The following is a 57671-nucleotide window of genomic DNA, read 5'->3' as shown; positions in this document are numbered from 1 at the left end:
GGCCCGCACCCGGTGCCGGAACGGGGTCAGCGGGTGTGCAGGGACGTGTCGACCAGGCCGGTACCGGAGCGGAAGAGCGATCCGGGTCCCTGGCCGGTGTCGGTGACCCCGGCCAGCCGCAGACCCTCCCACACACTCACCTGGTTGGCGGTGAGCACGGTCTTGCCGAGGAGGGTCTCCAACGTGTCGACCAGTGCGGCGCTGTGCAGGGCGGTGTCGGGCACCAGGACGGCCTGCGCCTCGGCGTGGTCGTTGCGGAGGACGAAGTCGACGACCTCGTCCGGGTCGAGCACACCGACCTCGGCGGCGGTGGGTACCCCGTGGCTGGCCAGCGACACCACGTTCACCCCGGCCGCGCCCAGGAACTCCACGAACTTCGCGGAGACGTCGTCGGGGTAGGTCGCGGCGATCGCCACGGTCTGCACGCGCAGTTGGCGCAGGGCGTGCACGAACGCGAACGAGGTGCTGGAGGCCGGCGCCCTCGCGTGCGCGCCCACCCCTGCGACCTGGTCGCGGGCACCGTCCCAACCGAACACGAAACTGCCGCTGGTGCAGGCCCACACCGCTGCGTCCACGTCCATGCGGGCGAGTTCACCGGCGCCCTCGGCGAGGACGTCGGGGCCGCCGACGTCCAGGAGTGCGTCCACCCGGTGGGCGTCCTCACGCATGAGGGTGTGCACCACCGGGAGCTCGACACCGCTGCCGAGCAGTTCGGCGAAGGCCTTGTAGTCGTCCTGGGCGCTGTGGCCCGGGTAGAGGAATCCGACGCGGGTCACTCGTTCTCCTTCGGGTCGGGACCGTTCACACTCGGCTCGGCGCGGTCGCGTCCACCAGGCTCTGCTCGTGGGCGACCGCCTGGCGGTCGGCGTCGGCCAACAGGGCCCACATGGTCACCTGGTTGGCGGCCAGGACGGGTTTGCCGAGCTCGCGTTCGAGCGGCGCGATGATGTCGTAGGTGAGCACGTTGGTGCAGCTGATGTAGACCGCCTCGGCGTCGGGGTGGTCCACGGCGTGCACGGCGTGCGAGACCTCGGAGTAGGTGACCTGCCAGATGTGGCTGAGCAGGCCGAGGCCGATGCTGGAGGTCACCTCGACGTCGTGTTCGCCGAGGTAGGCCAGGAGCCGGTCGGTGACGCTGTCCACGTAGGGGGTCACCACCGCGATCCGGCCGAGGTCCATGGCGTCCAGGGCCCTGACCAGTGCCCCGGAGGTGGTGACGGCGTGCGGTGCGCCCGCTTCGATCATCGTGTGGTGCAGGGCGTTCTCGCCCTCGGCCCCGTGCACGAAACTGCCCGAGGCGCAGGCATAGCCGATGGCGCGCGGTTCCGGGGCGAGCAGGGCACGGACCGCCGGGTCCACCTGCTCCGCCCGGTTCAGGGCCGCGGCCTGGTCGACCGTCACCGGTACGTGGACGTAGGGCAGCCGCGTGATGTGCAGTGAGACGTCGTCGGGCGTCCACCGCCACAGCTCGCGGTCCAGGGCGAAGTCGTAGGGGGCGATGACACCCACGCCTGCCTGCCAAGGCGTCGTCCGGCTCGCTGCCAGCTCGACGACCTGCGCTTCGGCGCTGGTGTCCGTTTCGTTTCGATCGATCCGCATTGGTCACTCACCTCCCGGAGCATGTCGTGTGTGTAGTGCGTGTGCGGCCCGGTGAGGTTCGTGTCCCGGCCGGAATTCGTGGATCACCGGTCGAGGCGCTCGTAGAGCAGGCGCTCGCCGACGCTGCCGGAGCGCCAGACGTCGTTGCAGGCCTCGGCCATGGCGGGCAGGTTCTCGACGACGGTCGCGAAGACGTTGCCGGGCACCCAGCCCACGTCGCCGTTGATGAGCAGGTTGTTGCGTCCGTAGAAGAGAGCCAGATCGATCACCCCTGGCAGATGGTCGATGTTCTTGTCCTCCTTGAACGAGCGGTCGAGCATGCCGCCGTCGAAGCAGAAGTAGACGATGTCGCCGGGGATGGGCGTGATGGTCGGGTTCTCCTGGCCCGGCTCGGTCTCCGCGAAGCGCGGGACCATCGTGTAGACCTCGTTGCGCGCGTACTTGGCGTGCTGCACCGCCTCACCCTGGGGCAGCGCGTTCCAGACGGCCTCACACGTGCGCGGGGCGTCCTCGTCGAGCAGCTCGGCCACGCAGGAGACCCCCCGCTTCTCGAGGGTGATCGTCATGTATCGGGGCAACGTCGGGCGTCCCTTCGGATCGGGTGTTTTGTAGCGTTTGTGCTGTTGGGAGCGGGTGCGAAGCATATATGACACTTATTGTCAACAATCTTACGATCGCTGCCCGGAGCGCGGCAATAGAGGGCCGGATGCACGGGTATGGCCTCGCCGAGAGCAGGCTCGAAGAGCCCGGTTTCCCCTGGAAAAGCCCTTTTGTGGATTGTTGACAATCCGTTGGTGGCTCCCTAGCGTTCATCGTGCAGGGCGACCGATCTCACCCGCAGGCCGTATCAGTCACGACCGGAGTGCACGCCCGTGAACAGTTTCGCCCCGTCCGCCCCGAACCATCCCCGGCTTCTCGTGCTCACCGGTGAGGAACCCCCGCCCCGACGCGAACGCATCGACGGCGAACCGCGCCTGGGCGAGGTGGTCTACGCGACCGCAGACGACCTCGAGGCCAAACTCCCCGGCGCGGACGCGCTGCTGGTATGGGACCTGTTCTCCGAGGCGCTGGCCTCGGCCTTCGGCAAGGCCGACTCCTTGCGCTGGGTGCACGCTGCGACAACAGGTGTCGACAACCTGATGTTCCCCGCCCTCGTCGAGAGCGACGTGGTGGTGACCAACTCCCGCGGGATCTTCGACGAACCCATCGCCGAGTACGTGCTCGGGCAGGTCATCGCCTTCGCCAAGGGGTTCCACCACACCTGGGACCTTCAACACGAGCACCTCTGGAAACACCGCGAGACCGAACGGGTGAGCGGCAAGCGCGCCCTCGTCGTGGGTACCGGCCCCATCGGCCGCCACATCGGACGCAAGCTCGCCGCCGTCGGTATGCAGGTGCACGCCTCGGGCAGCCACGCCCGCGAAGGGGACCCCGACTTCGGGACCGTCGCCGAGTCCACCCTCGACGAGCGCGGCCGCGACGGCGGCCCCACCCTGCACCGGGAACTTCCCGAGGCCGACTACGTCGTCATCGCCGCGCCGCTCACCGACTCCACCCACGGCCTCGTCGACCGGCGTTTCCTCGACCTCATGAGACCCACCGCGCGCCTCATCAACGTGGCACGCGGCCCCATCGTCGTCCAGAGCGACCTCGTCGCGGCGCTCGAGAGCGGCGCCATCGCCGGATCCGCCCTGGACGTGTTCGAACGCGAGCCCCTCAAGGCGATCAACCCCCTGTGGGGCTTGCCGGGCTCCGTCGTCTCGCCGCACATGTCGGGTGACGTGGTCGGCTGGCGCGACGAACTCGTCGACCTCTTCCTGGACAATCTCGCCCGCTACCTGGACGGGCGCGAACTGCTCCATGTCGTCGACAAGGACCGGGGCTACGTCCCCGGCTGATCTGCGAACCGCGGTGTGACACTGGGAGGCTGAAGTGACGATCCGTTCCGACCGGGCCGGGACCGGGACCGAGACCGCGGGCGTCGGCCCGGACGACGGCGCCGCGGGCCGGGCGGGTGTCCCCCGAGCGCGCGATGCGCACAGCGGCGCTCCGGCCGATCTCTCCGCCGAGCAACTGCTGCACGGCTACGCCACCGGGGCGCTCTCCCCGGTGGAGGCCGCCGNGGGGCGCCCCGCGCCTCCGCCGAACGCTGGCGGCGCGGCGCCCCCGAGGGGCTGCTCGACGGGGTGCCGACCGCGGTCAAGGACATCCACCTGACCAAGGGCTGGCCCACCCTGAAGGGGTCGCTCAACACCCCGCAGGACGGACCGTGGGAGGAGGACTCCCCGGTCACGGCGCGGCTGCGCGAGCACGGGGCGGTCTTCGTCGGCAAGACCACCACCCCCGAGATCGCGTGGAAGGGTGTCACCGACAGCCCGCTCACCGGTGTGACCCGGAACCCGTGGGACCTGTCGACCACCCCGGGCGGGTCCAGCGGGGGAGCGGCCGCCGCGGTCGCCGCCGGTATGGGGCCGCTGGCCACCGGTACCGACGGCGGCGGGTCGATCCGTATCCCCGCGAGCTTCACCGGCGTCTGCGGGATCAAGCCCACGTGGGGGCTGGTTCCGCACTACCCGGCCAGCCCCTTCGGTTCCCTCGCGCACACCGGTCCGATGACCCGCACGGTCGGTGACCTGGCCCTGATGCTGGAGGCCGTCACCGGGTTCGACCCGCGCGACTGGATGGCCATGCCCACCCCGGCGCCCGGCCTGGGCGACGTGCGGCTGCACCGTGATCCCGAGGCACTGGTGCGCGGCATGCGCATCGCCTACAGCCCCACACTCGGCGGCAACTCCGTGGACCCGGAGGTGGCGCGTGTGGTGGCCGACGCCGTCACCGTGTTCGAGGCGTTGGGCGCGCACGTGGAGGAGGCCGAGCCGGGCCTGCCCGAGTGCCGCCGCGACTTCGAGGTCCTGTGGAACAGTGGCGCCGCCAAGGCCACCGAACATCTCGACGGCCGGCAGCGGGACCTGCTCGACCCGGGACTGCGGGAGATCGTCGAGGAGGGCCTGTCCTTCTCGGCGCAGGACTACCTCACTGCGATGGCCACCCGTATGGACATGGGCAAGCGCATGGGCCTGTTCCACACCACCTATGACCTGCTGCTCACCCCGGCGATGCCGATGACCGCCTTCGAGGCCGGGGTGGAGTCCCCGCCGCGGTTGGCCGGGCAGCGCTGGACCTCCTGGGCGGGGTTCAGCTACCCGTTCAACATGACCCAGCAGCCGGCCGCGAGTGTGCCGTGCGGGTTCAGCGAGGCCGGGCTGCCGATCGGCCTGCAGGTGGTCGGTCCGCGCCACTCCGACGGCCGGGTCCTGGCGGCCTGCCGGGCCTTCGAGCTCGCGCGCCCCTGGGCCGACCGCCGTCCGTGAGGGCGCTGACGGACGTGCGTGGACAGGTCACGGCCTCATCACGTTCCTGAGTGTCCTGATGCGGGCATGACTGTTGTTTCGTGTGCGTAATGCCCGCATCCAGGACTTTCGACCGGGACCGGAACGTCCTTCGGGCCCGCACACCGGGCACTTCACGTATTACCGTTCTCCTGGGCGCGGTGTGCGCCACGCGCAGTCCCCGGGGTTAAGGATGGTCCGATGACGGGCGGTGCTGGGAAGCAGATCAGGGTCTTCCTCGTGGACGATCACGAGGTCGTGCGCCGAGGCGTGGCGGCCCTGCTGGAGACCGAGGACGACATGACGGTCGTGGGCGAGGCCGGGACCGCCGAACAGGCCCTGTCGCGTATCCCCGTCGTGGTGCCCGACGTGGCCGTCCTCGACGTGCGCCTGCCCGGCGGGTCCGGTGTGCAGGTCTGCCGTGACATCCGTTCCGGCCATCCCGAGATCGCCTGCCTCATGCTCACCTCGTTCGCCGACGAGGACGCCCTCTACGACGCCGTCATGGCAGGCGCCGCCGGATACGTGCTCAAGCAGATCCACGGCGCCGACCTCGTCGGGGCCGTGCGTACCGTCGCCTCCGGGGGTTCGCTGCTCGACTCCGGCAGCACCGGGGCGATGATGGAGCGTTTGCGCGGCGGGCAGGCCGGGCCCGATCCGCTGGCCGAGCTCACCCCGCAGGAGCGGCAGATCCTCGACCTCATCGGCGAGGGCATGACCAACCGCCAGATCGGCGAACGCCTGTATCTGGCGGAGAAGACCGTGAAGAACTACGTGTCGGCGCTGTTGTCCAAGCTCGACCTCAAGCGGCGAACCCAGGCGGCCGTGCTCGTCGCCGAACTGCGGGGACGCCGCTACTGAGTCCTTCCGGACGTGCCCCGGCCCTGCCTCAGAAACCCTCGGTGTGGTCTCTGCCGTCGTCGGGGACCGGAACCCGCCACACCAGGATCGTGCCGCCCTGCTCCCCGCGCTGGGCGGAGAAGTCCCCGCCCAGCGAGCGGGCCCGTTCGTCGAGGTTGCGCAGACCGCTGCGGCGCCCGCCCTCGCTCAGGCCGATGCCGTCGTCGGTGACGGTGAGCGTCAGGGTGGTGGGCCGGCTCGGGACGCCGGGTTCCTCCACGCCCACCGACACGTGCACCTCGGTGGCGCGTGCGTGCCTGGCCACGTTGGTGAGGCTCTCGCCCAGCACCGCGAGCAGTTGCTCGCCGGTCTCGTCGGGCACGGAGGCATCGATGGGCCCGTCCAGGCTGACCCCGGGATGGCACCCCAGGCTGTTGGCGGTGTTCTCCGACAGCTCGAGGATGCGCCCGCGCAGCGAGGTGTCCTTGCGGTTCGGCGGGTTCTGCAGCGCGAAGATCGTGGAACGGATCTCGCGGATCGTGCCGTCCAGCTCGTCTATGGTGCGCTGCATCCGCTCCTCGGCCTCGGGCGAGGTGGTGAGCCGCATCGTGCTCATGAGGGTCATCGCCGACGCGAACAGGCGTTGGATGACGACGTCGTGCAGGTCCTTGGCGATGCGGTCGCGCTCCTCCAGGACCACGAGGCGTTCGGTGTCGCGGCGTGCCTCGGCCAGCTCCAGTGCCACCCCCGCCTGCACGGAGAAGGAATGCATCATCCGGCTGGTGGTGGAGGTGAAGGGTGCATGGTCGGAGAGCTTGCCGAGCAGGAGTACACCCCTGGTGTTGCCGGGGGTGCCGAGCGGGATCATCAGCCCCGGCCCGTAGCCCCGGTGGGCGAGCATCGGGCAGTTGGCCTCGCGCAGGTCGGGGATCGTGCGCGCCTCGCCGTTCTCGTACACCCACCCGCACAGGGACTGCTGGATCTCCACGGGGGTACCGAGGATCTCCTGGGCCACGGGGCCGTCGGCGATCTCGGCGAACAGGTGGCCGCGGGCGTGGCGGTCCGGAAGCAGGACCACGACGGTGTCGGCGCCGCCGATCTCCCGGCTCTGCGCCGCCATGAACTCGAGGACCTCTTTGCTGTCGGCCCCCGACAGGAGCCGGGTGGTGATCTCGGTGGAGGCGGCCAGCCAGCGCTCGCGCAGCCGTGTCTCCTCGTACAGGCGGGCGTTCTCGATCGCGACACCGGCGGCGGTGGCCAGCGCCGTGACCATCGACTCGTCCTCGGCGTCGAACTCCTCACCGTCGGTCTTGTCGGTGAGGTAGAGGTTGCCGAAGACCTCGTCCCGGACCTGGATGGGCACGCCGAGGAAGCTGATCATGTGCGGGTGGCCGGTCGGGAACCCGCCGAAATCGGGGTGGTCGCGCAGGTCGGACAGGCGCAGCGGGAGCTGGTCGCGCTGGGGCCTGCCGAGGACGCCGTTGCCGTGCGGGAAACGGTTGATCAGCTCGGCCCGTTGTTCGGACACGCCCACGGGGATGAACTCGCTGAACGCGCCGTTCTCGTCGAGCACGCCGAGACCGGCGTAGCGTGCGCCGGTGAGCCCGGCGGCGGCCTCGGTGAGGCGGCGCAGAACGGTGGCCAGATCGAGGTCGGCCCCGATGGTCAGGACCGCCTGCAACAGGGAGTGGACACGCCCTTCGGGGGTGATGTCGGTGGCCAGCTGCGAGTGGACCCCGGTGAGCAGATCACCCAGATCGGTGGAGGGCTGGGGTCCGGAAAGGCCGGTGTGGCTCTCGGGGAGTTCGGGCATGTGTCGGTCAACCTCCGCAGAGCCGGTGGCCGGGACTCTGTTGGCAGGGTGTGTTTCCCTTGGGCGCGGTGATCGAAGCTATCGGCTCTCGAGCCCATCCGGCCAGTGCCCCCGTCACTCTTGGCATGACGTGTGCCGGAATGGTCGTGCTCTGCTGGGTATTGCATGCTGACGCCGCTTCGTGCGGGCGATATGGGTATCGGCCGAATCGGGTTGTCGGCGCGGCCCCCCATGTGGTGATCCGGTGTCGTGTGCGGCTTCGGGCGGTCGGTCGTGCGATCGATGGCCGAGGTGCCGGAGGACGAGTCTACGCCGCTCTACGGGGTCGACGGTGCGGTCACCGTAGGCACGTGGCCGGAGGCGGTGGGTGCTGGGGCATCGATGGGTTGAATTTCGATCTTTCGGATGATTTGGCTTCTCTGTCCTGATCAGGGGAAACGGCCGATGGTGGCGCGCGGATTTCCGCCGCCGAATTCTCGGGAAAAGGGAAAGGCGGCGGAGGGGCCGTGCTAACGTCGGCGTGGATCGACAGCAGAGAGTGATTTACTTCTCGCTTCAAGTGTCGGTGCGCCGGTGTACCGCGCATCCGACCTCTCCCCGAAAGGACGTTTCCGGTGATCGGACACCACGGCATCCCCGGCGCACCCCGCGCCGGCGCCGCCGTGTTCTCCGACCCGGTCCGGCGGGCCCTGGTGCTCGGCGGTCTCCTCCTGACCGCCCTGGCCGCCGTGTGGCTGGCCGCAGCACCGGCACAGGCCGAGGAACGTCCCGCAGGCGGCCCCGACATCCTGACCGGAGTCGGCGAGGGGCTGCAGCAGCAGGTCTCCGTCGACGTGCCCGAGTTGCAGGAGCCCCTCGCCGGCACCGTCACCGACGTCGGCGAGCGCGCCACACAGGTCGTGGAGGAGACCTCCGGCCACCTGCCCGCGGACACCGGTGCACCGGAGGTCCCCGCCTTGGACGAGGTCACCCAGTACGTGCACGACGACGTGCACACGGTGGTCGAGAACGTGTCCGAGGCCCAGGGCGGCCCCGCACGCCAGGACGGGGCCGCGGTCGAGGAGGAGACCGGGCAGGAGGGGGACGGGAGCACGCCCCGGACCCGTGAGGCCGCTCCCGCCGAGAGCCCGTCCCCGGTCGGGGAGACCGTCACCGCGCCCGAGCGCGCCCCGGCCGCTGCCGGGGCCGAATCCGTCGCCGAATCCGTCGCCGAATCCGTCGACGAGGGCACCGACACCGGCGACGCCACACCCGCCGCCGGTTCCGGCAACGGCGGCGGCACCCTGCCTTCCCCGTCCGCCCCCACCGCACCCGCGCACGGGGCAGCACCCGGTTACCTCTCCGCGGCCGGTGCACCCGCGCCCGCCCCGGGCGAGCTCCAGGCCGCCTGGCACGTGTTGCGTTCCGTGCCCGCCGTTCTCGCGGACGAGGCCACCTTCTCGCCCGACTAGCGCGCCCTTCCGATCTCCGCGCAGTCCTTTTCGGGCCTCTTCTCCCAGCCTCCGGGCCTTCGTGCCCGCACCCTCTGGGGACTGTCGTGAGCCTCGCCGGACCACCACCGGCCGACGGGGTTCACGTCGGTCCGAGGTGCGACCGACCCAGGACCGAACGCACAGAGCGCACATCCCTACTTCGATCGGAAGGACCCCTATGTTCCACACCGCCCGGACCCTGCTGCTGACCGCCGGAACCGCGGGCTTCGTCGCCCTCGGTGCGAGCGTCGCCGGGGCCGACACCCTCGAGAACACCGCGCCCCTGAACGAGCTGGGCGGTGTGACCTCGGCGCTGGACGGCGTCCTCGACGTCGACCCGGGCGAGGTCGCCGCCGACCCCGGGTTGCAGCACCAGTCCGGTTCCGGCAACGGTCCCGCCCTGGACAACATCTCCGCGGGCACCCCCGTGGACACCGGAACCGACAACTCCACCTCCGTCGGCCCGTTGGAGCTGGACGAGCAGACCCTGCCGCTGGCCGACGGCGGCGCCGACGGCGGTGCCGCGGGGACCGTCGACCACGTCGCCGACATCGCCGGCGACACCGCAGCCGACCTGGGGCACATCGCCGGTGTCCAGAGCGTGCCGATGAGTGACGGGGACGGCCCCGTCAGCATCGACCCCGGCGAGAACGCCGACCTGACCGGTGGGGTCGCACCTCTCCTCGGTATCGAGGAGAGCCTCCCGATGGCCGACCAGACACAGACCAACGAGGACCTCGTCGGACTGGACGGGCTGCCCGAGCTGGGCGAGCCCACCTTCGACACCGAGACACTGCCCATGTCCGGCCTGGGGGACCTGACCGGCACCGGGCTGAACACCGACCCGGTCACCGACATGCTGCCGGTCGACCTGGCCTGAGCCATCCCGGAACGTGTGCCCGCAGGTCGTGGCGGGCGCACCCGCGTCCGGGCGGTGCGCGGGGCCCACTGTCGAGGTGGCACCGGTCGAACTGTGGGGGTTCCCGGTGCGGACGACGGCGGGTGAGCAGATCCCCGCCGCCCGGGCGTGAAAGCGGGGGCGGGCCCAGCGCGGGCCCGCCCCCGTCGCTGTGCCCGTCCCCGGGCACGCGTTATCCGCTCTCCTCCGCGGTGCCGAGACCGAGGCCGTCCTCGCACGGGTCGGAGGTGGCGTCCCGGCCCTCGCCGGGGAGAGCGGACGGCGAATCCGAGGGCTCCACCGAAGGGTCCGGAGAGGCCGCCTCGCTCGGTTCGGTGCCCGGCGGCTCCTGCGGGACCGAGGCGTCGTCGGCCGCCATGAGCTCCGGCAACGGCTTGCCCTCACGCACCGCGGTGAAGAGCTTCTCGGCCTCTTCCTCGTTCCAGACGACCCGGTTGGGGTCGTACGGCGCCTGGAACCAGGGGACGGTGTGGAACTCGATGTCGGACAGGTCGACATCGGAGAGGGTGAACGCGATCGAGACCATGCGGTCGAGGGTGAGTTCCTGGTCGGTGGCGCTGTGTTCGGCGATCGCGCCGGCCAGCCCGTTCATCTTCCGCGGGCTCGTGAGCACCTCGTTGCTCACCACCTGTTCGGCGAGCGCGGCCAGGAACATCTGTTGCCGGTCGATGCGTCCGATGTCGCCGCCGTCGCCGATCTCGTAACGCGCGCGCACGAACGACAGGGCCGTCTCCCCGTCCAGGACCTGTTCGCCTTCGTCGATGTCCAGCCCGGACCGTTCGTCCTCCATCGGTTCGGGGATGCACATCTCCACGCCCCCGATGGCGTCGACGACGTCGCGGAAACTCGCGAAGCTCAGGTGCGCGAAGTGGTCGATGCGGATCCCGGTCAGCGTCTCGATCGAGTGCACCACACACGGCGGTCCGCCGTGGTACATCGCCGCGTTGAGCATGCCGCGGTACGAGGACGTGCCTTCGGTCTCGCCGTAGGGCTCGCACTCCGGGAGCTGGACCAGTGAGTCGCGCGGGAAGCTCACCACCGAAGCGCGGCCGTCGGGGGAGATGTGCGCCAGCATCAACGAGTCGGAGCGTTCGCCCTCGAATTCCGAGGAGTAGGCGGGGCTGTCCTCCTCGTAGCCGTCGGAGCCGATGAAGAGGACGTTGACGGTGTCGTCGAGCTTGTCGGGGCGATCCTCCTCGACCAGGACCGAGTCGATGTCGTGCTGGTCCATGTCGGAACGGAGCGACTGGTAGTAGGCATAGGCGCCGCCGACGAAGGCGACCATGGCCAGGACGAGTGAGGCGGCGGTCCACAGGAGCACCTTTCGCCACCGGCGCCGCTTCGGTTTCTTGCCCGAGCCGTCCTTCGCGGTGGCTTCGGGGGTGTCCTCCGTGGCGGGAGCGTCTTCTGTGGCGGGGGTGGCTTCGGTGTCGGGTGGGGTGGAGTCGGCGCCGCCTTCCGCGGTGGCTTCGGGGGTGTCCTCCGTGGCGGGAGCGTCCTCCGCGGCGGGAGCACCTTCGGAGTGGGGCGGTGCGGGAGAGGAATGGTCGTGGTGTCCGGACGGGCCGTGGTCTGTCTCGCCGTCCGGGCCGGGGTCATTGATGGGGGTGTCGTCAGCGGCCATCGTGCAATCTCGGTGGTCCCGGACGACGGGCGGGTCGAGGACCGCGTCGCCGCCCGGCAGGGTCAGGGGCCGTGCGGGGGAGAGCGGGGGATGGGCGGGGTGAGCGACCTGGAACAGAGCGGGGGATCGAGGGCGGAACCAGGACGAGGATGCCGACACCCACGCGTGGTGATCCTAGGCGAAGTCGTCGTCGACCGCGTCCTCGGGTGGGCACCGACCGCGATTGCCCCGCCCACGATCCCTCGGCCGCTCGGACGCTTACCGACCTACGTATGCCCGATTTTTCGTCCATCAAGCGACATGCTGCCGCTCGGGGCCACAAAAATCCTCGGAGGAGGGCGGCTGAGGTGCGGGTCGGCCAGGGACTACTCGTCGTCGTCCCAGAAGGCGCTCTTCTCCGTCCGGGACTCGGCGGCGGGGGCCTTGGCCGAGGTCTTGGCGGAGCTCTTCCCGGAGGTCTTGGCGGAGTTCTTGCGGCGCGGGACCGTGCCCGTGTCGCTGCTCTTGCCGCCGGTGTGGCGGGGCCGCGCGGTGACGGAGCTCTTGTTGAGGGGCTCGCTCGGGTCGGAGGCCTCACCCGAGCGCATGCGCAGAGCCTCCTCCTCGGTGGAGAGCATCTTCTGCACGGTCGAGGACACCTCCGGCAGACGCTCGTTACGCAGGTGTGCGCCGAGCACCTCCAGGGCGTGGTCGCACAACAGGCGCCGGGCACGGTCGGAATCGACGCCGCTGAGCTCCTCGACCTCGGGCAGGGAGCGTTCGCGCAGGAGCCGGATGAGGTCGCGCAGCCGGTCGCGGGTCTTGCGGTCGGTCATCGCCATGACCGTCATCTCGGCCTCGCTGAGGAAATTCTCGCCCTGACTGTCGGAATCACGTTCGGCGATGAAGGAGCTCATGAGGCTGCGCGCGGACGTGCGTGAGACGGCCCGGGTGTCGGTGCGCCGGATCTGGCGTGACTGGAGTGCGGTGACGACCACGCTGGTGACCAGGGCGATCCCGGCGCCCACGAGCAGGGCGGTGAGAACGGCGGTGTCGAGCACGAGGAGACCTTTCCGGGCGGAGAACCGCGCGGCGCGTGGGGTGGGGATCGGTGGGGGCGCGCGGTGATCGGCGACTATCCGCCACCCGGGGGAGGGTTGTCAAGTGCCCTGGGAGGAAGCGCCGGCGAGGAAAGCGTTGACCGCTTCCGGCGACAGGATCTCCTCCGCCACCATCGCCGCGCATCCGCGCACACCGCCCTCGTCCCACAGCGAGCTCGCGAGAACCCGGAGCTGTCGCGTGGCCAGCGCGGTGCACTGTTGGAAGACGACCTCGCGTACCCCGGCGACGAGGTGGTCGTAGGCCTCCGACAGATCGCCGCCCAGCACGATGGTCTCGGGGTTGAGCAGGTTCACCGCCCCGGCCAGCGCCTCACCCAGGCGCCGCCCGGCGCCTCGTACGAGTGTGACGGACACCGGGTCCCCGTCCAGGGCCAGGGACGCCAGTTCCTTGAGCCCCTCCACCTCCTTGCCCCGCGCCGCGGCCTCGTTCAGCAGCGCGCGCCCGCCGGCGACGGCCTCCAGACAGTCGGTGTTGCCGCAGCGGCAGGGGAGCCCGCCACCTTCGCGCACGGGGATGTGGCCGATCTCGCCGGCCGCTCCGAGGGATCCGCGCAGCAGCCGTCCGCCGGAGACCAGGCCCGCGCCGATCCCGGTCGAGACCTTCACGAACACCATGTCGTCGGGCCTGCCGTGCCCGCCGTACAGGAGTTCACCGACCGCCATGACGTTGACGTCGTTGTCCACGGTCACGGGCACAGGGAAGTGCTCGGCGATCAGCGGCTCCAAAGCCACCCCCGCCCACGTGCCGAGGAAGGGCCGGTCGGCCGCGCGTCCGGTGTGGTACTCCACGGTCCCCGGGAGCCCGACACCGATTCCGCGCACGTCCTCGGTGCCGCGTCCCAGCGAGGCGAGCTGTTCGTTCCAGGTCTCCAGCAGCCACGGCAGCGTGCGGTCCGGGCCGCCCTCCATGTCGGGGGAGCCGGGGGTGCGTACGAGTACTTCCCCGTTGAGGTCGCACACGGCTGCCTGGCTGCGGACCATCCCCAGGGCGCTGGTGAGGATCAGCCCGGACACGGCGTCGAACTCCAGGAGCGTGGGTGGGCGGCCGCCGCCGGAGGGAGCGCCGTTGCGCTCGACGACGAGGCCGCCGTCGACGAGTTCGGCCACGCGCAGGGCCACCGAGGGGCGCGAGAGACCGGTGGTACGGGCGATCTCCGAGCGGTTGGTGGCCGTGCCGGTGCGGATGAGCTCCAGGATGTGGCCGCTCGTGACGGTCGATGACAGGCGTCCCGGGGTTCTGGGCATGCCACATTGAATCATCCTCGGCACCTCCCGCGCCCGCGCGCGAAAAAAGGTGCGTAGTTCTGTAAAAAATTGTTCAGAAGTGTGCTTGGTTTTTGTTCATAGTCGGCTCTATGGTCGAAGCAGGGCACCCCGGCCACCTCTGCCCAGGCCGAACCCCCGCGCCCCCACCGCGCCCTCCTCCTGACGGAAGAGCCCGACATGCCTCAGTCACCCGCGTCCGGACCCACCGACCTCGTGGTCTTCGGCGGCACCGGGGACCTGTCCATGCGCAAACTCCTGCCGTCCCTGTATCTGCTCGACCGCGACGGCCACCTCGACGCCGGAACCCGCGTCGTCGCCGTCTCCCGCGACGGGCTCACCGACGCCGACCTGCGCGACAAGGCGGACGCCGCCGTCCGCGCCCACCACGAGGCCGACGGCAACGAGGACCTGGACCGCTTCCTCGGCCGTCTCTCCCACGTCACCGTCGACGTCGGCGGCGACCCCCGGGGCTGGGAGGACCTCGCCCGAGCCCTCACCCCCGGGCGCGACCGCGTCTTCCACCTCGCCGTTCCGCCCATACTCTCCGGCTCCATCTGCCGAGGCCTGAGCGACGCCGGCCTGGTCGGTCCCGGCTCCCGTGTCGTCCTCGAGAAACCCCTGGGCAGCGATCTCGCCTCCGCGCGCGAGGTCAACGCCGAGGTCGCCGAGGTCTTCCCGGAGTCGGCCACTTACCGGATCGACCACTACCTCGGCAAGGAGACGGTCCAGAACCTGCTCGTGCTGCGGTTCGCCAACGTCTTCCTCGAACCCCTGTGGAACTCGCACTGGATCGACCACGTGCAGATCACCGCAGCCGAGACGGTCGGGGTCGGCGGCCGACGCGGTTACTACGACTCCGCCGGGGCCATGCGCGACATGGTGCAGAACCACCTGCTCCAACTGCTGTGCCTGACCGCGATGGAGGCGCCCTCCAGCTACGACCGCGACGCCGTGCGCGACGAGAAACTCAAGGTCCTGCAGGCGCTCACTCCGCTCACCGGCGACCGTGTCGAGACCGACACCGTCCGCGGACAGTACGGCCCCGGAACCGTCGACGGTGAGGAGGTCGTCGGTTACCTGGACGAGGCCGGCGGTCCCTCCACCGGAGACACCGAGACCTTCGTGGCCCTGCGCGCCGAGATCGCCAATTGGCGCTGGGCCGGGGTGCCCTTCTACCTGCGCACCGGAAAACGCATGGAGCACACGCGCTCGGAGATCGTGGTGCGTTTCCGCGATGTGCCGCACACCATCTTCCCCGGGGCCGACGGCCTTGCCGGGGCCGGAGAGCTCGTCATCCGCCTCCAACCCGACGAAGGCATCCACCTGACGGTGTCGGCCAAGGAACCCGGGGCAGGCGTCCCGCGACTGCGCCCCGTCCCCCTGCGGCTCAGCTTCGCCGACACCTTCCCCACCCGCTCGCCCGAGGCCTACGAGCGGCTGCTGGCGGACGTCCTGGCCGGGGACCCCACCCTGTTCGTGCGCCGTGACGAGGTCGAGGCGGCCTGGCGCTGGGTGGATCCCGTGATCGAGGCCTGGGCGGACCGGAACACTCCACCAGAGATCTACCCGTCCGGGAGCGCCGGCCCCGCAGGCGCCCACCGGCTCGTCGGCCGCAACGGCCGGACTTGGTACGAACAGGAGCAGCCACGATGACCGCGCACAGCGAAGTCCACCCCGTCGTCGCCGAAGTGACCCGGCGCCTCGCCGAACGCAGCGCCGAGTCCCGCACCGCCTACCTGGAACGCATCCGCGCCGCCGCGAGCGAAGGACCGGCCCGCACCTCGCTGGGGTGCGCCAACCTCGCGCACGGGGCCGCTGCCTGCGGGGTCTCCGACAAACTCAAGCTCGCGGGCGAGGTGACCCCGAACCTGGCGATCGTGTCGGCCTACAACGACATGCTCTCCGCCCACCAGCCGCTCAAGGACTACCCCGACCGCATCAAGCGGGCGGTGTCGGAGTCCGGCGGTGTCGCCCAGTTCGCCGGCGGTGTGCCCGCGATGTGCGACGGCATCACCCAGGGGCGGGCCGGCATGGAGCTGTCCCTGTTCAGCCGGGACCTCATCGCCATGGCCTCGGCCGTGGCGCTGTCCCACGACATGTTCGACGGCGCCCTCATGCTCGGTGTGTGCGACAAGATCGTGCCGGGCCTGCTCATCGGCGCGCTGTCCTTCGGGCACCTGCCCGTGGCCTTCGTCCCGGCCGGCCCGATGCCCTCCGGCCTGCCCAACCGCGACAAGGCGAAGGTGCGACAGCAGCACGCGGAGGGGCAGGTGGGCCGTCGCGAGCTGCTGCAGGCCGAGTCCGCCGCCTACCACGCGCCCGGTACCTGCACCTTCTACGGCACCGCCAACTCCAACCAGATGCTCATGGAGGTCATGGGCCTGCACCTGGCCGGCGCGAGCTTCGAACCCCCGGGCACCGACCTGCGCGATGCCCTGACCGACGAGGCCGGGCGCCGCGTATTGGGCCACACCGCGGTGGGCGGGCACCACGTCCCGGTCGGTGAGCAGATCGACGAGCGCGCCGTCGTCAACGCCGTCGTCGCGCTGCTGGCCACGGGCGGGTCCAGCAACCACACCCTGCACCTGGTCGCGATGGCCCGCGCCGCCGGCATCGAACTCACCTGGGACGACTTCGCCGCTCTGTCGGAGGTCGTGCCGCTGCTGACGCGCATGTACCCCAACGGTGCCGCGGACGTGAACCAGTTCCACCAGGCCGGGGGCATGGCCCACCTCATCGGCTCCCTCATCGACGCGGGCCTGCTGCACGAGGACGTGGAGACCGTCATGGGCCGCGGGCTGTCCCAGTACCGCAAGGTCCCGCAGTTGACCGAGGACGGGACCCTGACGTGGGTGGAGGGACCGACCGAGAGCGGCGACAAGGACGTGCTGCGCAGCGCCGAGGACCCCTTCGCCACCGACGGCGGGTTGCGCATGCTCGAGGGCAACCTGGGGCGCGCGGTCATCAAGGTCTCCGCGGTGGCCGACGAGCGGCACGTCGTCGAGGCGCCCGCGCGGGTCTTCGACGACCAGGCCCAGATCCAGGAGGCCTTCGCCGCCGGTGAGCTGACCGGGGACTTCGTGGCCGTGGTCCGGTTCCAGGGGCCCAGTGCCAACGGCATGCCGGAGCTGCACAAGCTCACGCCCTCGCTCGGAGTGCTCCAGGACCGCGGCCAGAAGGTCGCCCTGGTCACCGACGGACGGATGTCGGGCGCCTCGGGCAAGGTGCCCGCCGCCATCCACGTCTCCCCGGAGGCAGCCCACGGAGGTCCCCTCGCCCACGTGCGCGACGGCGACCCTGTGCGTCTGGACGCGGTGAAGGGGACACTGGACGTGCTCGCCGACCTGTCCGGCCGTGAGGCGGCCCGCCCGAGCGTGGACTCCTCCGTCGGCACCGGCCGGGAGCTGTTCGCGGCTCTGCGCGGCGCAGTCGGACCGGCCGAGACCGGCGCCGGGGTCCTGTGACCCGTCCTCAGCCACCCACTTCGCACACACGGGAGACGACACCCATGACGACGACACCCCGCTCGGGATCCGAGCTGATGGACCTGGCACCGGTCATGCCGGTGGTCGTGGTCGAGGATCCGGAGAAGGCCGTTCCGCTGGCCCGCGCGCTGGTGTCCGGCGGGCTGCCCGGCGTGGAGATCACCCTGCGCACCTCCGGTGCCATGGCGGCGATCGAGCGGGTCGCCGCCGAGGTGCCCGAGGCCGTGGTGGGCGCCGGCACGGTGACGACGCCGGAGAAGGCCGACGCCGCGGCACGGGCCGGGGCGAATTTCCTGGTCAGCCCCGGATGCAGCCCGCGCCTGAGCGAGGCGATGGCCGACACGGGACTGCCTTTCCTGCCGGGGGTGTCCACGGTCTCGGAGGCCATGGCGCTGCTGGAGCAGGGTGTGCACGAGATGAAGTTCTTCCCGGCGGAGCCGGCGGGTGGCGCGGCCTTCCTGAAGGCGCTGTCCTCCCCGCTTCCTCAGGCGCGCTTCTGCCCCACCGGCGGGATCACGGTCGATTCCGCACCCGCCTACCTGGCGTTGCCCAATGTCGGGTGCGTGGGCGGCAGCTGGCTCACGCCCGCCTCGCTGGTGGAGGCCGGCCGCTGGGACGAGATCACCGGCCTGGCCCGGGCCGCCGCCCAGCTCTGACCCGTTCCGGGGCCGGACCGATGCCGTTGGACTTGTGGGCAGGGGCCTGTGGGCCTGGTGATTCGGTGCGGGTGGGAGAACCCCGTTGGGGTGATTGAGGCGGGGTGGAGCCTGCGGTGCGGATAGTGGGTGGGGGGTTGGTGTGGGTGGTTCGACGACCCGGCGAACCACCCCGCCCAGGCACCACAAGAAATCCCACAATCCCGAACCCCCGCCACCCGGAGTCACAAGAAAACCTGTCTCCAGCCACAACGAACAACCCCTCGGTCCCGGTCACAACAACCAGAACCACCTCTCTTCCTCCCACCTCCCGCGGCTCGGAGCCCCAAATTCCGAAGCCAGTCCTTGCCTCACTGGCCCCCATGCGTCCCATCAGAAACAAATCGAACAAAAAACCCCAAAGAACGCATAATTCGCCAGGTTCACATAACGCCTGACTAACGAAATGTGTATATCCTTTTATTGGTGCCGCCTGTGCGCATTATTAATCGATGGGCAGGCCGCAGTCGACAAAGGGGGAGGACCGTGTGGCGGAGTCACACGTGGAGAGTCCGATCGGACGCAGGGAGGGCGCGCGCCGCTTCGTCGCGCTGGCCTCTCCCGGCGGCGACGGCTCCGAACCGCGGCCGGTCATGGTCGTGGAGGGCGGCCACGGGACGGGCAAGACACATTTCCTCAGCTGGGCCGCCACCACCCTCTACGATGCCGGCGTCCCCTACGCCTACGTCGACCTCGCCAAGGACCGCTTCACCGACGTCACGAGCGTGCTCAGTTTCGTGGCCTCGGTCAACGCCAGCGCCCTCGGCCACACTCGCGACGATTTCGGCCGCCTGGAGTTCCCGCGCTTGTGGATGGCGCTCCTGGCGATCTGCGCCGACCTGGAGTTCGAACCGCTCGGCGAACACACTCTTCCCGAGGGCGAACGCGAACGCCTGAAGTGGATGCTCGGCAAGGTCCGTACCCGCGGCCGCGGGGTCCTGCGCAAGCTCGGCGACCAACTCGAACGCGCCGGCCGGATCATCTCGCTCGAGGAACTCCTCACCGGCTTCGGTGCCGTCGAGCTCATCCGCGCCGGCCTCGGCCTGTCCGGCCTCGCGGTCAACACGATCGACGAGGTCCTGGGCTGGTTCAGCACCGGCAGCGCCGAACCCGTCGACGAACTCATCGCCCTGCGTCACCAGGTCCAGGACCCCGACCACTACAACGCCGTCCTGGGCCGCAGCAACCGCGAGCTCGCCGCACAGTCACTGTGCAAGGCCCTGCGAGCCGACCTGCGTGATCTCAGCCGTGCCCAACGGCGCGTCCCCACACCCGCCCTCATGCTCGACAACGTCGATCGCGGCCCCGGACCCGAGCTCGTCTCCGCGCTCGTGGGATCGGCCAAGGAGGGCGGCGACCATCTCAGCGTCGTCGCGGCCACCGGGGGCGGGCGCACCGGTGTGGTCAACGTGCTGCCCCTGGCCATGGAGGGCACCCTGTGGTCGCGCTACCGGTTGCAACCCTTCACCACCGCCGAGGTCAGCGAGCTGCTCGTCGAGGCCAGCGGGCAGGGATGGCACTCCGACGACGTCGTCGACCACCTGTGGGGGTTCACCGGGGGACACCCGGGGGCCAGCGCCGCGCTGGTCGAGGCCTGGGTCCGGTGCGAGGGCTCCGGGGTGGCCCACGCGCTCCGGGACCGGCCACCGTCACCGGGCATGGAGGCCTTGCCCACCACAGAGAACCTCATGCTCACCAGCGTGCTCGGTGAATCCCCCAACAAACTCAACACCGACCTGCTCGCGGCCCTGACCACATGCTCGGCCGCCCGCGACGTCGAATCCGGGCTCTGGCTGTACCGGGAACAGAGCGGCCCCAGCCACGAGGTCGGTGAGCCGGTCCTGCTCGAGCGACCCCTGTGGGAGGAGGACCGCCCCACGGTGCTGCGCCGCCTGCTGCAGCGGGTCCTGGCCCGGCGTGAACCGATCGGCACCTACCCCGATTGGGGCACCGTGCACCGCAGCCTCGTGCACCACTACCGCACGGTGCGGCCCGACCCGGTGCGCAAGGCCTACCACCTGCTGTGCGCGGGCGAGTTCCTGCTGGTGGCGGAGTTCCTGGTCGAACGGCTCATCGATCCCGAGATCGACGGCGACGAATGGGTGTGGACGCTGCAGGACATCGCCGCCGCCCCGACCCGGAGCACGTTCGAGCGGCCCTACTTCGACGTGCTGCTGACGCTGCTGGGCGAGCAGACCCGTACCGCGGACCCCTCGCCCCTGGTGCGCACCACCCTCAAACTGCTGGTCGCCCGCCACTTGGCGAGCGACCCCGACATGTTCCGCACGGCCGAGCTGCATGCCGCCGCCCAACAGACCCTCTCCGACCTGGCCGCCGACTTCGCGGGCGAGGGCTCCAACCGGCTGCTGGCCGAGGCGGCGCAGCACCTGTCGTTGTGGGACCGGTTCAAGTGAGCGACGCCGCGGGAAGCGAGAAGTGACGATGCTGGAGGACACGAAGAAGGACCGACGGATAACCGGCTTCGGTTGGGGCGCCAGGAGACCGTGGTGGAAACGCCATTGGAGGCCTCTGACCGCGGGAGTGCTCGTCCTCGTGCTCCTCGCCGCGGGCCTGCGGTACTGGGACGAGTTCATCTGCGGGGGGCCGGGCAACGGGGTCCGCTCCGTCGACGGCCAGTGCGTGGGCATCACCGACGCCGGACACGTCTTCCACGACGATTTCGCCGACATCCAGCAGCGCATTGCCGAGGAGAACGCCCAGGTCGCCGAAGAGAGCGGCGGACAGGCGGTCAAGATCGTCCATCTCGGAACCTTCACTTTCGGCAAAGTCAGCCCCATGGACCCCGGGCGCATGCTGCGTGCCATCGAGGGCGCACACACCGCGCAGATGGTCGCCAACCGTATGCCGCGGTTCGGGGACACCACCCCGCAGATCCAGTTGGAGCTGGCCAACGTCGGCGGCCAGCAGCGCCAGTGGGGACCGGTCGTGGACGACCTCGTGGAGATGACCGAGGACGAGGTCCCCCTCGTCGCGGTCACCGGGATGGGGGTCAGTATCGACTCCACCCGCGACATCGCCCAGCGCCTGAGCAATGAGAACATTCCCATGGTCTCCTCGGCGGTCACCGCGGACGGTCTGGAGCACGGCGAGATCCCGGGCCTGGTGCGTGCGGCCCCCAGCAATACCGAGTACGTGCTGGCCCTGCGGTCCTATCTGGAGGAGCTCGAGGAGGAACCCGACGCGACCCTGGTCTACGACAAGAACGATCCGGATCTGTTCGTCACGTCCCTGCGTGAGGCCTACGAAGAGCACCTCACCGACTTCACCGACGGCCATGCCCAGGAGTACGAGGGCACCACCGTCGGAGACCCGCAGGGCTCCGGCCTGTACACGACGATGGCTCTCAACGTGTGCTGGGCCCGCAGTGACACGCTGTTCTTCGCCGGTCGCGCCCCCGACCTCAAGGACTTCCTGTCCTCGCTGGCGATCCGCCAGTGCAACGACCGGCATCTGCGTGTGGCGTTCGCCGTCACCGGCCTGAGCGTGCTGCAGGACGAGGAGGTCATGAGCTCCCTCGAGGAGGGCAACATGAGCCTGCTCTACGCCTCGGCCACCGACCCCCGGTGGGACGGTGCCGTGCCAGGCGTCGAGGCGCCCCAGAACTACGGGGGCTTCGCCAACGCCTACCGCGAGTACGTCAGCGAGGAGGAGGGCGCCCTGGACAACGGGTACGCGCTGGTCAACCACGACGCCGTGGCGGTCGCGGCGAGCGCGGTACGCATCTCCAACCAGAGCGAGAGCGAGAAGTTGCCCACCGCGACCCAGGTGTTCTCGCACCTGATGTTGCTCAACAGCGCTCACGAGGTCTCGGCCGGCGGTGGGACACTCAGCTACAGCGACCGGATGGCCGGAGAGTCGGCTGGACGGTTCGTGCCGATCGTGGAGGTTCCTCTGGACGGCGACGACCCTCTGGAGGATCCCTACCGCACCGGCGACTGAGCCGCTGTCCATGGGACGTATGGGGAATCGATACCCCAATGTGCCTTTGTGTGCCCCCATGGTGGGGATGAGGTTCTTGGTGCCTGCTTTACTTGGGGGCGCGAACACGACGCGAACGGTGTGCCGCGCCCCGCGTCGGACCTCGACCAAGCGCCCGCGCATCCGTGCCCCAGGAGACGGGCCAGGAAGGAGACCCGCACGTTTGAGTCCCGACAGGCCCGCCGGCACGTCCTCCGCCAAGTGTCCGATGGCAGCCGCCCGTGAGGCGGCCGTCCCCCTCTACGGGCAGACCGAGGCGCCCGTCCCCGAAACCATGGAGGACCTCCGCCGCCGTTTCGGCGACCTCGCCCCCGTCGAGGTCGCCCCGGGCGTCCTCGCCTGGGTGCTTCTGAGCTATGAGCTCAACCGCACCGTCCTGCAGGACGCCCGTACCTTCCCCCGTGACCCCCGCCGCTGGACCGAGGCCAAGGAGGGACGAGCCACCCCCGACAAGGTCCCCGGCCCCTTCTGGTACTTCCGCAACGCCCTGTCGAGCGACCAGCCCGACCACGGCCGCTACCGGGAAGTCATCGAGGACGCCCTGAGCGTTCTCACGGCCGCACGTACCTACGGCGTCGTCGACGAGTTCGTCCGGGACCTCATGGCCGAACCGGCGAGCCGCGGCCGCGCCGACCTCGTCTCCGACCTGGCCTTCCGCCTGCCCCTGCTCCTGCTCAACGACGCCTTCGGCCTCGACAGCGACCAGGGCGCGCAGCTCGTCGGTCTCATGCGCAAGGTGTGGGACGGGGGCGAGGAGGCCGAAGCCGCTATGGGCGGGCTCTTCGGGTACGCCCAGTCGGTCACCCTCCAGCGGCGCGAGGACCCCGGCAGCGACGTGGTCTCCCGGATGATCACGCACCCCAACGGCCTCGACGACGAAGAGGTCGCCCACCAGCTCATCCTCATCATCTCGGCCGCGCACGATCCCCTGATGAACCTCATCGCCAACACGTTCCACGCGCTGCTCTCCGACCGCGGTTCCCGCGCCGACATCATGAGCGGCAACGCGCGGATCGAGGAGCTCGTCGACATCGTGCTGTGGAAGGCGCCCCCGATCTACCTCATGCCGGGCCGCTACCCCGCCCAGCAGATGGACCTCGACGGCTGGACCGTCGGTGAGGGCGACTGCCTGATCATGGGGTACGGCCCCGCCCACTCCGACCCCCATGTGGTCGAGCACCTCGACCTCACCGCACCCTCGGGTACCCGCGCCCACCTGGCGTTCGGCACCGGCCCCCACCAGTGCCCGGCCCGGAACCTGGCCCGACAGATCGGCGTCGACGCGGTCGGCACGGTCTTTCGGATGCTGCCGGACATGGCGCTCTCCGTGCCCCCGAGTGACCTGACCTGGAGGCGTTCCCCCTTCGCGCACGGTCTGGAGGCCCTGCCTGTGACCTTCGATCCCGTGCGGACCTCCCCCCGGACCCCGCAGAAGACCCCGAGTTCTGGAGGCCAGTCATGTCCGCACACCCCCGACCCGTCGTCCTCGAACCAGGAGACCAGCGAGGGCTCGCACGCACGCTCCGGGACGCCGGGCCCGTTGCGCGCGTTGTGGTCGCGGGTCTCGAAGTCTGGGCGCTGACCGGAGACGAGGCCCTGCGTTCGGCCCTCAACGACTCCCGCTTCCGCCGCAACTGGCGGTCCTGGAGGGCGCTCGGTGAGGGCGAGGTGCCCGAGAACCACCCGGTCCGGGCGATGGTGCACCTCGACAACATGCTCACCTCCGACGGCGCCGAACACCGCCGTCTGCGGGGGCTGATCTCGCGCGCTTTCACCCCGCGCCGGATCGAGGCGCTGCGCCCGACCGTGGAGAAGACCGCGCGAGAGCTGATCGAGGCCTTGGCGGAACGGCCGGCCGACGAACCGGTCGACGTCAAGGAGGAGCTGGCCTACCCGCTGTCCGTCGCGGTCTTCGCCGCGTTGTTCGGGTTCGAGGCCTCCCACCACGACCGCATGCGCGCGATGGTGGCCACCGCCTTCTCCCAGGGGAGCCCGGAGGAGGTCGCCGCGTTGCGCGCCGACGTCGACGCCTTCGTCGACGAGCTCGTGGCCGCCAAACGGGCCGAGCCGGGGGAGGACATGACGTCGGTACTGGTGACCGCGAACGAGGACGGGGACCGCCTCAGTGACGTCGAGTTGCGCGACACCCTGTGGCTCATGATCACCGCCGGGTTCGAGACCACCGCGTCGGCCGTCGCCAACGGTGTCCGGGTGCTGCTGTCCAACCCCGACCAGCTGGCCCTGCTGCGGGAGGGGGAGGCCGAGTGGGCGACGGCGGTGGAGGAGGTCCTGCGCCACTCCACGAGTGTGGCCGCGCTGCCGTTCCTCTTCGCGGGCGAGGACGTGGAGATCGGCGGTGTGACCGTCGCGGAGGGTGAGCCCCTGTTGCTGGGCTACCTGGCGGCCAACCTCGACGAGGAGCGTTACGGCGACAACGCCGAGCGTTTCGACCTGACCGAGGACCGTCCCCGCAACCTGGGCCTGGGACACGGTCCGCACACGTGCCTGGGCTCCTCGTTGGCGCGTATGGAGCTGGAGACGGCCCTGCAGGGCCTGTTCACCCGGTTCCCGCAGGTCGCGGCGGCCGGTGACGAGCCGGCCGAGATGCCGTCGGTCTTCATCAATTCCCCGCTCACCCTCCCGGTGCGCTTGGGGACCCCGGCCCCTTGATCCGGGAACACCAGAGGGGTCCCGCGCACCGCGCGGGACCCCTCTGGTGTGTGATGCCGGTGGGTCAGGCGACCGGGGCGCCCGGGCCGAGCGGGATGCCCAGCGCGTACCAACCGAGGAAGAACAGCGTCCACACGATCAGGATCATCACCGTGAAGGGCAGTGTCAGCGAGATCAGGGTGCCGATACCGGCGTCCTTGCGGTAGCGCTGCATGAAGCCCAGCACGAGCACGAAGTACGGGCTCATGGGCGTGACGATGTTGGTCGAGGCGTCCGCGATCCGGTACATCGCCTGCGTCGTCTCCGGGTTGATGTCGAGCAGCATCAGCATCGGAACGAACACCGGGGCGATGAGCGCCCACTGGGCCGAACCGCTGGTGATGAACATGTTCATGAGTGCCGCGAGGAGGATGAAGCCGATGAACAGGAACGCCATCGGCACGTCCAGACTGCCCAGCCATTCGGCGCCGCGGACCGCCAGGACCTCGGCCATCCCCGACCACTGGAAGTAGGCCAGGAACTGCGAGGCGGCGAAGAACAGCACCAGGGCCGGTGCGAGATCCTTGATGCCCTTGCCCATGAAGGTGGGGATGTCCGCTGCCTTCTGGACCGTGCCCGCCACGAGTCCGTAAGCGACACCCACCGCGAGGAAAGCCGCGGCGAGGACCACGGCGATACCGCTGATCAGCGGGGACTCGATGACGGTACCGTCCTCGCCGCGGAACCAGGAGTTCTCCGGCACCAGGGCGGCCACGAACAGGACCGCCATGACCAGCAGGGTCAGGCCCGCGGCCCACAGCCCCTTGCGCTCCTCGGCCCTCAGCTCGAAATCGCCGAGCGCGTCGCCGCCGGTGGTCACGTCGTCCAGGCCCTCGGTGCGCTTGCGCAGCACCAGCTCGGTGACGAGGGTGATGAGGAGCGCGAGGAGGACGGCGCTGGTCGCGTTGAAGAAGTAGTTGGCGAGCGGCGTGACGGTGACGTTCGGGTCGATGACCCCCGCTGCCTCGGTGGTGATGCCGCCGAGGAGGGCATCGGTGGGGGCCACGACGAAGGTGGCGTTCCAGCCGGCCGAGACTGCGGCGAAGGCGACCACGATACCGAGCGTGGGGCTGCGGCCCACGGCCTGGAACACGACAGCGGCCAGCGGGATCAGGATGACGTAGGCGGCGTCGCTGGCGATGCTGCCGCAGATCCCGACCAGGGCCACCACGAAGGTCATGTACTTGGCCGGGACCCGGGTGATACTGCTACGCAGAACCGCGTTGATCAGGCCGGTCTGCTCGGCCACCACCACACCGAGCATCATCACGACGACCAGGCCCAGAGGCGGGAAGTTCACGTAGTTGGTGACGGCCTCCCCGAAGATGACCTGGAAGCCCTCCGGCGACAGGAGGCTCCGCACATCGATGCGCTCCCCGTCCATGGGAGAGACCGCGTGCGCGCCCGCCCAGCTCAGCACGGCGCTGAGCAGGATCACGAAGCCTCCGAGGACCGCGAAGATCCAGAAGGGGTGGGGGAGCTTGTTGCCCGCCTTCTCGATCCCCCGCAGGGATCCCAAGAGCATGGACATGGCTCGGCCGGGGGGTTTCTCCGTTGTCTCGGCCACGGCAGCCCTCCTTAACAAGCTGTGGCGGGTGCGGGGTTGGTGCACCACGACACTGAGGTGGAACCTGTTGGGTCAGCGTCCATTCTGGGGTCACCTGGGTGATGCGTGTAACCGCGTCACGTTCATCCAGCGCAGGTGTTTCGTAACCGTTAGTCATACTTAAGGCCCCGAACCACGAGGAACCCGGTCCCTCGGGCGGTTTTTCGAGGCCCGGCCGGAGGCGGGCGGGAGCACCGGTGGGCCGGACAACGTTCCCGTAACGCGTTCCCTTGGGACAGAATCCTGTAGAACGGCACGACCGTCCTACAACGAGGAGCAACCACCCGTGACCGAGAACCCGTTGCTGCGACCCAGTGACCTCCCCTACGGCCTCCCCGACTTCGCGGCCGTCCGCGAGGAGCACATCGTGCCCGCCTTCGAACAGGGCACGGCCGAACACCTGGCCGAGGTCGCCGCGATCGTCGCCGACCCCGAACCCCCCACCTTCGACAACACCGTCGCGGCGCTGGAACGCTCGGGCCGAACCCTGAACAGGGTGGAGACCGTCGCCCTGCACACCCTCGCGGCCTCCGACGCCACGGACGGGATCCAGGAGATCGAACGCGAACTCGCGCCCCGCTCGGCCGGCCACCGGGACGCGGTCTTCCTCGACCGGGGCCTCTGGCAGCGCATCAAACAGGTCACCACCGACGATCCGGAGGAGAGTCGACTCCTGGAGCGCTACCGCACCGACTTCGTCAAGGCCGGCGCCGACCTCGACGAGGAGCAGCAGGAGCGGCTGCGTGCCATCAACGCCGAACTCGCCGAGCTGGCCTCCGACTTCGGCCAGAACCTGATCCGCGCGAGCGCCGACTCCGCGCTGGTCACCGACGACCCGGCCGACCTCCACGGCCTCGGCGAGGAACGCATCGCCGCCCTGGAGCAGGACGGGCGCTACGTCCTGCCCCTGCTCAACACCTCCGTGCAGCCGGCCCTCGCCCAGCTCGACGACCGGGCGACCCGCGAGAAGCTGTACCGGCTCAGCACCGAACGCGCCCCCGGCAACCTCGCCATCGCGGCTCGGGCGGCCGAACTGCGTGCCGAGCACGCCGGGCTCCTGGGATACGCCGACCACGCCGCCTACAAGGTCGCCGACCAGACCGCCAAGACCGTCGAAGCCGTCGAGGAGCGCCTGGGCCGCCTCGTCGAACCGGCCCGCCGCAACGTCGAACGCGAGGCCGCCGTCCTGGCCGAACAGGCCGGCCACGAGATCGAGCCGTGGGACTGGGCCTACTACGCCGAGCAGGTGCGCAAGGAACGCTACGACTTCGACGAGGAGGCCCTGCGCCCCTACCTCGAGCTCGACCGGGTCATCGAGCAGGGGGTCCTGCACGCCGCCCACCTGCTGTACGGGATCACCTTCACCGAACGTCCCGACCTGCACGGATACCACCCGGACGTGCGCGTGTGGGAGGTCTTCGACACCGACGGCACCGGCCTGGGCCTGTACCTGCTCGACCCCTACGCACGCCCTGCCAAGGAGGGCGGCGCGTGGATGCACAACCTCGTCGGCCAGTCCTTCCTGCTCGACGACCGCCCCGTGGTCGTCAACAACCTCAACATCACCAGACCTGCCTCCGGGCCCACCCTGCTCACCTGGGACGAGGTCGAGACCGCCTTCCACGAGTTCGGCCACGCCCTGCACGGGCTGCTGTCGGCGGTGCGGTTCCCCCTGGTGGAGGGCACGAGCGTGCCCCGCGACTTCGTGGAGTACCCCTCGCAGGTCAACGAGGTGTGGGCGACCGACCCGACGGTCCTGGCCTGCTACGCGCGCCACCACGAGAGCGGGGAGCCCGTGCCCGCCGAGCTCGTGTCGGCGCTGGAGCGCGCCAACCGGTTCAACCAGGGGTTCTCCACCTTCGAGTACCTGGCCGCGGCACTGCTCGACTGGTCCTGGCACCGGCTCGCACCGGGGGAGAAGATCGAGGACCCTGCAGGCTTCGAGGCCCGTGCACTGGAGCGCGCCGGTGTCGCGCACCCTCTCGTGTCTCCCCGGTACCGCAGCACGTACTTCCTGCACATCTTCGCCGGGGACTACAGCGCCGGTTACTACTCCTACGTGTGGAGCGAGGTGCTGGACGCCGACAGCGTCGAGTGGCTGCGCGAGCACGGCGGGCTGCGGCGGGAGAACGGCGACCGGTTCCGCGAGAAGGTGCTGGCCGTGGGCGGGAGCGTCGACCCGATGGAGGCGGTGCGGGACTTCCTCGGGCGTGAGCCGCGCCTGGAGCCGCTGCTGGCCCGTCGCGGACTGGAACCGTGACACACGGGGGCCGAGGCGTCAGGGGATGGCGACACCGCTCCGGTAGGCCCAGACGACGGTCTGCAGCCGGTCGCGGACCCCGATCTTGGTCATCACACGACCCAGGTGTGACTTGACGGTGCTCGCCTCGATGATGAGCTTGTCGGCGATCTCCACGTTGGACATGCCTTGCGCGAGCAGCCGGACGATCTCGAGCTCGCGTTCGGTGAGGAGGTCGCGGGAGCCGTTGTCCTCCCCGCGCACGGACCGCCGCTTGGCGAACTCGGCCATGACCCGGCGGGTGACGGCCTGGTCGACCAGCCCGTACCCGTCGGCGAGCCGACGTACGGCCTCGACCAGGTCGTCGGGCGCGGTGTCCTTCAGGACGAATCCGCTCGCGCCGGCCTCGAGCGCCCCGAAGACGTACTCGTCCAGGTCGAAGGTGGTCACCACCAGGATCGCCGGGGGAGCACCGGACACACGGGAGAGGATCTCCCGGGTCGCCGTCAGCCCGTCCCCGCGCGGCATGCGCACGTCCATACAGACGACGTCGGGCCGTACCTCTTCTACGAGCTCGACGGCGGAGCGGCCGTCACCGCACTCCCCGACCACCTCGATGTCGTCGGCGATCTCCAGCATCACCCGGAAACCCGCCCGGACGACGAACTGGTCGTCAACCAGGGCCACCCTGATCATGGAGTTTGCCTTTCTTCGCAGCGTCATCGGGGCTGCAGGAGGCGCCAGGTGTGGCTTCCGGGAGGTCGGGAGGTCCGGTGGCCGAAGGGGCCTGGCCACTCTGCACACGGAAGTCTAGGGCCTGTTCGGTGAGTGCGGTCCGTCGCGAGCGGAGAACGCAAAACGGGCCCGGCGGAACTTCCGCCGGGCCCGTCCTTGGATCGGGGTTGGTCAGTGGAGGGGCGGCCGATCGACGGGCAGGGCGAGCCGGACGCGCCATCCGCCCGAGTCCGTCGTCCCCGTCTCCAGTTCCGCACCGATGAGGTCGGCGCGTTCCTTCATCCCGAGCAGGCCCAGCCCGCGGGATCCCTTCGGTGACTCATCACGCTCCGAACCGGGACCGTTGTCGACCTGCAGCACGGTCTCGCTCTCACGGTGGTGCAGCTCCACATGGACCCGTGCCCCCCACGCGTGGTCGCGCGCGTTGGCCAACGCCTCTTGGGTCACCCGGTAGAAGGTGACGTCGGCGGCCGGCGGGAGCTCGTGGGCGGTGCCGGTGCGCTCCAGGGTGACCTCGCTGCCCTGCGCGCGTTCCCCCGCCACCAGGCGGTCGAGCACGGCGATCCCCGGGACGGGCGCCCCGTCCGCAGACGGTTCGCCCTCGGCCTCCCCGCGCGGTTGCTCCCCGGCCTCGCGCAGCGCGCCGACCACCAGCCGCATGTTCTCCAGGGTCTCCTTGCCCTGGACCCGGATCCAGCTGATCGTCTCCGCGACGGCCGGGGAGTCCCGTCCCGCGAGTTTCTCGGCCGCGCCCGCCTGCACCACCATCCCGGAGAGGTGGTGTGCGGCGACGTCGTGCAGTTCCCGTGCCACACGCGTGCGTTCGTCCCTGATGGCGCGCTCGGTCCGTTCCTTCTCCGCCTCGATCACCCTGAGCCGCTCCAGCTGGGTGTAACGCCGCCGCATGGCCACGTCGTTGCCGACGAGAGCCGGCACACCGAAGGTGAGCACGCTGGACAGCGCACGCCCTGTACCGGCCAGGACGGGAGCCGATACCCCCGTGAGGGATGAGGGCGGCGCGAACGGCGGCGAGGCGAACACGAACCCGAACAGGCCCAGGACGGCCGCGACCGTCACGAACACCGGGATCAGCTGCCGCAACGGGAGCACGGTGCCGCAGGTGTAGGCCACGAAGAACGACGCCAACCCCTGGAAGGCCGCATCGGGCGGAAGGAGGGTGATGAGCGCGACCTGGGTCGCCACCACGGCGGACAGGCACAGCAGCGGTGCGCTCCTGCGCACGCACACCACCACGGACTGCACGACCGTGAGGACGGTGAGCGCCGCCACGGCGTTCGGCGTGAACGGGCCTCCCTCCGCCCGTGCCAGGACCACGATCGCGGAGAGAAGGGCGAGCGAGCCCAGGGTGACGAACACGCCCAGGAGGAGGTCGCGGCCGAACGGCCCGTGGAGGCCCAGACGGGTGAGCCCTTGGTCGAGCAGTACCAGCGGCCGGAGAACCGGCCTGCTGAACGCGTCCTGTCCGGCGTCGGCCACGACCGGGCCCGCCGAGTTCTCACGGCTCATCGATTCCGCCCTGCTCGTGGGTGGGGGGGGAGGGGAAACAGCGCGGGCGGAGGTGGCCCGCCCGCGCCGGTGGAGTACCGCAGAGGTTACTCAGAAGGTGACGCTTCCGGCGACCATCCCGAACACGGTGGCGATCCATCCGGTGCCCAGCAGGGCCAGCAGGACGAGAGAGCTGCCGACGTAGCGGCCCCAGCCTTCCCTGCGGCGGATGTTGTCGTAGAGGACGTAGGCCGCCGGGAGGATACCGAGCACGCCCAGGCCCTGGACGACCTGGAAGGCCCGCAGCATCCCGAAGGAGACCGGCTCGAAACTCAAGGCGATGCTGAGGGCGAAGCCCCAGCCGGCGAACCCGAGCAGGGTGGTGACCATGGCGGCCCGGGTCAGGACCCGTGCCCACCGGCCGGCCTTGTCGCGCTTGGGCAGCGACATCTTCCAGCGGACGAAGACCGCCACGGGCCACGAGAGGACGGCGATCACGATCACCGCGACCGAGCCGATGAGGACCGGCAGGACCACCGAGGCCCGGGTCTCCCCACCGGCGGGCAGGAGGGTGAAGGCCGTGGTCCCGATCGCCCGGACCTCGTTGTCGACCACGTCCGCGGCCAGCGTGCGGTGCCCGTCGATCTCGCGCCACACCCAGGGCTCGACCTCGATGTACTCCGTCGGCTTCCCGGTCTCGGGGCTGTTCAGGACGATCGTGCCGTCCTCCGTCGCCACGATCTGTGTTTCCTCCATGGCGTAGATGAGAGCGGCGAAGTTGCTGTTGATCGACCGGGAGGGCGTGTAGTTGCCCTCCAACATCGCGGCGTGCTCCGACGCGGTGGGCTCGGCCTCCCCGCCGTCGGCCTGTTCGCCGGGGAAGTAGCGGTCGGCGAAACCCTCCACCAGGGCGAGGCGCAGGCTGTGGGAGACGAGCGCACCGTTCCCGGAGCTGTTCAGGGTGATGAAGATCCCCGCGTTCTCCTCGGGGTAGATCTGCATCTCGGAGTGGAACACGTCGGTGTCCCCTCCGTGGCTGACGACCCGGTTCCCGTTGTTCTCCCCCTGGAAGAAGCCGAGCCCCATCTGTCCGCCGCCGGCGAGGCCGCCGAGGCTCTCCTCGCCCAGCGCCGGCTCGTGCATCCGGGTGATCGTCCCGGGCTCCAACACACCGGCGCCCTCGGACGCCTCCATGTGCACGCGCATGAACTCGGCCATGTCGGTCACCGGCGCCGTCAGTGCCCCCGCCGGGGAGTCGGAGACGGTCTCGAACCGGTCGGTCGGAGGTCCCTCGTCGGTGGTGTAGCCCTCGGAGAGCCGGGACTCCAGCTCTTCCGGCAGCGGCTGCTCCATGGTGGAGGAGTCCATCCCGGCGGGGGCGAGCACGTTCTCCTCGACGTACTCGTTGTAGGGGACCCCGCTGACGTTCTCGACGATGTAGCCGGCGAGCGCGATGCCGTAGTTGGAGTAGGCCGGTGTCGTTCCCGGTTCGTAGCTCTGCTCCGGCGGATCCTCGGACACGACGGCGCGCAGGTCCACCTCCTCGTCGCCGGCGAGCATCGCGTTGGCGACACGCTCCTCGAACCCGCCCGTGTGCGACAGCAGGTGGCGGAGGGTGAGGTCCTCGTCGTAGGACTTGTCCACCTCGAAGTCGAGGTACTCGTCCACGTCGGTGTCCAGGTCGAGCTGTCCGTCCTCGACCAGCTGCATCACGGCGGTCGCGGTGAACGGCTTCGACACCGAACCCACACGGAACAGTGTCTCCTCGGGGTCGACCGGCTCCTGGGCCTCGACATCGGAGTAGCCGTACCCGCGCGCGGTGATCAGCTCGCCGTCGGAGACCACGCTCACGCCCGCGCCGGCGATCTGGGCCTGATCCAGGTAGGCGGGCAGAACCCCGTCGAGCCAGGCGTTGACGTCTTGTTCGGTGAGTTCCGCGTCGGCGGCCTCCGGGTTGGGGACGTTCGGCGACGGTGCGGGGCTCGCCCCGGTGGCGCCGGCGCAACTGGTCGCGAGGACCGCGATGGCGCCGGCTGCGGCGAGTGCGGCGAGAGGGCGGCGACCGTGCCGTGGGCGGTGGGCCCGGGGGGTTGGCCTGCTCGGGAACACGAGCTACTCCTGGGGATCGAAGAATCGGGGACGGCGCTGTGGGAAGCACCCGTTGTGTATGTCTCCAGAATCGCGAAGACGGGTGGTTCCGGTCTTCTGCCCCGAGCAGGAACTTGCCTTGCGACCTTTGGTGGAGGAGCCCTCGTCCGGACGTCGGTCGGCCCCGGGACGCGCTGCGGCCCTCTGGCCGGTGTCGGCCCTTATCGACAGGACCTGGCGGTCCTCTGCTCCCGGCGGAAGAATCGAGGGGCCGGCGGCCCCGTCGGCGGTCGCCCCGTACCCCCTGTTCCCGAAAGGAAGAAGTGACCATGGCTCACCCCCTCACACCGGCCACCGAACGCGAGGGCCGCGCCGCCGGCACCCTGCTGGCCGCCGCCTGCGGCGACGCCCTCGGGGTCCCCTACGAATTCGCGCCCCGCCTCGGTGAGGACCGCATCCCCGAGATGATCGGCGGCGGCCTCGGCCCCTACGCGCCCGGGGAGTACTCCGACGACACCCAGATGGCCGTGTGCATCGCTTGGGCCCTCGCCGGGGCCGACGGTCTTCCCCTCCGGGACGCACGTGTGCTCGACACCGTCGCCGACCACTTCCTCCGCTGGCGCCGTTCCGGGGCCACCGACATCGGCAACCAGACCCGGGCCGTGCTCGACTCCGTCCAGGACACCGCCCGCACCCACGGGACGTCGGAGGCGCTGCTGCGTACCTCGCGCGACCTCCACCGGAACGGGGGGCGCACCGCCGGAAACGGGTCGCTCATGCGTACCGGGCCCGTCGCCCTCCACACAGCGGACGACGCCGAGGCCACGGCCGATGCCGCGCGCCTGGTCAGCGACCTCACCCACGCCGATCCCCTCGCCGGTGACGCCTGCGTGATCTGGTGCGAGGGCATCCGGCACGCCGTCGTCCACGGAACCTTCGACGGGGTGCGTGCGGGGGTGGAGCTCCTGCCCCCGGAACGGCGCGCGGACTGGAACACCCGTCTGGACGAGGCCGAGTCCGCCGATCCCCACACCTTCGGCAGTAACGGGTTCGTCGTCACCGCGCTCCAGGCCGCGTGGTCGGCGATCACCCGCACCCCGGTCCCGGACGGCGGCACCGGCCACCTGCGGGCCGCACTGGAGGCGGCCGTGCGCGCGGGGGACGACACCGACACCGTCGCCGCCATCGCCGGTGCCCTCCTCGGCGCGCGCTGGGGCGCCTCGGCCGTGCCCGACCAGTGGCACGAGGCCGTCCACGGTTGGGAGAAGATCACTGCGGACGGCCTCGTGGACCTGGCCCTGCGGATCGGTCGCTGACCCGCCGGACACCGCATCCCGCGCACCGTCACGCAGGCGGTCGCGGACCCGCGGTCAGGGCAGGACCGGTCCGCCGTGTACGCCACCACACCACGGCCGTGAACAGCAGGAGCAGGACGCAGGGCAACAGCATCACCGGCGAACCCGCGCCCACCGACCGGTCCATGCCCTCGGCCAGGTCGGTGCGGGTGATGAGCACGAGGAGGAAGGCGATCGTGTTGTTGACCGCGTGGATGACGACGGCGAGCTCGATTCCGCCCGTGCGCCACGTGAGCAGCGCCAGCGTCGCCCCGAGCACGAAGTAGTACAGGTTGAGCCAGGGGTCCAGCGCGAGATGGACCACCATGAACAGCAGACTGGAGACGACCACACCGAGGAAGAGCGCGGTGCGCGGGCCCTGTCCCCAGCTCGCGGCGACCCGGAACGCGAGCCCGCGGAACCCGTACTCCTCGCCCGCCGACTGCAGCGGCGTCAGGATGATGACGACCATGAACGTGGCGAACAGGTCGAAGGTGCTCCAGGACCCCTCCTCGTACGGCAGGAGCAGGTTGAAGACGGCCATGTACACCGTCCAGACCGGCAGGACGACGAGGAGTGACCGTCCCATCAGGTCGAACCGGAAGAGCGACCGGACCGAGTGCAGCGAAACGCCTTCGACCTTGTAGAGCCACCGTTGGATCAGCATGCTCCACGGCAGGAGCAGTGCGAGCGCGAACAACGCCGCGGCCTGGGAGACCGGGGTGATCTCGATGTCGTCGGAGGCCGGGTCGGTGAGGCCGAGCGCCGACTCGGCGAAGAGCCCGACGGCCCCGAAACCCAGCGAGAAGGCGAACAGGCCGATGAGCAGGAGCAGGAGCGCTGCGATGCCCCGCCAGATCTGCCGCTTCTCCGTCGCGAGCACGCGGTGGTACGGCATGCCCGGCGGTGCCGGCCGCGGCCCGCGCCGCTGCGGCGGCGGGGCCGGGCCCACGGGGCTCGACCCGGCGGGAGGGGGTGCGGGGTGGGTGGAGGAAGGATGCTCGTTGTCCATGCCTCGAACCTAGAACGCCCGGCCCCTCGCGTGGCAGTGCCGAGCATCACCGCTCGCCACTGCGTTTCGCACGCTCCGGGCCATGACACCCGTCATCCGGCCCTGCCCGCGCACGTCCCCTGCCAGTGAAAAGGCCGCACACGCCGCGCGGCCGGCAGCGCAGCTCAGGGCGCGGCCGACCGCGGTCGTCGGGAGCGGGGCAGCTCAGGAGGCGGCCCGGTCCGTGACACTCAGGACGGCGTCGACGGCGACATCGGGCTGGTCGACGTGGATGTGGTGGGCGCTCTCCTCAGCGGTGCTGAGCCGGCTGTCGCCGGAGACCTCGAGCCACTGCTCCTGGCCCTCGGACCACACGCGCTCCAGCTCGTCGCCGTACTCGGCGATCTCACCGAGGTACTCGACGCCGTGCTGGACGACCTCCGTGGGGATGTCCCCCGCGGACCGGATCTCCGCGTCGCTCTCGACGGTGATGTTCTCGGGGTTCTCCCCCTCGAACACCGCGATGTTCTGTGCACGCACCTCGGCGCCCTCACCGGTGGCCGACTCGGGGATCACCCCGGTGATGTCGTCGAGCATCGTCGGGGACGTTGCGTCCAGCATGACCAGTCCCGTGACCCGGTCCTGGTGGTCGGGGGCGTAGCGGGCCGCGATCAGCCCTCCCAGCGAATGGCCGGCCAGAACCACCGATTGGTCGCCGGCGACGTCGTCGAGGACGGAGGTCAGGGTCTGCCCGGCGTCCTCGACGGTCCGGGGACCGTCCGGCTGATCGCTCTCCCCTTCACCGAACCGGTCGTAGGAGCAGACACGCTCGTCCTCGCCCAGGGTCTCCTGGAGGTCGGCCATGGTGTCCAGGCCGTCGCCCATGCCCGCCATCAGGACGATGACCGGCCGGTCCTCCGCCGGGGTCCCGGAACAGGAGACCTGCACGGAACCGCCGTCGGCCTCGAGCATCTTGGTGCCGGTGAACAGTTGGCCCTCGGTCGCCACCTCTTCCGCGGCGGCATCCAGTTCCTCCTCCACCTCGTTCAGGCCGGCCTCTACCTCCTCGGAGGTGCCCGTGCACCCGACGAGCATGACGCCGGCGAGGGTGCAGCACAGTGCGCTCAGAGCGGTCGTGCGGACGGTACGGAACATGAGGGCCTCCAGCGGAGAAGCGAGATGGGACACAGGGCGTCGCGACCGAGGAAAACGTTACGGACGCGGCGATCGGGGGTCATCACCGTTCAGAGGGCACCTGGACGTAGCTCGCTCGGGGGACAAATACACTCCTTCAGTGACCAGACCCCAGTGGTTCCACGACCAGTGGCAGCGACTCGACGTCTCCGTCCGGGACCTGCCTCTGGCCGTGCTGCTCCTGACCGCATCCCTCATCCCGTCCCTCCACGGCAACGGCACCCAGATCGGCAATGTGGCCGAACGCCCCGTCGACACCCTCAGTGTGGCCGTGGCCGCCCTGCAGTGCCTGCCCCTGGTCGTGCGGCGCCGGTGGCCCGCCCTGTGCCTGGCTCTGGTGAGTGCCGGCTTCGCCCTCGACCAGCTGAGCGGCTACCACCTGTTCGCGGGTATCGCGCTCCCCGTCGCGCTGGTCAGCGCCGGCGCCCACCTCCACCGGTTCCGGCTCACGACGATGGCCGGGGGGTCGGTGTTCTACCTGGCACTGGCGATCGCGCTGTCCCAGGTCGGCTCGGGCGAGACCCTGGCCGGGTTCGGGACGTTCTACGTGGCGCTGTCCTTCGCGTGGGGGATCGGGGCGTGGCTGCGTTCCACCCGCATCGCCGAGGCCGAACGCCGCCGCCTCGTCGCCGAGGCCACCCGCACCGCCGAACGCACCCGTATCGCGCGCGATCTCCACGACGTCGTGACCCACCACGTGACCGCGATGGTCGTGCAGACCGAAGCGGCGCGGTACCTGACCGCCGCACCCGACCGGCTCGACACGACCCTGGGCGCGGTCTCCGACACCGGACGGCGTGCCATCACCGACCTGCGCCACCTGCTCGACGTGCTCGATCCCGGCCACACCGGCCCTGCTTCCGAGTCGGAGGAAGGGCTGCTCTCCGTGGTGGAACAGACCCGACGGGCCGGACAGCCGGTGGAGTTCACCGAAGAGGGCACAGCGGGTGGCGCACGTGGCGGAGCCGACCCCGTAGTGCACCGTGTCGTGCAGGAAGCTCTGACCAACGCCCTCAAGTACGCGTACGGCAGCCCCACCACCGTTCGGGTGCGCCACCGCCCCGAGGAGACCATCGTGGACGTCGCCAACGGCTCCACAGAGACATCGACCGTCTCCCCAGGGGGAAGCGGGCGCGGCCTGACCGGTCTGCGCGAACGCGTCGAGGCCCTCGGCGGCGAGTTCGACGCGGGACCGGACGCGGACGGGGGCTTCGCCGTGCACACGCGCGTCCCCGCACGGGCACTGGTGGGTGAGCAGGTATGAGCGTTCCGACCCGGGTGCTGGTCTGCGACGACCAGGCGTTGGTCCGCACCGGACTGGTCACCATCATCGACGCCCAGCCCGACATGGAGGCGGTGGGCGAGTGCGGGGACGGCAGGACCGGGATCGAGCTCGCCGACCGCCTGCGCCCCGATGTCGTGGTGATGGACGTGCGGATGCCCGTGCTCGACGGCATCGAGGCCACCGAACGCCTGGCCGGGGCCGGCGTGGACCGCCCCGTCAAGGTGCTCGTGGTCACGACGTTCAACCTCGACGAGTACGTGTACGAGGCTCTGCGCGCGGGCGCGAGCGGGTTCCTGCTCAAGGACGCACCCCCGTCTCAGCTGTTGCACGGTATCCGGACGGTGGCCACCGGTGCGGCCCTGTTGGCCCCCGAGGTCACACGCCAGTTGGTGGGCAAGTACGCGGACCGGATCCGGCCCACCCGGGCCGCCCAGGTGGAAACTCCGCTGACCCCGCGTGAGCTGGAGGTGCTGCGCCTGATCGCCGACGGTCTGTCCAACGGCGAGATCGCCGCGCACCTGTACATCAGCCAGGAGACAGTGAAGACGTTCGTCTCGCGGATCCTCACCAAACTCGACCTGCGCGATCGGGTCCAGGCCGTGGTCCACGCCTACCGGCACGGGCTGGTGGCCTGATCCCGGGGTCCTGAGCCGCACGGTGCGGCTTCTCGGCCGCAGCCCCCTTGCCGTGCCGTCCGCAAGACCGGTACCCACGACTCACGACCACCGTCGGCCCGCACCTCGGGGTGTGGTGTCCCGCTCTGTCACCGAGCGGGTCGGGCTGCGGGACTACGGGGAGACCGGCGGTTCGGTCCGCGAGCTGATTCCGGAAGGCACCGGTACCAGGTGGCGCCGGTCGGAGTCCGAGGGACTCAAGCTGCTCAGGACGATGTCGACGGTCTCCATGACCCGGACGAGGAAGAGCTGCAGGGCGGAGATGTCCGGGTTCTCGTCCGGGAAGAGTTCACGCAGGCCGCCCATCGACCGCAGGTGTTCGCCCAGGCTCTGCGCGTCCACGTGGAGGACGAAGGGAGGCTCGTGCTCGATGCCCTGGAAACGGTGCAGGAGGACCCCGCCCTGGTCGCGGGAGTATTCGGCCGAGTCACCCTCGGAGTTCAGCCTGTGCAGGAGCTCGTCGAAGAGCTGCTCGTCGTCCATGGTGCCTCCCCTCTGATCATCCCTACCCCTTCCCGTGGGGCCGCCCACGGATGCGCCTGGTGGCCACCCGATCCACACGTCCCCCGGGCCCGCGCGTGCCCACGAGTACTGTCGGCTCCCGCCCCGGGGGATGCCTTCAGGGGCGAAGACCCGGGGCAGCCCGCCCGGCTACTGCCTCGTGACGGCGGAGGCGCCACCGCGCAGCACGAACTTCTGGATCTTGCCCGTCGCGGTCTTCGGCAGCTGCTCGGTGAACTCCACCTGCGTGGGCGCCTTGAAGTGCGCGAGATTCTCACGAGCGAACGCGATGATCTCCGCCTCCGTCGTCGTGGCGCCCCCGTGCAGCACCACGGTCGCGAGCGGGGTCTCGCCCCACCGCTCGTGGGGCACACCGACGACGGCGGCCTCCAGCACGGCGGGGTGGCGCAGAAGCACACCCTCGACCTCCACCGAGGAGATGTTCTCGCCGCCGGAGATGATGACGTCCTTGAGCCGGTCCTGGATCTCCGTGTACCCGTCGGGGTGGACGACGGCGGCGTCACCGGTGCCGAACCAGCCCTCGCCCATCGCCTTCTCGGTGGCCTCGGGGTCGTTGTAGTACCCGGCCATGACGACGTTGCCGCGCACGGTGATCTGCCCGACGGTCTCGCCGTCCCACGGCACCTCCCCGCCCTGCTCGTCGACCACCCGCAGCTCGCCGGAGGTGATGAGTTCGACCCCCTGGCGGGCCTTCAGACGTCCGCGTTCGCTGGTGTCCAGCTCCCGGTGCTCGGGACGCGGCTCGCAGACGGTGATGAACGGCGTCGTCTCGGTCAGGCCGTACACGTGGGTGACGGTCCAGCCGAAGTCGTCCTCCAGACGTTCGATCGTGTCGGCTGCGGGCGAGGCGCCGGCGGTGACCACGTGCACGCCGGAGGGCACCTCGCCGCGCTGGGACTCCGTGGCGTTGGACAGCATGATCAGCACCGTCGGGGCGGCGCACAGCCAGGTCACCTGTTCCTCACGGACGAGTTCGAAGGCCCGGGCCGGGTCCATCGCGGGCAGGCACACGTGCGTGGCGGCCACGGCGGTGACGGTCCAGGTGTAGGTCCAGCCGTTGGCATGGAACATCGGGAGCGTCCACAGGTACCGGTCGCCGATGTCCATGCGCAGGTGCAGCAGGGTGCCGACGGAGTTCATGTAGGCGTTGCGGTGGGTGATCATCACCCCCTTGGGGCGGGCGGTGGTCCCCGACGTGTAGTTGATGGTGAGCAGGTCGGTCTCGGCGATCTCGGGTGCGGTGTAATCGGGCGAGGAGTCGGCGACGAGCGCCGCGTAGTCCTCCCAACCGGGCTTGGCGCCCTCGAGCGCGACGAACCGTTCCACGCCCGGCATCTGGTCCCGCACGCTGTCGACGGCATCGAGCTGGTCGGCGTGCACGCACACGACCTTGGCGCCGGAGTGGTTGACGATGTAGACGAAGTCGTCGGCGGTGAGGCGGAAGTTCACCGGGACCAGTACCGCTCCGAGCTGCGGGACGGCGTAGAACGACTCCAGCTGCGCGTGGGTGTTGGGGGCGATGTAGGCGACCCGGTCGCCCTTGGCCACGCCCATGCCTTGGAGCGCGGTGGACCACCGGTCGCAGCGGTCGAAGAATTCCTCGTAGGTCAGCCGTAGACCGCGGTCGACGACGGCTTCGCGCCGTGGGTGCAGTCTCCGGGTGCGGCGGGCGAACTCCAGGGGCGTCAGTGCCAGCTCCATGGTTCCTTCTCTCTACATCCGCGCTGGTGGCAGGTCGAACAGGCGGGCGCCGTTGTCGTGCAGGACCGCACGCAGCCAGTCCCGCCCCATGTCGAGGCGGGTGAGCGCGCTCAGCTGGTCGAGGTAGGGGTACGGGATGTTGGGGTAATCGGTGCCCAACAGGACCCGGTCGCCGAGCGCGCGCAGCCGCGGGAACTCTTCCGCGGGGAAGGGTGCGTAGCGCTCGGTGTAGTCGGTGAAGACCATCGTGGTGTCGAGGTGGACGCGCTCGTACTGTTCGGCGAGGTCCAGGAACGCGCTGTATTCGGGTGACCCGGCGTGTGCGACGACGGCGGTGAGGCCGGGGTGGCGCCGCAGGACCTCGGTGAAGGGGCCGGGGCCGGTGAAGGGGCCGGCCCTGGGGCCCGAACCGCAGTGCACGACCACGGGCGTCCCGGACTCGGCGAGCACGCCCCACACACGGTCCAGGTGCGGGTCGCGGGGGTCGTAGGCACCGACCTGGAGGTGGGCCTTGAAAACACGGGCGCCGTCGGCGACGGCCTCCGCCGTGTAGCCGGCGGCGCCGGGTTCGGGGTAAAAGGTGGCTCCGCGCAGGCAGTCGGGGTTGCGTGCGGCGAAGTCGGCGGCCCATCCGTTGAGCCAGCGCGCCATGCCGGGGCGGTGCGGATAGAACAGCGAGGTGAAGCGGCGGACCCCGAAGGCGCGGAGGCGGTCGGCGCGAGAGTCCTCGTCGTCGCGGTAGGTGATGGGCCAGACGCCTTCGCCGAGGGCGTCGAAGTAGGCCCAGACCTTGCGCAACACGTTGTCGGGCATGAAGTGGGTGTGCACGTCCACGAGCCCGGGCAGTCCGAGCTCCTCCCACACCCGGCGTACGGCGACGCGCTCCTCTGGGTCGGCGATGACTGGAGTGTGTGTCACGGGCCACACTCTAGGGGGTGGCCTGGTGGGGCGCCATGAGTGGGTGGGACCTTCCGTGTGCTCAGACCGCCAGTAGCAGGACCCCGGTGACGACGACGGCCGAGGCGGTCACCCGCACCGCTCCGAAGCGTTCCTCGAACAGGAGCGCGCCCAGGACCGCGGCGAAGACGATGCTGGTCTCGCGCAGGGCGGCGATGCCCGCGACCGCCCCGGAGAGCTGCGCCCACAGCACGAGACCGTAGGCGGCGGCGCTGATCGCCCCGCCCGACAACCCCATACGCAAGACGGGCCGTATCTGTCCCCACAACCGGCCCCGCCGGCGGGCCAGGGCCACGAGGAAGAACACCGGTCCCTGCAGCACCATGATCCAGGTGATGTAACCGACCGGGTTCTGTGTCAGGCGCACCCCGTATGCGTCGATGACCGTGTAGGAGGCGATACCGAGCCCGGTGGCGAAGGCGGCCAGGAGACCGGGCACGTGCCTCCTCTTCGGTACACCCCCGGCCAACACCAGGGTCATGAGGCCGGCGGAGACCACCAGTACTCCGGCGAGTTCGCTCGGGGGCAGACGCTCACCGAGGAACACCACCCCGATGAGGGCGACGACCCAGGGCGCGGTGCCGCGGGCCAGCGGATAGACCTGCCCGAACTCCCCGGTGCGGTAGGAGAGCATGAGCAGGCCCAGGTACAGCAGGTGGGCGGCGACCGACGCGGCCAGCACGGGCCAGGCCTCGCGCGGGGGCAGGCCGACGAACAGCAGCAGGGGAGCGGTGCCGGCCATGCCGCCGAGTCCGATGAGGGCGAAACCGAGCAGGCGGTCGCTGATGGAGTGGGCCACGGCGTTCCACGTGGCGTGGAGCAGGGCGGCGACGAGTACGGCCGCGACGACAGGTGCGGTCATGGGGCCGGTCGCGGGGGCGCAGGGGCCGGGTGGGAGGACATCCTGTCACCCTAGAACCGTCGGGCCCGCCCGGGCCGGGCTTGCTCCGGCCCGACACGGGGCGACGGCTCGGTGGCGGTGGTCCGTGCGTGTGTTCGCGGGTGCGACGTGGTCGGACGTGGTCGCTGCGCAGGTGCTCGTAGACGATCGGCGTCGCCGACGGCGACCACCGGTGAGGTCGTGCGGGCCAGCGCGGCGGTCAGTTCGGCGGTCCCCAGGGCCGCCCCGACCGTGAGCAGACCCGTGACGATCCCCGTGGCGGTGTGCCGCCCGGGTGCCTGTGGTGCGCTCTCGCGTCTCTCTGTGCTCACGTGAGGTATTCGGGGCACCGGCGGAGGCGGATGGGTCGGATCCCGAAGATTTTCCGCCGATCGCGGACACGGATCCCCGGGGCCGGGCTCTACCTGGTCGGAGCGCCCGTTCTGTCGCACCCGGGAGGGCATGGGGCCCTTGCGGCGGCGGATGGGGAGGTGCCGTGTTCGGTTCCCGTGCGCGAGTGAAGGAGGATATGGCAGGTACGTCCTCAGACACGATCGGAGTTCCCCCACATGGCGCGGAAGACACCCCTCGCAGTGGTCGCGCTGATGGTCTCGGGCAGCCTCCTGCTGACCGGCTGCACCGCGGTCTCTGACTGGTGGTCGGACACCTTCGGAGACGGCCCGCCGACGGTCAGGGAGGATTTCCCCTACGTCCAGGAGGGCCGGATCTTCCAGGACAGCGGGCAGGACGTCGAGACCACCTTCGCCGTCACCTCCCTGGAACGCACCGACGACCACACCGTGATGCGCTACGAGGTCACCTACGACGACGACTTCACCGGGGCCAACCGCAACTTGAGCATGGCGCACACCCTGGTGGACCCCATGTCCGGACGCGTGTACCGGCAGTTCCTCGACGGCGACGGCCTCAAGTACGGGTCCGAGAGCCCCAACGCAGACGGCCTGTACCCCGTGCACGACGGTGTCACCAACGAGTACATCCGGTACTTCCCCCGGCTGCCCGAGAGCGTCGACCAGGTCACCTTCGTCGGCAGCGGCCTCGGCGCGATGACGGGTATCCCCGTCCAGGACGTGGAGGAGGAGACCCCCGCACCCGAGAACCCCAACGCCGAGGACCACCTCACCCCCGACAGTCCCCCCTCGGACGGCGGGAACATCACCTTCGCGAACCGCCCACCGGACGAGGACGCCCTCGCCGACGACGGCTGGGTGCAGAGCTTCGTCGACTCCGAGGTCGCCTCCACCACCCGTGACGGCGACCGGGAGATCATCTCCCTGCACTCCGACGTGATGTTCGAGTTCGACCGTTCGGACCTGACCGGGGACGCCGAGGACGTCGTGCGCCGCGCGGCGACGACCCTGGCGCAGAACGTCGACCCCGACGAACCCGCCATCACCGTCATCGGCCACACCGACGGCATCGGTGACGCCGCCTACAACGACAACCTGTCCGTGGAACGGGCCGAGAGCGTGCGCGACCTGCTCGCCGAGGAACTCGGGACCGACTACGAACTCGAGGTCGAGGGCCGGGGCATGGACGAGCCCGTCGCCCGTGAGGGCGGTGCGGACGACGACGAGGCGCGCGCCCGCAACCGGCGGGTGGAGTTCTCCTACGTCTTCGACCCCACCGTGGACGCCTCCGAGGAGGAGGCCTACGACGACGACGGTCTCGGCGCGGCCCAGCGCAACGTCACCTGGCCGGCCCCCTACACCGATGACCCCGGCCCGGTCGTCGACGAGGGCGAGACCGATGGTGTGGAACTGCAGATCCATCCGCTGCGCCGTGACGGTGCCTACGTCGTCGGCACATTCACCCTGACCAACACCACCGATGAGCCGACCGTGCCGGAACTGGGCGGGTCGGAGAACATCGCCGGCGGCCCCGAGCAGTTCAACAAGGGCACCCTGGGCGGGTTCCAGCTCACCGAACCCGACAGCGGGCTGACCCGCTACGTGGCCCAGCTGGACTTCGGCGAGGGGCGTTACAGCAGCTTCGCCGAGGAGGTGCACATGCTCCAACCCGGCAACACCTACGAGCTGGCCGCGGTCTTCCCCGCGCCGGCCGTCGAGGTCGAGGAGCTGACACTGAGCGCCGGACCCTTCGGCGAGTTCGAGGAGATCCCGGTCGAGCACTGAGGTCTGCCCGCGCAAGCACGGTGGCCCCGTTCCCGAGGGACGGGGCCACCGTTGTGTCCGGGCGCGTGCGCGCGGCGGCGAGTGGGGGGAACGGTCAGGCGCGGACGTTCTCGGCGGCCTGCAGGACCACGCGCTCGAGCTCCTCGCGGTCGACGTCGGAGTTGGTGACGACCGCGGTCACGTAGAACTCCTCGGGCAGCTCCAGGTACAGCTGCGTGCTGGAGCCGTCGACGGCTCCGACGTACTCCAGGTCGCCGCCCAGGTCGTCGGTGTCGTCAGTGTGGTAGGTATCCACGTCCACGTCGATGTCCACGTCCCAGTTCATCTCCTCCTCGGAGCCCGGGACCTGGATGACGTCGGGGTTGGCGCTGGGGTCGGTGCCCTCGGTGAAGACGACGGTGAGCGTGGCGGAGCCGGCTCCGCCGCCGCTGAGGGTGCACGAGAGCTGCTCGGCGCCGTCGATGTCCTCGATCTCGCCGCTCTCCTCAGCCAGGTCGGTACCGGGGGCCAGGCCGCCGGCGGCACCGGAGACGTCGGCGGCCTCGCAGGACTGCGGCAGGGAGTATCCGGAAGCCTGCTCCTCGCCCTGGCCGTCCTCGTCCTCGCCGTTCTCCCCGTCCGCGGGGGAGGGGCTCTCGCTCGGGCTGGGGGACTCCTCGCCGGAGAAGAGGTCGGTGTCGAATTCGAAGTCGCCCCCTTCGCAACCGGAGAGGAGGACGACGGCGGTGATGGCCGCGCCCAGGGGCGCCAGGGGAAGGGAGGGGATCAGTCGCATGGGTGGCCTTCGGGTCGGAAGAGCGCCGGGCGAGGGGAAGCTGCCCCGGCGGGGGACACACGCAATACAGGGTGTGCTCGGCGGGCACACCCTAGCAACTCCCGCATCCACGGGACGGGGCCGAATCCGTTTTCCGCCGTCGGGGCGGGCCCGGTCCGGACCGAACCCGGTACACCTGGAGGCCTTCCGGCCGCAAGGTGCCTGCGACTTCGGCCGAACGTGCCGGATATGGAAGGATTTCGGCGTGACTGAAGAGTTTCGCGCCGCGTTCCAACGGGTGCTCGACACCGCCGCTGCCCAGGCACCGGACTTTCCCGAGGCCGTGCACGATGTGTTCCGCCTTTCCACGCAGGTGCCCCCGAAGGAGCTGGGGCACGCGATGGAGGCTCTCACCCCTGTGCTCAGCGACTGTGAGCCGGCCGCCGGTATCGCCGCCGACCTCTCGGTCCTGGCCGGTGCCCTGGTCGAGAACGGTGCCTCCGCCGGCCAGGCCGGTCTGGAGGTCCTGCGTCAGCTCGGCAGTTACGGGCAGGCCGCCGTGGCCTTCATGCACGCCTGGGACAAGACCGGCGGCGGCCGCCTCCCCGAACCCGGCGACACCTCGGGCGAGCAGGAGAAACGCGTCGAGGAGGTCCTCGGTGAGAACGCGCCCCTGGCCACCATCGGGTGGTGGACCTCCCTGCGCTACGGCTTGGCCGCGAAGGCGATGGTGAGCGACGCGAGCGTGCGCGCGGCCCTACGTGCGGATGCGGGGGCGCTCGAAGGCCTCACACAGATCGTGCACGCGCTCTCCACCCGGCTGCACGAGTTCGTCGAGCTGAGCGAACTCCTGCGCATGGCCGAGGTCGAGTACCTGCTCGTCCTGGACCGCGCGTCGTGGCGCGGGTTCCGGGTGCGCATCGACGGCGTCGGCGACAACTTCCAGCTGCACACCCTGCTCGCGGACGCACTCATCGGTAAGGAGGGCCACCGTCTGGGCGGCAACCGCCCCGACCCCCGGTGGACGGCAGCGTGCCTGGACGGCGCCGCCGATCCACTCGCCGACGTGGTCACCGGCGAGTGGGACCTCGTGGGCGGCAACGGCGAGTGGATCGGCAACGAGGCGACGCCGGCCGACATCCCCGTGGTCGACGGAGAGCGGGTGCTGGTCCTGGAACCGCAGTCGCTGACGCACCCGTGGCGGGCGGGCCGTCGGCACCCGCACATCCCCGGTTTCCTCGAAACCGTCGGGGAACTGGCCATGGACGAGGCCACGGCCTGGTGGTCGCGCATGCACCCGGCCGGGTCGGTGCGCCACCCGCACGCGCCCCGCGTCGAGGGCGAGGAGGACGAGGACCCGCGTCCGCCCCTGCATTTCGGTGTGGCCGCGCACTTCGCCGAGGCCGACTCCGGTCCGATGTCGGCGCCCTTCGCGGCTCTGCCGCCGGAACTGACCGACCCGCCGGCCGACCCCGACGCGTTCGGGCCCAGTCCTTTCGGTGCCCAGCCGGAGCCTCCCGCCCCGTCCCTGGCCGAGGACCCCCCGTCCCTGGCCGAGGATCCCCCGTCCCTGGCCGAGGATCCCCCGGTCCCCGAACCCGTCCTCCCGGACCGGGGGGCGGCTCCACGAGCCGAGCCGGCCCCGGCGCCGGAACCCGCGCCGCGGGGCGCCCCGGGAGCGTCGCTGCTCCCGTCGATGCCGGAAGGGGTCACGGACAGTTGGTCGTGGGCGCCGGCGTGGAGGTGGCCGCACCCGCCGCCCGAACGGTGACCCTCCTCCGGCGCTGGGCCCCTCCCCCGGAACCGGACCGGCACCGACCTGCGCGGTATGACGCTTGTCATGGCCGCGCTCCGCACAGCACACACGCATACCGTGACGGTTGTGCCTGTCGCGCGGCCTGCCCCGCGCACGAGGATGGAGCCCATGACGACGGAGAGCACCGATCCATGCCCGCCCGGCAGCAGCCCCGGCCGTCCCTCCAAGGAGGAGGCCCTGCGTGCCGCCGAGAAGGCCTGGAACGAGGAGGAGAGCGAGCGGGCCCAGGCCCAGCTGCGTGACATGAAGCCGTGGGAGGGCAAGGCGCAGCGCCAGGACCGGGTCCTGCTCTGGATGGCCGTCTGCATCCCGGCGTTCTTCCTGCTGACGATGCCGCTGCGCCCGCTGTTCATCGCCGACCACCCGGTCCCGCTGGCACTGGTCACCGGCAGTTACGCGGCCATCGGCGCCGGCGGCGCGCTCGCGAGCGTGGGCCAGGAGACGTTCTGGGTGGTGCTCGTGGCCGGGGTCATCGGCAAGATCAAGATCGACTGGCTGTTCTGGTGGCTGGGCCGCCGTTGGGGCCGCGGCATCGTGCGTTTCCTGGTGCAGGGCGAGCGGGCCCGGCGGTTCGCCGACCGCCTGGAGACCATGAACCCGTGGGTCATGCGGCTGGTGATCCCGTTGAGCTACCTGCCGGGTGTTCCCGCCGGGGTCCCGCACGTGATCGCCGGAGTCAGCGGGATGCGGCTGCGCACCTACCTGTTCCTGGACGCCTTGGGTGCGCTGATGGTGACCGCGGCCGTGGCCTGGATCGGTTTCACGTCGGGGCAGGTCGGCGTGGACCTGGTGCTCCTGGTCGACAAGTACGCCATGTGGATCATGATCGCGGTCATCTTCGTGCTCGCGATGACACCGGCGTACCTGTCCACCCGTGACTCCAAGAAGCGGCGCGAGCAGGTGCTGGCCGAGGCCGCTGCAGACTACGACGCCGAGACCGCGCGTCTGGAAGCGGGCGCCGATGGCGCATGGAACACCCGGAGTGACGAACACGTCGCCGATGGTCACACGCAGGCGGGGGAGCGCGACTAGCCTGGGACCGGCAATCCGACACCCCGGGCGAGCCGCGCCGGGTGCGTCATGAACACGCTCAAGGAGATCCCGTCATGGGACAGCGACACTTCGATCTTGTGGTTCTCGGTGCTGGGCCGGGCGGGTACGTCGCGGCGATCCGTGCCGCCCAGCTGGGCCTGTCCACGGCCGTCGTCGAGGAGAAGTACTGGGGCGGGGTCTGCCTCAACGTGGGCTGCATCCCCTCCAAGGCCCTGCTGCGCAACGCCGAGCTCGCGCACCTGTTCCACAACGAGGCCGACACCTTCGGCATCGAGGTGGACGGGTCGGTGCGGTTCGACTACGGCAAGGCCCACAGCCGTAGCCGCGAGGTCGCCGACGGCCGCGTCAAGGGCATCCACTTCCTCATGAAGAAGAACAAGATCACCCAGCTGAACGGGCGCGGCACGTTCGTGGACGAGCACACCGTCGAGGTGCGCGGCGAGGACGGGTCCACCGAGACCGTCACGTTCGACAACTCGGTGATCGCTGCCGGTTCCTCCACCAAGCTCCTGCCCGGCACCGAGCTGTCCGAGCGGGTGGTCACCTACGAGCAGCAGATCCTCCAGGAGAAGCTCCCCGACAGCATCGTCATCGCGGGTGCCGGGGCGATCGGTGTCGAGTTCGCCTACGTCATGGCCAACTACGGCGTGGACGTCACGGTCGTGGAGTTCCTCGACCGGATGGTCCCGCTGGAGGACGAGGAGGTCGCCAAGGAGCTCGCCCGGTCCTTCAAGAAGCTCGGCGTGAAGGTCATGACCTCCACCCGGGTGGAGTCGGTCGAGGACACCGGATCGGGGGTGAAGGTGCAGGTCACCGGGTCCGACGGGCAGTCGCAGACCCTGGAGGCCGACAAGCTGCTCCAGGCCATCGGGTTCTCCCCCAACGTCGAGGGTTACGGGCTGGAGAAGGCCGGGGTGGAGCTGACCGAGCGCGGCGCCATCGGGATCGACGCCCGGGGCCGCACCAACGTGCCGCACATCTACGCGATCGGCGACGTGACCGCCAAGCTCATGCTGGCGCACACCGCCGAGGCGATGGGCATCGTCGCGAGCGAGACCATCGCGGGGGCCGAGACCCAGGAGATCGACTACCGGTTCGTCCCCCGCGCGATCTACTGCCAGCCGCAGATCGCGAGCTTCGGCTACACCGAGGACGAGGCGCGCGAGGCCGGCTACGACGTGCAGGTGTCCAAGTTCCCGTTCATGGCCAACGGCAAGGCGCACGGTCTGGGAGACAGCCGCGGGTTCGTCAAGGTGCTCTCCGACGCCCGGTACGGGGAGATCATCGGTACGCACATGATCGGACCGGACGTCACCGAGCTGCTGCCGGAGCTGACGCTGGCGCAGCAGTGGGACCTCACGGTGCACGAGGTCTCGCGCAACATCCACGCGCACCCGACGCTGAGCGAGGCCGTGAAGGAGGCCGTCCACGGGTTGGCCGGCGACATGATCAACTACTGACCCCGCGTCCCGGCCCGGGTCAGTCGTCGAACTCGCGCAGCACCCGGAACTCCACCCCGGCGCGGGGCAGGCGCCCGATGAGCGCCTCACCCATGGCCACGGCCGTGGTCACCTGCCCCGAGGTCTCGGGCAGATCGTCCTGCCACAGGCACAGCGCCGACTCCGCGAGCATCCCCGACGTCGCCCGGTACCCCGGCTCACCACCGGAGACCAGCGTGTGCACCCGGCGCCCGCCGCCGGACCCGGCGAAGTGCACCGTGAACCAGCCGTCGGCGAGCTGCTGCTCCGTGGGGCCCTCGCCCGGCGCGCGCAACGCCCCCAGGCGTTCCCGGAGCGCAGGCACCTGCGCCGCGGCCATCACACCGGCGGCACCGCCCACCGCGCCGACCGCGCTGGTCAGGTGCCGGAACGCCGCGTAGTGGCCGTAGGAGAAGTCCGGCCCGTACTGCTCCAGCTTCGCCGCGGAACCGATCACGACCTTCGGGTCCAGGGTCGGCAACGGGGTCGTCCACCCGCGCGCCAGACGGGTCCGCGGACGACCGCTGCGGTCGATCCGGACCCGTCGGCCCTCCGGCTTGCCCTCCAGCGCACGCCGTTCCTTCGACGCCGCCACCATCTCCTGGGGATCACTGAACGCGCCCAGGGCCGAGTGGAGGGTGCCGCCCGAGGCGTTCCCGCGGGCCCGCACGAAACCCTCCACGTGCAGAGGCGCGTCGTCGGGCAGCTGCCCCACGGTGAACAGCGCCCCCAGATCATGGGGGATCGAGTCGAACCCGCACGCGTGCACGAGCCGTGCCCCGGTGCGCCGTGCCGTCTCGTGGTGCTCGACGTACATGCGGTCCACGAACGCGGGCTCCCCGCACAGGTCCACGTAGTCGGTGCCCTCCGCCGCGCACGCGGCCACCAGAGACTCTCCGCGCTCGCTGTAGGGCCCGACCGTCGTGATGACGACCCGCGCCGACGCGGCCATGCGGCGGATCGATCCCGGGTCCTCGGCATCGGCCGACAACAGGTCGGGTTCGGGCCGGTCCGGGGCGAGAGCGGCGAGCTCGGTGACCAGCGCCTCCAGCTTGGCGTGATTGCGTCCGGCCAGGGCCCAGCGCAGCTCTCGCGGGGCGTGGGTGGCCAGGTACTCGGCGGTCAGCGCGCCGGTGTACCCGGTCGCACCGAACAGGACGATGTCGTGCTCGCGGTCCACGTTGGTCCAGCCTCTCGGAAGGGGGTGAAGTGCGCGGGAGCCAGTGTCTCAGGTCTCGTCCGCGCCGCTCTGCACGCGGGGTGTGGTACCTCCGGGCACGACGGCGCCCCCGTGCCTGGGCACGGGGGCGGCCTCGTACGGGGAAGGCGGTGCTAAACGAATTCGTCGAGCAGCTGGGCGCACCGGATCAGCCCCAGGTGCGAGTACGCCTGCGGGTGGTTGCCCAGCGCCCGTTCGGTGAACGGGTCGTACTCCTCCGGGATCAGCCCGGTCGGTCCTGCCGCCTCCACCAGGTGCTTGAACAGCTCTTCGGCCTCCGCACGCCGTCCGGTGAGCAGGTAGGCCTCGATCAGCCACGTCGTGCACAGGTGGAACCCGCCCTCACCGCCGGGCAGACCGTCGTCGCGGTGGTAGCGGTACACGGTCGGTCCGCTGCGCAGCTCCGCCTCGATCGCGGTGACCGTGGCCTGGAACCGTGCGTCGGCGGGGTCGATGAGCCCGGAGAGCCCGATGTGCAGCGAAGCGGCGTCCAGGTCCGGACCGTCGTAAGCGGTGGTGAAGGCCTGCGCGGTCTCGTCCCAGCCCTGTTCCAGCACCTGGTCGGCGATCTGCGAGCGCAGGGCCGGCCAGGACGGGTCGGCGTCGCGGTCGTACCGCTCCGCCAGCGACAGCGCACGGTCCAGCGTCACCCAGCACATCACCTTGGAGTACACACGCTGGCGCGGCTCGTCGCGCTCCTCCCAGATGCCGTGGTCGGCCTCGTCCCAGCGCCGGGCGACGGCCTCGGCCATGGAACGCACCAGCTCCCAGTCGCGGTCGGCCAGGTGCCCCCGCGCGCGGGAAAGGCGTGAGATGAGCTCGACGACGGGCCCGAACACGTCCAGCTGCACCTGGTGGTCGGCGAGGTTGCCGACCCGCACCGGCCGCGAACCCGCGTAGCCGGCGAGTGTCTCCACGACCTCCTCCGGGCCCAGGTCGGTGCCGCGCAGCGAGTACAGCGGGCGCAGCATCTCCGGTCCGGGCAGGGAACCGACGACCCGGTGCACCCAGTCGAGGAAGGCTTCGGCCTCCTCGGTCGAGCCCAGGCTCACCAGCGCCTGCACGGTCAGGGCCCCGTCACGCAGCCAGCAGTACCGGTAGTCCCAGTTGCGCACCCCGCCGATCTCCTCGGGCAGGGACGTGGTCGCGGCCGCCATGACCCCACCGGTGGGGGTGCACAGTCCGCGCAGGGTGAGCGCGGAACGGGCGGCCAGGGCCTGGGCGGTCTCGGGCAGGGTGAGCGTGTTCAACCACTCGGACCAGTGCGCGCCGGAACGCCGGCGGCGCTCGGTCTCGCTGGCGACGGCCGCATCGAGGGACTCGGTGCCGCAACGCATCTCGAGCACGACCGGGTGCTCGGAGGCCGGGTGCACGACCGCGCGGGCGGTGTCGTTGACACCGTCGTGGTCGATGTCCCATTCCACACCCGGCGAACGCACCACGATGGGGTACTCGGCGCCGTCGACGCACAGACCGCCCTCGACCTGGGTGATGCGCACGGGCGCGCGGCCGAAGTCGGGGCGCGGGGCGAACTCGACGGAGGCGGGGGTGACACCGCTGATGACCCGCACGAGGTCGGTGCGCCCTGCCGGGGTGTGGTGGGCGAGGTAGTCGGTGACCTCCAGGCGCGACCACCGGGTGCGCACCGTCATGGTGTCGTCCAGGTAACGCTGCCCCAGGGGACGGCCGCCGTGGCTGGGGGCGATCGCGAACCGGCCGGCCTGCCGCCCGCCGAGCACCTCCGCGAACAGGGCGTCGGAGTCCGGCTCGGGGTGGCACATCCACAGCAGGCGCGCGTCCGGTCCCACCAGCGCGACCGAGGACCGGTTGGACAGCATCGACATGCGTTCGATGGGGGTGGGCCGCTCGCCGAAGACCCAGGAGCGGCGCTCGACCGCGAGGGAGGCCAACAGGGCCGCGGCGGTCGGGGTGTCGGCGACACGGTGCGCGGCGACGGTGTGCTCGGGGCCCACACGCACGCCCGCGTCGGCGCCGGCCAGGCCGAGGAACACCGGTTCCTCGCCGTCGCCGCCGCCGATGTAGAGGATCGCGGTGGCGTCGGTCTGCTCGCGCAGGAGCTCGAGGGCGGCGGCCTTGTCGGCGGGAGGGGCGCCGGGACCCTCGTCGGTGTGGTCGGGGTCGATGGTCAGGTCCGTGTCGAACTCGGTCCCGTGGGCTCCGACGAGGCGGACCTCGGAGGGCAGCCGGGAGAGCACCGCGAGATCGCTCAGGGGGCGCGCGGAGACGACGGCGCACACGGTTCCCGGAAGGTCGGCGAGCTCGCGCAGGGCACGGAGGGCCTCGGGTGCTGGGCGCCGGCGGTCACCGCCCACGGGCGCGAGGGCGCCGTCGTAGTCGCAGGCCACCAGGAGCCGGGAGGTGCGGGCGAGCGCGGACACACGTCGTCGTACGTCCAACGGCATGGCCTGGGGAGTGCTGCGGGCGGAATCCTCGGGCAGGTTCGGAGCCGTCTCGACCGCCTGGGTGAGCGTCACGTTGCCTCCTCCGTCGGTCCATGCTTGACCTGGGGACATGGGTGATCTGTGTGACTCCGCGCAGAGAACCGGTTCGTGCCGAACCGTGAAGTGCAGAACGTGGACCCGGAGCTTGTGGCGCGGAGTGTGTTCCGTGGGACTTTGAACAGACCTGAACCGCTCTTGAACCGAACGGGTGCACACCGTGGATGGTGGCGTGCCGAGGAAAAGTCTGGTCCACACGAAGTCAAGGTGAGACTACCCCCGTCCCGCGGGTAGCGGGGCCATCATGCCTTGGTGATGCAGATCACGAATAAGGATGAATTCTCTCGGTCATCTGCCGATTTCGGGATGTGTCCCTGCTACCCGCGAGCGGATCCGAACGGGATCGCCCGGTGCGCACACGCCGCGGCCCCGCCTGCGCTCCCCGGCCCGGGTGGGCAGGAGGGGCGGGCGGGGCCGCGGGATCGTGGCTGCGGAGCTCTCCGTCAGGCGGGTTTGCGCAGGTGGTGCACGAAAGCGGGCGGGACGTTGGCGAAGACCCTCTCCGAACGGATCCCGTAGCGATCGATCCAGTCCTGCACGACCCAGCTCGTCCGTGCCTGGCGCAGGTAGTCCTCGCGCCGGGCGATGACCGCCTTGACCCCCTTCGTGTACAGGTACCCGTAGAAGGACAGGTAGCCGCCCGGCTCCAGGATCCGGAAGTAGTACTCCAGGATCTCCTCGACGTCCTCGGCGTCGAAGTTCGCGAACGGCAGCCCCGAGGCGATGACGTCGTAGGTGCGGTCGGTGCCCATCTCGCCGACCAACTTGGCGTGCACCGTCGCCCTGTCGGAGATGCGTGCCAGGTCCGGGTCGGTGGTGAGCAGCTCCGACAAGTGGCCGGCGAACTCCGCGTTGGACTCGACGAGGTCGGCGGTGTCACCCGGGATCATCGCGTCGGCGAGCCCCCGTGTGATCGCCCCGGTTCCCGCACCCGCCTCGAGGATGCGCAGGGGCTGACCCGGTATGGGCCGTTCCCTGACGTGCTCGGCCATGGCGCGGGCCAGGGCGGCACTGCTGGGCACCACCGAACCGGTCGCCTTGAACGTGCGCAGGGCCTGGCTGAGGAAGAGCCCGGTGTCCCGCAGGCGCTCGTCCAACCGGAGGGCGGGGTAGGGCCCCGTGGAGCTGTGTGTCTCGGACATACCTGCACGCTAGCGCCTGGCGGCTTCCCGGGTATAGCGGAGCCGTGCCTCCCGGGGCCTGTGTGAAGCCCCACGGGGCTGAGGGGAACCCGGCTGCGGGCGACGGTGTGGGGCCGGAACGGCGCAAAAACACGATCTAGGGTGGGCGGCATGAGTCAGAGCAGTCCGATGCCCCCCGTCCGCCCCGGTACTGCGTTGGTCACGGGCGCTTCCACCGGCATCGGCGCAGAGTACGCCCGCCGCCTCGCCCAGCGCGGGTACTCCCTGGTCCTGGTCGCACGCCGGACGGACCTGCTCGCGACACTGGCCGAGGACCTGCGTGAACGGTGCGATGCGGACGTGGAGGTCCTGCCGGCGGACCTGGGCTCGGCCGAGGACACCGAACGGGTCGCCGAACGCCTGCGGGCCGAGCCCGGCAGCGGCCTCGAGCCCGTCGACCTGCTCGTCAACAACGCCGGGCGCGGCGACGGCGGGCCCTTCACCGAACAGGACCCCGACGACGTCGACGCCATGATCGACATCAACGTGCGTTCGGTCCTGCGCCTGACCCGGGCCGTCCTGCCGGTACAGATCGCCCGTCGCAGGGCCGGGGCCGTCACCGGGCTCGGGGTCATCACTGTGTCCTCACTGGCAGGGGAGCCCGTCGTCAACCCCGGCGGTTCGGTCTACGGGGCCGGCAAGAAGTTCCTCACCCTGTGGAGCGAGAGCGTGGCCGCCGAGGTGCGCTCCGCCGGTGTGAGCGTGACCGTGGTCCTGCCCGGGTTCGTGCGCACCGACATGACCCGCGGTGTGCAGGAGCGCGGACTGCCCGAGGTCGCGTTCGTGCCCAAGGAACACATCGTCCGCGACTCCCTCCTCGCCTGGATGGCCCGGCGTCCGCGTGTGATCCCCGGAGCCCAGTACAAGACCGGTGACGCGCTCCTGAAGATGCTGCCCCGGTGGCTCGTGCGCACCGTGGCGCGCCGTATGACCTGACGTGCCCGTCCGGATGGTGGGACACCCGGGGCCGGTGGACGCGGCGGTCGTCCCGACGTTCTACGCTGGAAGGGCACTGCCGGTCGAGGAAAGAGACCATGAAGACCTTCGAAGAGCTGTTCGCCGAGCTGTCCGAGAAGGCACGCTCCCGCCCCGAGGGGTCCGGGACCGTCGCCCAACTCGACGCCGGTGTCCATGCCGTCGGCAAGAAGGTCGTCGAGGAGGCCGCCGAGGTCTGGATGGCCGCCGAGTACGAGTCGGACGAGCAGGCCGCCGAAGAGATCTCGCAGCTCCTCTACCACCTCCAGGTTCTGATGCTGGCCCGTGGCCTGCGGCTCGAGGACGTCTACAAGCATCTTTAGGCCGTGCTCGGTACCCGCCGAACACGGCCTTGGCCGGTGGCACCGCCCGGCCCCGCGCGTCGCGGGCGCCGCGAGCACCGGCCCGCGTGACGTCCCCGAACACCGCAGAACCGACCCGAGGAAGCGCACCGACATGCCCGAGATGCTGAGAATCGCCGTGCCCAACAAGGGCCAGCTCTCCGAACCCGCCGTGGAGATGCTCCGCGAGGCCGGGTACCGCCAGCGCAAGAGCAGCCGCGACCTGGTGATGGTCGACCCCGACAACGAGACCGAATTCTTCTTCCTGCGCCCCAAGGACATCGCCGTCTACGTGGGCGAGGGCATCCTGCAGGCCGGCATCACCGGCCGCGACATGCTCATGGATTCCGCGGCGCCCGTCGACGAGATCCTTGCACTGGGCTTCGGCGGCTCCACGTTCCGCTTCGCCGCCCCCAACGGAGGGGAGATGACCCTGGAGGACCTCCAGGGCAAGCGTGTGGCGACCTCCTTCGACGAGATCCTGCGCCTGCACCTGGTCGAGAAGGGCATCGACGCCCGGGTCATCCACCTGGACGGCGCCGTCGAGACCTCCGTCAAGCTCGGTGTCGCCGACGCCGTCGCCGACGTGGTCTCCACCGGCACCACCCTGCGCCAGGCCGGCATGGAGATCTTCGGGGACCCGATCCTGGAGTCGGAGGCGGTCGTCATCCGGCCCACAGGCGCCGGCGAGGACCCCAAGGTCGAGACGCTGCTGCGGCGCCTGCGCGGGGTCCTGGTCGCCCGCGACTACGTGATGATGGACTACGACGTCCACGCCGAGCAGCTCGAGGACGCCGTCGCCCTGACCCCCGGTATGGAGGGCCCCACGGTCTCCCCGCTGCACCGCGAGGGCTGGGTCGCCGTCCGGTCGATGGTCCCGCGCAAGCAGGCGCAGGCGATCATGGACGACCTCTGGGAGATCGGCGCCCGCGCCATCCTGGTCACCGACATCTACGCCTGCCGCCTCTGAGGCACCGCGTGTGCGTCGGGCCCCGCCGTTCGGTGGGGCCCGACGCCGTCCACGGGGTTCACGACCGTCCGGTGTCCTTGGGCCGCGACTGCAGCGCCGCCCAGATCAGCGGGATCTGCAGCGGCACCCGTCCCCACGCCAGGGCCTTGTTGTCCGCGACCCCCGGCAGGCGGCCCGAACCGGAGTCCAGGGCCATCTGCACGTTGGCGGGCCAGACCGCCAGCAGGAGCGCGGCGCTCGCCCGCCCCGCCCACTTCCGCCGGGTCAGCAGACCGGCCCCGCACGCCAGTTCCGCGGCCCCGCTGGCGTACACCCAGGCGCGGCGCTCGGGCAGCCGGCGGGGCATGATCGCCTCGAAGGGCTTGGGCTTGGCGAAGTGCAGCATCCCTGCCGCCAGGAACATCCCGCCCAGGGCCAGGGGCGCGCGCTCGCGCAGGCGCCGTCCCGTCGTCCGATCCTTCATGGGGACTCCTCTCGTCGGTCGCGCCACCACCACAACCTAGACGTGTTGATGGGGTCGTGGTCGGGGTGGGGGTGGGGTGGTGTTCGTCGGAGCGTCGAGCTTAGCCCGGCCGGGGCTTCCCGCA

45 protein-coding genes and 1 pseudogene are annotated in these 57671 nt (G+C 70.5%); 23 read left to right on the top strand and 23 right to left on the bottom strand.

Features of this window, described 5'->3' with window-relative positions; all coding sequences use genetic code 11:
• Window positions 1–26: 26 nt before the first annotated feature.
• The 3 genes from D473_RS0121435 to D473_RS0121425 form a co-directional block, all read right to left on the bottom strand.
• On the bottom strand, window positions 27–776 hold the full coding sequence (locus tag D473_RS0121435; RefSeq protein ID WP_017611093.1) for a maleate cis-trans isomerase family protein: 750 nt from the start codon (window positions 774–776) through the stop codon (window positions 27–29).
• 25 nt (window positions 777–801) lie between these two features.
• Window positions 802–1599, bottom strand: a complete 798-nt coding sequence (locus D473_RS0121430; protein ID WP_017611092.1) for a maleate cis-trans isomerase family protein — start codon at window positions 1597–1599, stop codon at window positions 802–804.
• 83 nt (window positions 1600–1682) lie between these two features.
• The gene (locus D473_RS0121425; RefSeq protein ID WP_017611091.1) at window positions 1683–2165 is read right to left on the bottom strand and encodes a DUF3830 family protein; all 483 of its coding nucleotides are present in this window, start codon (window positions 2163–2165) and stop codon (window positions 1683–1685) included.
• Window positions 2166–2471: 306 nt separating this feature from the next.
• Between D473_RS0121425 and D473_RS0121420 the strand changes: the two genes are divergently transcribed.
• The 3 genes and pseudogenes from D473_RS0121420 to D473_RS0121410 all read left to right on the top strand — a co-directional run bounded on the left by D473_RS0121420 (window position 2472) and on the right by D473_RS0121410 (window position 5849).
• A complete protein-coding gene (locus D473_RS0121420) occupies window positions 2472–3497 on the top strand; it encodes a D-2-hydroxyacid dehydrogenase (RefSeq protein ID WP_017611090.1) in 1026 nt (341 codons plus the stop codon).
• Window positions 3498–3531: 34 nt separating this feature from the next.
• Window positions 3532–4970 (top strand): annotated as a pseudogene (locus tag D473_RS25885) (amidase).
• A gap of 219 nt (window positions 4971–5189) precedes the next feature.
• Window positions 5190–5849, top strand: coding sequence for a response regulator (locus D473_RS0121410; RefSeq protein ID WP_017611088.1), 660 nt, complete (start codon window positions 5190–5192; stop codon window positions 5847–5849).
• 28 nt (window positions 5850–5877) lie between these two features.
• On the opposite strand, the gene D473_RS0121405 is transcribed toward D473_RS0121410, so the two are convergent.
• Complete coding sequence (locus tag D473_RS0121405; RefSeq protein WP_017611087.1) at window positions 5878–7641, bottom strand: sensor histidine kinase; 1764 nt, start codon at window positions 7639–7641, stop codon at window positions 5878–5880.
• A 614-nt stretch (window positions 7642–8255) separates the two neighbouring features.
• Here D473_RS0121405 and D473_RS0121400 point away from each other — a divergent pair.
• Together D473_RS0121400 and D473_RS0121395 are read left to right on the top strand one after the other, a co-directional pair.
• Window positions 8256–9092: a RodZ family helix-turn-helix domain-containing protein gene (locus D473_RS0121400; protein WP_017611086.1), complete on the top strand. Its 837-nt coding sequence runs from the start codon at window positions 8256–8258 to the stop codon at window positions 9090–9092.
• A gap of 199 nt (window positions 9093–9291) precedes the next feature.
• Window positions 9292–9993, top strand: coding sequence for a hypothetical protein (locus tag D473_RS0121395; protein ID WP_017611085.1), 702 nt, complete (start codon window positions 9292–9294; stop codon window positions 9991–9993).
• Between the two features lie 211 nt (window positions 9994–10204).
• Here the strand turns inward: D473_RS0121395 and D473_RS0121390 are convergent, their stop codons facing one another.
• The 3 genes from D473_RS0121390 to D473_RS0121380 all read right to left on the bottom strand — a co-directional run bounded on the left by D473_RS0121390 (window position 10205) and on the right by D473_RS0121380 (window position 14001).
• Window positions 10205–11656 carry an LCP family protein gene (locus D473_RS0121390; protein WP_017611084.1) on the bottom strand — a complete coding sequence of 484 codons (1452 nt, stop codon included), beginning with the start codon at window positions 11654–11656 and terminating at the stop codon, window positions 10205–10207.
• 365 nt (window positions 11657–12021) lie between these two features.
• On the bottom strand, window positions 12022–12696 hold the full coding sequence (locus D473_RS0121385) for a hypothetical protein (protein WP_017611083.1): 675 nt from the start codon (window positions 12694–12696) through the stop codon (window positions 12022–12024).
• Between the two features lie 99 nt (window positions 12697–12795).
• The gene (locus tag D473_RS0121380) at window positions 12796–14001 is read right to left on the bottom strand and encodes an ROK family transcriptional regulator (protein ID WP_017611082.1); all 1206 of its coding nucleotides are present in this window, start codon (window positions 13999–14001) and stop codon (window positions 12796–12798) included.
• 198 nt (window positions 14002–14199) lie between these two features.
• Here D473_RS0121380 and zwf point away from each other — a divergent pair, with 198 nt between their 5' ends.
• From zwf to D473_RS0121345, 7 genes are all read left to right on the top strand, one after another.
• The gene (gene zwf, locus D473_RS0121375; RefSeq protein ID WP_017611081.1) at window positions 14200–15675 is read left to right on the top strand and encodes a glucose-6-phosphate dehydrogenase; all 1476 of its coding nucleotides are present in this window, start codon (window positions 14200–14202) and stop codon (window positions 15673–15675) included.
• Window positions 15672–17486: a phosphogluconate dehydratase gene (gene edd, locus D473_RS0121370; protein WP_017611080.1), complete on the top strand. Its 1815-nt coding sequence runs from the start codon at window positions 15672–15674 to the stop codon at window positions 17484–17486. Before zwf ends, edd begins: the two co-directional genes overlap by 4 nt.
• A gap of 44 nt (window positions 17487–17530) precedes the next feature.
• Complete coding sequence (gene eda, locus D473_RS0121365) at window positions 17531–18163, top strand: bifunctional 4-hydroxy-2-oxoglutarate aldolase/2-dehydro-3-deoxy-phosphogluconate aldolase (RefSeq protein ID WP_017611079.1); 633 nt, start codon at window positions 17531–17533, stop codon at window positions 18161–18163.
• A gap of 527 nt (window positions 18164–18690) precedes the next feature.
• Window positions 18691–20616 carry a hypothetical protein gene (locus D473_RS0121360; protein ID WP_017611078.1) on the top strand — a complete coding sequence of 642 codons (1926 nt, stop codon included), beginning with the start codon at window positions 18691–18693 and terminating at the stop codon, window positions 20614–20616.
• 28 nt (window positions 20617–20644) lie between these two features.
• Window positions 20645–22162: a type 1 periplasmic-binding domain-containing protein gene (locus tag D473_RS0121355; protein WP_051043185.1), complete on the top strand. Its 1518-nt coding sequence runs from the start codon at window positions 20645–20647 to the stop codon at window positions 22160–22162.
• A 202-nt stretch (window positions 22163–22364) separates the two neighbouring features.
• On the top strand, window positions 22365–23783 hold the full coding sequence (locus tag D473_RS0121350) for a cytochrome P450 (RefSeq protein WP_241474847.1): 1419 nt from the start codon (window positions 22365–22367) through the stop codon (window positions 23781–23783).
• Window positions 23753–24871 carry a cytochrome P450 family protein gene (locus D473_RS0121345; protein WP_017611075.1) on the top strand — a complete coding sequence of 373 codons (1119 nt, stop codon included), beginning with the start codon at window positions 23753–23755 and terminating at the stop codon, window positions 24869–24871. The genes D473_RS0121350 and D473_RS0121345 overlap by 31 nt, the downstream gene beginning before the upstream one ends.
• 64 nt (window positions 24872–24935) lie before the next feature.
• On the opposite strand, the gene D473_RS0121340 is transcribed toward D473_RS0121345, so the two are convergent.
• Entirely contained in the window at window positions 24936–26441 is a 1506-nt protein-coding gene (locus D473_RS0121340) for an AbgT family transporter (protein ID WP_017611074.1), read from the bottom strand.
• A 361-nt stretch (window positions 26442–26802) separates the two neighbouring features.
• Between D473_RS0121340 and D473_RS25195 the strand changes: the two genes are divergently transcribed.
• Window positions 26803–28776, top strand: coding sequence for a M3 family metallopeptidase (locus D473_RS25195; protein ID WP_017611073.1), 1974 nt, complete (start codon window positions 26803–26805; stop codon window positions 28774–28776).
• 18 nt (window positions 28777–28794) lie between these two features.
• Here the strand turns inward: D473_RS25195 and D473_RS0121330 are convergent, their stop codons facing one another.
• The 3 genes from D473_RS0121330 to D473_RS0121320 all read right to left on the bottom strand — a co-directional run bounded on the left by D473_RS0121330 (window position 28795) and on the right by D473_RS0121320 (window position 33105).
• Entirely contained in the window at window positions 28795–29451 is a 657-nt protein-coding gene (locus tag D473_RS0121330; RefSeq protein WP_017611072.1) for a response regulator transcription factor, read from the bottom strand.
• A 210-nt stretch (window positions 29452–29661) separates the two neighbouring features.
• Window positions 29662–31017 (bottom strand): sensor histidine kinase, encoded by a 1356-nt coding sequence (locus D473_RS0121325; RefSeq protein ID WP_017611071.1) that lies wholly within the window; start codon window positions 31015–31017, stop codon window positions 29662–29664.
• A 90-nt stretch (window positions 31018–31107) separates the two neighbouring features.
• Complete coding sequence (locus D473_RS0121320) at window positions 31108–33105, bottom strand: serine hydrolase domain-containing protein (protein WP_017611070.1); 1998 nt, start codon at window positions 33103–33105, stop codon at window positions 31108–31110.
• Window positions 33106–33413: 308 nt separating this feature from the next.
• Between D473_RS0121320 and D473_RS0121315 the strand changes: the two genes are divergently transcribed.
• A complete protein-coding gene (locus D473_RS0121315) occupies window positions 33414–34400 on the top strand; it encodes an ADP-ribosylglycohydrolase family protein (RefSeq protein ID WP_017611069.1) in 987 nt (328 codons plus the stop codon).
• 28 nt (window positions 34401–34428) lie between these two features.
• Here the strand turns inward: D473_RS0121315 and D473_RS0121310 are convergent, their stop codons facing one another.
• A complete protein-coding gene (locus tag D473_RS0121310; RefSeq protein WP_017611068.1) occupies window positions 34429–35430 on the bottom strand; it encodes a CPBP family intramembrane glutamic endopeptidase in 1002 nt (333 codons plus the stop codon).
• A 204-nt stretch (window positions 35431–35634) separates the two neighbouring features.
• Window positions 35635–36564: an alpha/beta fold hydrolase gene (locus D473_RS0121305; protein ID WP_017611067.1), complete on the bottom strand. Its 930-nt coding sequence runs from the start codon at window positions 36562–36564 to the stop codon at window positions 35635–35637.
• Between the two features lie 139 nt (window positions 36565–36703).
• Here D473_RS0121305 and D473_RS0121300 point away from each other — a divergent pair, with 139 nt between their 5' ends.
• Window positions 36704–37867, top strand: a complete 1164-nt coding sequence (locus D473_RS0121300; protein ID WP_017611066.1) for a sensor histidine kinase — start codon at window positions 36704–36706, stop codon at window positions 37865–37867.
• Window positions 37864–38523 carry a response regulator gene (locus D473_RS0121295; RefSeq protein WP_017611065.1) on the top strand — a complete coding sequence of 220 codons (660 nt, stop codon included), beginning with the start codon at window positions 37864–37866 and terminating at the stop codon, window positions 38521–38523. Before D473_RS0121300 ends, D473_RS0121295 begins: the two co-directional genes overlap by 4 nt.
• Before the next feature lie 153 nt (window positions 38524–38676).
• On the opposite strand, the gene D473_RS0121290 is transcribed toward D473_RS0121295, so the two are convergent.
• From D473_RS0121290 to D473_RS27770, 5 genes are all read right to left on the bottom strand, one after another.
• The gene (locus D473_RS0121290) at window positions 38677–39045 is read right to left on the bottom strand and encodes a hypothetical protein (RefSeq protein WP_017611064.1); all 369 of its coding nucleotides are present in this window, start codon (window positions 39043–39045) and stop codon (window positions 38677–38679) included.
• 168 nt (window positions 39046–39213) lie between these two features.
• A complete protein-coding gene (locus tag D473_RS0121285) occupies window positions 39214–40785 on the bottom strand; it encodes a long-chain-fatty-acid--CoA ligase (RefSeq protein WP_017611063.1) in 1572 nt (523 codons plus the stop codon).
• Window positions 40786–40797: 12 nt separating this feature from the next.
• Window positions 40798–41703: an amidohydrolase family protein gene (locus D473_RS0121280; RefSeq protein WP_026127175.1), complete on the bottom strand. Its 906-nt coding sequence runs from the start codon at window positions 41701–41703 to the stop codon at window positions 40798–40800.
• A 61-nt stretch (window positions 41704–41764) separates the two neighbouring features.
• Complete coding sequence (locus D473_RS0121275) at window positions 41765–42604, bottom strand: DMT family transporter (protein WP_017611061.1); 840 nt, start codon at window positions 42602–42604, stop codon at window positions 41765–41767.
• 50 nt (window positions 42605–42654) lie between these two features.
• The gene (locus D473_RS27770) at window positions 42655–42954 is read right to left on the bottom strand and encodes a hypothetical protein (RefSeq protein WP_083918058.1); all 300 of its coding nucleotides are present in this window, start codon (window positions 42952–42954) and stop codon (window positions 42655–42657) included.
• Between the two features lie 237 nt (window positions 42955–43191).
• Between D473_RS27770 and D473_RS0121270 the strand changes: the two genes are divergently transcribed.
• Window positions 43192–44778: an OmpA family protein gene (locus D473_RS0121270; protein WP_026127174.1), complete on the top strand. Its 1587-nt coding sequence runs from the start codon at window positions 43192–43194 to the stop codon at window positions 44776–44778.
• A 94-nt stretch (window positions 44779–44872) separates the two neighbouring features.
• On the opposite strand, the gene D473_RS0121265 is transcribed toward D473_RS0121270, so the two are convergent.
• Entirely contained in the window at window positions 44873–45553 is a 681-nt protein-coding gene (locus tag D473_RS0121265; protein WP_017611059.1) for a hypothetical protein, read from the bottom strand.
• A gap of 244 nt (window positions 45554–45797) precedes the next feature.
• On the opposite strand from D473_RS0121265, the gene D473_RS0121260 reads away from it, so the two are divergent.
• The 3 genes from D473_RS0121260 to lpdA all read left to right on the top strand — a co-directional run bounded on the left by D473_RS0121260 (window position 45798) and on the right by lpdA (window position 49861).
• Window positions 45798–47303: a hypothetical protein gene (locus tag D473_RS0121260; RefSeq protein WP_026127173.1), complete on the top strand. Its 1506-nt coding sequence runs from the start codon at window positions 45798–45800 to the stop codon at window positions 47301–47303.
• A 153-nt stretch (window positions 47304–47456) separates the two neighbouring features.
• On the top strand, window positions 47457–48380 hold the full coding sequence (locus D473_RS0121255; RefSeq protein WP_017611057.1) for a DedA family protein: 924 nt from the start codon (window positions 47457–47459) through the stop codon (window positions 48378–48380).
• A 74-nt stretch (window positions 48381–48454) separates the two neighbouring features.
• The gene (gene lpdA, locus D473_RS0121250) at window positions 48455–49861 is read left to right on the top strand and encodes a dihydrolipoyl dehydrogenase (protein ID WP_017611056.1); all 1407 of its coding nucleotides are present in this window, start codon (window positions 48455–48457) and stop codon (window positions 49859–49861) included.
• Window positions 49862–49880: 19 nt separating this feature from the next.
• On the opposite strand, the gene D473_RS0121245 is transcribed toward lpdA, so the two are convergent.
• The 3 genes from D473_RS0121245 to D473_RS0121235 all read right to left on the bottom strand — a co-directional run bounded on the left by D473_RS0121245 (window position 49881) and on the right by D473_RS0121235 (window position 54759).
• Window positions 49881–51059 (bottom strand): saccharopine dehydrogenase family protein, encoded by a 1179-nt coding sequence (locus D473_RS0121245; RefSeq protein ID WP_017611055.1) that lies wholly within the window; start codon window positions 51057–51059, stop codon window positions 49881–49883.
• Window positions 51060–51211: 152 nt separating this feature from the next.
• Window positions 51212–53593 (bottom strand): trehalase-like domain-containing protein, encoded by a 2382-nt coding sequence (locus D473_RS0121240; RefSeq protein ID WP_017611054.1) that lies wholly within the window; start codon window positions 53591–53593, stop codon window positions 51212–51214.
• 467 nt (window positions 53594–54060) lie between these two features.
• A complete protein-coding gene (locus tag D473_RS0121235) occupies window positions 54061–54759 on the bottom strand; it encodes a class I SAM-dependent methyltransferase (RefSeq protein ID WP_017611053.1) in 699 nt (232 codons plus the stop codon).
• A gap of 150 nt (window positions 54760–54909) precedes the next feature.
• Between D473_RS0121235 and D473_RS0121230 the strand changes: the two genes are divergently transcribed.
• The 3 genes from D473_RS0121230 to hisG all read left to right on the top strand — a co-directional run bounded on the left by D473_RS0121230 (window position 54910) and on the right by hisG (window position 57084).
• On the top strand, window positions 54910–55734 hold the full coding sequence (locus D473_RS0121230; protein WP_026127171.1) for an SDR family NAD(P)-dependent oxidoreductase: 825 nt from the start codon (window positions 54910–54912) through the stop codon (window positions 55732–55734).
• A gap of 98 nt (window positions 55735–55832) precedes the next feature.
• Window positions 55833–56096 carry a phosphoribosyl-ATP diphosphatase gene (locus tag D473_RS0121225; protein WP_017611051.1) on the top strand — a complete coding sequence of 88 codons (264 nt, stop codon included), beginning with the start codon at window positions 55833–55835 and terminating at the stop codon, window positions 56094–56096.
• Window positions 56097–56229: 133 nt separating this feature from the next.
• Window positions 56230–57084 (top strand): ATP phosphoribosyltransferase, encoded by an 855-nt coding sequence (hisG, locus tag D473_RS0121220; RefSeq protein ID WP_017611050.1) that lies wholly within the window; start codon window positions 56230–56232, stop codon window positions 57082–57084.
• Window positions 57085–57142: 58 nt separating this feature from the next.
• Here hisG and D473_RS0121215 read toward each other — a convergent pair whose 3' ends face one another.
• Entirely contained in the window at window positions 57143–57547 is a 405-nt protein-coding gene (locus tag D473_RS0121215) for a DoxX family protein (RefSeq protein ID WP_017611049.1), read from the bottom strand.
• Window positions 57548–57671 lie beyond the last annotated feature (124 nt).

The organism is Nocardiopsis xinjiangensis YIM 90004 (assembly GCF_000341145.1).
GTDB classification, from domain to species: domain Bacteria; phylum Actinomycetota; class Actinomycetes; order Streptosporangiales; family Streptosporangiaceae; genus Nocardiopsis; species Nocardiopsis xinjiangensis.
Note: the sequence above shows the minus strand (reverse complement) of the source record. Positions and strands in the feature narration are given on the sequence as shown.

Excerpts from the sequence above, each read along its gene's own strand:
- D473_RS0121395 (WP_017611085.1), top strand. The coding sequence starts at position 9,292 with ATGTTCCACACCGCCCGGACCCTGCTGCTGACCGCCGGAACCGCGGGC.
- zwf (WP_017611081.1), top strand. The coding sequence starts at position 14,200 with ATGCCTCAGTCACCCGCGTCCGGACCCACCGACCTCGTGGTCTTCGGC.
- D473_RS0121215 (WP_017611049.1), bottom strand. The coding sequence starts at position 57,547 with ATGAAGGATCGGACGACGGGACGGCGCCTGCGCGAGCGCGCGCCCCTG.
- D473_RS0121305 (WP_017611067.1), bottom strand. The coding sequence starts at position 36,564 with ATGTTCCGTACCGTCCGCACGACCGCTCTGAGCGCACTGTGCTGCACC.
- D473_RS0121285 (WP_017611063.1), bottom strand. The coding sequence starts at position 40,785 with ATGGAGCTGGCACTGACGCCCCTGGAGTTCGCCCGCCGCACCCGGAGA.
- D473_RS0121330 (WP_017611072.1), bottom strand. The coding sequence starts at position 29,451 with ATGATCAGGGTGGCCCTGGTTGACGACCAGTTCGTCGTCCGGGCGGGT.
- D473_RS0121310 (WP_017611068.1), bottom strand. The coding sequence starts at position 35,430 with ATGGACAACGAGCATCCTTCCTCCACCCACCCCGCACCCCCTCCCGCC.
- D473_RS0121430 (WP_017611092.1), bottom strand. The coding sequence starts at position 1,599 with ATGCGGATCGATCGAAACGAAACGGACACCAGCGCCGAAGCGCAGGTC.
- D473_RS0121270 (WP_026127174.1), top strand. The coding sequence starts at position 43,192 with ATGGCGCGGAAGACACCCCTCGCAGTGGTCGCGCTGATGGTCTCGGGC.
- D473_RS0121380 (WP_017611082.1), bottom strand. The coding sequence starts at position 14,001 with ATGCCCAGAACCCCGGGACGCCTGTCATCGACCGTCACGAGCGGCCAC.
- D473_RS0121255 (WP_017611057.1), top strand. The coding sequence starts at position 47,457 with ATGACGACGGAGAGCACCGATCCATGCCCGCCCGGCAGCAGCCCCGGC.
- D473_RS0121425 (WP_017611091.1), bottom strand. The coding sequence starts at position 2,165 with ATGACGATCACCCTCGAGAAGCGGGGGGTCTCCTGCGTGGCCGAGCTG.
- D473_RS0121405 (WP_017611087.1), bottom strand. The coding sequence starts at position 7,641 with ATGCCCGAACTCCCCGAGAGCCACACCGGCCTTTCCGGACCCCAGCCC.
- lpdA (WP_017611056.1), top strand. The coding sequence starts at position 48,455 with ATGGGACAGCGACACTTCGATCTTGTGGTTCTCGGTGCTGGGCCGGGC.
- D473_RS0121275 (WP_017611061.1), bottom strand. The coding sequence starts at position 42,604 with ATGACCGCACCTGTCGTCGCGGCCGTACTCGTCGCCGCCCTGCTCCAC.
- D473_RS0121325 (WP_017611071.1), bottom strand. The coding sequence starts at position 31,017 with ATGAGCCGTGAGAACTCGGCGGGCCCGGTCGTGGCCGACGCCGGACAG.
- D473_RS0121230 (WP_026127171.1), top strand. The coding sequence starts at position 54,910 with ATGAGTCAGAGCAGTCCGATGCCCCCCGTCCGCCCCGGTACTGCGTTG.
- D473_RS0121355 (WP_051043185.1), top strand. The coding sequence starts at position 20,645 with ATGCTGGAGGACACGAAGAAGGACCGACGGATAACCGGCTTCGGTTGG.
- D473_RS0121290 (WP_017611064.1), bottom strand. The coding sequence starts at position 39,045 with ATGGACGACGAGCAGCTCTTCGACGAGCTCCTGCACAGGCTGAACTCC.
- eda (WP_017611079.1), top strand. The coding sequence starts at position 17,531 with ATGACGACGACACCCCGCTCGGGATCCGAGCTGATGGACCTGGCACCG.
- D473_RS0121340 (WP_017611074.1), bottom strand. The coding sequence starts at position 26,441 with ATGTCCATGCTCTTGGGATCCCTGCGGGGGATCGAGAAGGCGGGCAAC.
- D473_RS0121410 (WP_017611088.1), top strand. The coding sequence starts at position 5,190 with ATGACGGGCGGTGCTGGGAAGCAGATCAGGGTCTTCCTCGTGGACGAT.
- D473_RS0121390 (WP_017611084.1), bottom strand. The coding sequence starts at position 11,656 with ATGGCCGCTGACGACACCCCCATCAATGACCCCGGCCCGGACGGCGAG.
- D473_RS0121235 (WP_017611053.1), bottom strand. The coding sequence starts at position 54,759 with ATGTCCGAGACACACAGCTCCACGGGGCCCTACCCCGCCCTCCGGTTG.
- D473_RS0121225 (WP_017611051.1), top strand. The coding sequence starts at position 55,833 with ATGAAGACCTTCGAAGAGCTGTTCGCCGAGCTGTCCGAGAAGGCACGC.
- D473_RS0121295 (WP_017611065.1), top strand. The coding sequence starts at position 37,864 with ATGAGCGTTCCGACCCGGGTGCTGGTCTGCGACGACCAGGCGTTGGTC.
- D473_RS0121315 (WP_017611069.1), top strand. The coding sequence starts at position 33,414 with ATGGCTCACCCCCTCACACCGGCCACCGAACGCGAGGGCCGCGCCGCC.
- edd (WP_017611080.1), top strand. The coding sequence starts at position 15,672 with ATGACCGCGCACAGCGAAGTCCACCCCGTCGTCGCCGAAGTGACCCGG.
- hisG (WP_017611050.1), top strand. The coding sequence starts at position 56,230 with ATGCCCGAGATGCTGAGAATCGCCGTGCCCAACAAGGGCCAGCTCTCC.
- D473_RS0121265 (WP_017611059.1), bottom strand. The coding sequence starts at position 45,553 with ATGCGACTGATCCCCTCCCTTCCCCTGGCGCCCCTGGGCGCGGCCATC.